The sequence below is a fragment of the Spirochaetales bacterium genome (assembly GCA_016930085.1).
GTDB lineage: Bacteria > Spirochaetota > Spirochaetia > SZUA-6 > JAFGRV01 > JAFGHO01.
This window is the reverse complement of record JAFGHO010000085.1, coordinates 1-57,671: the sequence shown is the minus strand read 5'-3', so window position 1 is coordinate 57,671 and position 57,671 is coordinate 1. Positions and strand designations below refer to the sequence as shown.

The window sequence follows — 57,671 nt, the reverse complement described above, 5'->3', positions numbered from 1 at the left end:
AAATAAGCGAAGACACGGGCATGGAAACAGTATATATCGAAGATCATGATTCAGCGGCTCTTTTTTAATATACGGTCAACTTCATCCGCCACTGTCCATTATCCGGTATGTTATTGAAAAAATGCCGACTTTCGGCGGCCGCACGTAATTTCCTTCCTTTAAGGGATTTCATACCGGTTTCCCTTTTTTACCACCAACCCTTCCCTGACCAGAACTCCCGCTATGTCGCGAATCCTCTCCGCGTCGGCTTCAATCTCTTCAATGAGTTTACCTTCCGACGCGTACCCCGCCCCTGCGACAATCCCCAAAATTTTCCCCCGTATCTGCCTGTCCGAACCGTCGAACCTCGACTGCTTTTTATATGCTGAGCTTTTTCCCGTCAACTCCGGATACAGTTTTTTCAGGTGACTTCCGTAATCCATAAGCGCCGAGTACCATGTTCTCGGATGTTCTCTGTCCATGGTCGCCCGGATGAGGGATTCGATATCGTCGTCACTGACCCGCGTTTGATCCCTGAGAAAGTGGTAAATATAGACCGTGCGGATATTCGTCTCGATCACGACTTCCGGTCTGTCGAAGGCGAAGGCCAGAATCGATGCCGCCGTCGCCCTGCCGATCGACGGAAGGCGGAGAAGGGATTCCCTGTCGCAGGGAAGAACACCGTTATAGTCGCGGCAGACCCTTCGCGCGATTTCTTTCAGGGCATAGGCTCGCCTGTTGTATCCGAGTCCCTTCCAGAGAAGCAATACCTCCCGCATGGAAGCGGTATCGAGACTGTGGAAGTCCGGGAAGGAAGCGATAAAGGCCTCGAACTTCGCGATAACCCGTTCGACCTGTGTCTGCTGAAGCATTATCTCCGAGACCACGATATGATACGGCTTCCAGGCCGTCCGCCAGGGAAGCCGGCGTCCGTGCTTTTCGAAAAAACGGCAGACATCGTTCCGGAAACTTATGAGGGCTTCCGGTGAAGGATTAATCCGTGTTCTGCTTTTTTCCCGCATAAAGGGCCATTCGTTGAATCGTGATCGCGGTCATACCGGCGAGCGGCAGGAGACAGAGGAGGAGAATCAGGAGGTGCGGCGAGTGTTTGTTGACGAGGCGGATGCGGCGGGTGCTCGTGTCGATGAGGCGGCCGGAAATATCCCGCAGGCGGATATCGATGAGCCGGGTTCTTCCGTCGATTGGAATACGGAACGCCCGCAGGGAGGGCGAGAGGTATTCATGGGGGGCTTCCGGCCGTGAATCCCAGTAGACGAGTCGGTAGCCAAGCGGGGCTTCCGGATCCTGATCCGCGTAAAAATAATCCTGAAGCACGATGCCGTACGGGCCGTTGTTCACCGATTTCTCGATCCATGCGGTGGTAATCTCTTTTGTCCTGATCCACTTCGTTTTCCCGGGATTACCCTTCGCGTCGTTGACCATCAGTTTTTCGTGAAAGAGTTCGTTCACCTCATTCTGGTAGGACGGCCTGAAAAAAAGGTCGTAGCTGCCGTCGACATAGATAACCGAACCGGCGATCTGTGTTATTTTATGTCTTGTGAGTTTCGAGCCCGCGGCGTACATGTACTGTACGCTGTTGCCCCGCTTTTTCGTGAAAACCTTGAGTGTTTTTTCCGATCCCTCGATTATGTTGTTTTCCGGGTCGACGAGTTTCATCCTGTAATCGCCTTCGGGAAGGTTGATGATAAACGCTTCCTGCGGGGGGCTGATCTGATACGACGGGCGGGAGGGCGGGTATTCAAACTGATACGACTGGACTTCTTCGACGAGACCCGAAACGTCTTTGCCTTCTTTCCGGGCCAGCCTTATTTTACTGTCCATGTTTCTTTTCCATTCCTGGTATTCCCGCTCACGCTGCTGCCACGCTTCCACCTCCCTGTCGTACCGTTCCATAATGGAAAGATAGCGGGCGTATTCGGAAACAGCCTCTTCACCTTTCAAAACCCTCAGGGTGTTCGAAAAGGCGTCCGTGGTGTCGGCGCCCGCGTGCAGTATCGGGGAACGGTTTTCCGCGCGCGAAGCGGGCATGTCGGTATAGATGTAAAGCACCGTTTCGTATGCCTCGGGCCGTATGTTGTCCCCCGTTATGTGGAGGGTACCCTTGATCGGATAATTGAGGATGTTCGTATCGAGACGCCAGGTATCCGAAAGCGGCCAGTAATAAATGAATGTTTTTCGCGTCGATAGAAAATTGTCTTCGCCGGCGAGAAAGTAGATGGTATCGGAAGCTTCTCGGCAAAAGGTTTTTTTATAGCTGTGCCCGTCAAAGGCGTGAATCGAATAGATGAATTGCTCGATTTTCTCCGGTGTCTGCCCGGAGATCGGGGCGGTGGAAAAAAGAACGGCCAGGGCGATGACGCATAACGTCGAGTTTTTCATGCCGCTCCCCCCCTCCGCCGCGCGATCGCGTGACTCGCCGTAAGCAGAACGAACGCGAGCAGGCCCGCAAGAAAAAGGCTCAAGGCCAGGAGACCGGTATTGTTGTAGTCAAGCGAGAAAAAACCGAGATTGAAGTAAAAAAGCGGTGAAAACCACTGGAATATCCACGCGAGGGCGGACCATGGATTAAGCGTGCCGCCGGAGGTAACGGTCAATGTCCCCAGCTGAAGCACGATAAAAAAAAGCGAGACCCCCAGGAACAAGGGAAGGGCGGCGAGACCGTTTTTCACCAAAACCGTACAGAGTGTGGTATAACCGTATGTCGCGGTCGAGAGGAAGAAGAGGAGGGCGATGAGTGTGAAGAACATGCCGCCGGCGAGGGTGTTGGTGAGAAGCGAATAGAGTATCAGAATCAGGGATGAGACAAGGAGATAGCCGAGACTGAAAAAGAGATTTCGAATAAACGAAGCGGCCGCATACATCGTGACGCTTACCGGTCCGTAAATGACGAGTTCGAGGGCCCCTGCGTTTTTTTCAAAACCGAACTTGAAGACCGAACTGACGGCGAGATAAAGCAATACGGGAACATAAGAGACGATAAGGGCGAATGAAAAGGGGCCTTCCGAAAACAGTTTTTGAAAAAACGCGTCGCCGAAAAAGCCTCCGATCGCCTTTATTGCGAGCTCGAACGGGGGATTCAATGAGGGATTGATGCCGTCCGCGTCGATGCTTGCGATAAACCCGGTGACCGCAAGGTACCCGAGAACAAGACCGACGGTACATGAGATCGGAAATGCCGGGCCCAGAAGGGTTTCCGTTATTTTTTTTCGCGCGATCGTAACGATCGTCTCGATTGTTGCGATCGTTTTCAGTCTGTTATTCACCGTTTCCTCTTTTCCCCGCAAGTTTTTCGATATTCTCGCCCGTAATGGTGATGAAGGCTTCTTCGAGGGTCGGGGCTTTTTCCTGTATTCGAAGCGGGATGAGTCCCCTGTTGAAGATAAAGAGTGCGAGGTCCCTTCTGTAATCGCCTTCCCGCGGCACCTCGATGGTAATGGTAAGGTCGTTCAGCCTGCAATCCCTTACGAACGGCATCTTTTTTATCTCTTCGATCAACCCTGGCGGGACCTCCTCGACATCGATATAGACTTCTTTGTTGCGGACCAGTTTTGAAAGCAGCCGGTCCATGGAATCCTCCGCAACAAGGGAACCCCTGTTGATAATGGCGATTCTGTGACAGATCTTTTCCACTTCCGAGAGGAGGTGGGAAGAGACAAAGATGGAGCGGTTTTCCCGTGTTTCCGCGACGATAAGATCTCGGATCTGTTTTACGCCGATGGGATCGAGGCCGGAGATCGGTTCGTCGAGGATCAGGATATCGGGATTGTGGAGGAGGGCGCGGATAATGTTGAGTTTCTGAAGCATCCCGCGGGAAAAGGTTTTAAAAGGCTTGTTTTTGACCCGTATGAGATGTACTTTTTCAAGCAGGTAGTCGATTCGTTTGTCCGCGTCCTCGACCTCGAATATATTCGCGAAATAGGCGAGATATTCCCCGGCTGTCATCCATGTCCAGATTCCCTGCGGGTGTTTTTCAGGCACCACACCGATCCGTTTCCGTACATCGACCTTTTCAGGGGTAAAGCGTTCTCCGAAGAGGTATATTTCTCCGGACGTCGGCCTGGTGATTCCAAGAAGCATCTTGATCGTGGAGGTCTTGCCTGCGCCGTTGGGACCAAGGAAACCGTATATTTCACCCTGATTGATATTGAGAGAGATCCCGTTCACCGCCCGGAGATTACCGTAATGCTTGATGAGGTTCCTTGTTTGTATCACGTTCCGCCCTCCCCGAACATATTCTCCACATTATTGTGGCTTCTGAAAAACCATCTGAGTCTGTCGGAAAAGCCGTCGAGGTAGGAGGCGATCGAATCGATGTCTTTCATTTCCTGCGCCGTCAGGATGATTTTTTTTATCTCGTCTTCTCCGATCGTTCTGGGGTCGGGAAAGAGAACGAGATAATCCATAATCCAGTACGGGGCTTGCGATTTCCCGATGTCATCCAGCGGAATCGCGACCTCGTAGCGGTATGTTTCAGTCAGGCTCGTATTCCAGTGCCACGGTACGGGGGCCGCGTAAATAATATCTCCCCGTTGCCCGGTGTCGGTTTGTTCTGAAATCCGGCAGTATATGACGACGGGGAGGCATGGATGATTGACGACCGCGTGACCGTCGGGCCGGACAAGGCGGAAATCGAGTTCGAGGGTATCGTCTTTCTTCCCTTCAAAAAGGGCGATATCGTCGAGGTCCGGTATTTCATAACCGGAGAGGAGGATGGGATCGGTGAGGATGTTTTCGCCCGGATGTATCGTGAGGCCGGTTTCCGCCATTGTGTAATAGGGTGCGGTGACGACAAGGGGATATGTGCCCGGTTTCAGGTCGCTAAAAGAAAAGACGGTCGACTTGAATCCGCGTATCACTCTGTTCTGGATCGTAATGGAAGAATTATAAACCCATGACCGGGAAACGGCATCCATGACGGTGAGCCTCAGTGTGGTTTTTCCGATGGCGGGAAAAAGGAAAAAGGCGATGACAGCAAGACCTGTCAGTGCGATCAGTACAATCGTTGTAATGACGGTCCTTTTTTTCATCAGATGAGTCTCCTCGTTTGTTTCACAGGCTTTTTGTTGTACATCCTTTCTATTGAAACGTCAACCCGAAACCGAAAGGGAAAAGGGGTTCGTATACCTCGTCTCCGTAGTTGACGGGAAGTTGTGCCGAGTTTTTCGGCCAGGAATACGGGAGTTTGCCCGAAGGTTTGACATTTCCGAAAAGAATATCCGCGACACCCGCTCCTTCAGTTCCGGGAAGCCAGGCCGCGATAAAGGCATCCCAACCGGCGATATAATCGGTGACTATCATCGGTCTGCCGGAAACGAGGATCACGACCACCGGCAGGCCCTCTTTTCTGCAATTGTCGACCGCGTCGGCATCGACGACGGAAAGGTTGATATTCTCCTTGTCGCCGTACATTTCAGCATAGGGAAGTTCCCCGATCACGACAACTGCGACATCGTGCCCTTTGCCGCCGGTTCCGTTTTCACTATAGCTGACCCGTGTCGCGGGGGAAACGGCGTTTCGTATCGCCTCCAGTATCGATGTGCCGGGAATCGTCGTGTCGCTCAACCCCTGCCAGGTGAGTGTCCAGCCGCCGCACTGATTTCCGATGCTGTCCGCGCTTTTACCCGCAACGAATATGCTTTTTATTTTTTTTGAAAGCGGCAGGATATTGTTCCGGTTCTTGAGTACGACAAGGGATTTACTTACCGCTTCCCGCGCCTTGATGCGGTGTTCTTCGCATCCGATCAGCCGTGCGGTCGATTTCTCCGCGTACGGGGTTTCGAAAATGCCGGATGAGAATTTCACCCGGAGGATTCTGCTAACCGCATCGTCGATCCGTTCCATCGGGATGTCTCCTTCGGTGACCAATGCCTTGAGGGTGAGGAGAAACTCTTCGTATTTATCCGGGATCATGACCATGTCGATCCCGGCAAGGACGCTCTCCCGGACGCAGTCCCTGTAGCGCGGGGCAATAAAATCGATGCCGCCCCAGTCGGAAACGACAAATCCTTCGAACCCGAGTTCTCCCTTGAGAATATCGGTGATAAACCGCCGATGTGCGTGCATCTGTTTCCCGTTCAGGCTGCTGAACGAAACCATAACGCTTTTCGTCCCCGCTTTCACCGCCGCCTTGTACGGCGCCAGATACACCTCGCGTATTTTTTCTTCCGTGGCGATCGTATTCCCCCTGTCCTTTCCGTTCAGGGTGCCTCCGTCCCCAAGGTAATGTTTCGCGGATGCGATAACGGAAACGGGTTCGTTGACATTCAGCGGTCCCTGGAGTCCCCTTATATAGGCGATTCCGAGTTCCGAAACCAGGGGCGCGTATTCACTGTAGCCTTCATAGGTCCTTCCCCACCGTTCGTTCTGCGGGACGGCGAGGCATGGCGCGAAATTCCAGTGCATTCCCGCGCCGGTCATCTCGATCGCGGTGATTCTCCCGATATCTTCAACCAGTTTCGGGTCCCGGGTCGCGCCGAGTCCGATATTGTGGGGGAAGATGACCGCTCCCGCGAGGTTGTTGTTCCCATGCACCGCATCGCTTCCATAGATAATCGGGACGGCGAGGCGGGTGGAGAGGGCCATGGCCTGAAATGAATCGATCATCCCGATCCAGGACCCGGGCGTGTTCGGATGCGGCGCGGAACCGCCCCCACTCAGGATTCCGCCGATTCCGTATTCCCTGATGTGATCGTCCTGTTTCAGAAACATCCGTTCGACGAGCGCCATCTGGCCGCATTTTTCGTTAAGGGTCATGCGTGATAGGAGGTCCGACACACGGTCTTCGACGGGAAGGGAGGCATCGCGGTAAAGGGCATTTGCCGGATCATCCGCCGTTTCCTGTTTTCCGAGACAGCCGTAGGGCACACAAAGGGCCGCTATCGATATAACCGGAAGTATTAAAACGGCTGCGATAGTTCTGATTTTCATGCATCCTCCCTGGAGTGAAACGGAGACCGGGTGCGGTTCAATTCATCAAAGCGGTCCCCGTTTTCGCCGAAGTTCTGTATAAAAGTAACTATAATAGATTTATCATGGCTTTGTACAGGGGGAGCGGAATAATCGGGATCAGATCCGCCCCGTTTTTCCCTTGATACACATAAGCACATCTTACTTTCTCTACAGGTAGCCTTTTGCGTTGAACCCGCCGGTCCCGGCCGGGTGGTGATTTCCGCGTTCAAAAAAATGTGCCAAATGGAATACAGAATAGAATTTTTACCCATGGTATAGTTATTACCGTAATATAATGCCAATCATAAAAGGAGTGTTATATGAAGGGTGGAGTAATTATCACGCGTAAGGCGGTAGGGGACGTGTACTTCGTCAGCCGGTCGGGGCGGGCGATGCTTCCCCCGTCGAAAAATGTCGAGGTAATTATCAACGAGATGTTCAGCGGTCAAACCCTCAGGGACGCGGTGGAATCGGCGATGCAGTTCGCCTCAGGTGCGATAAAGGAACGTGTAGCTCAGAAAATGAGGGGATTCAATTGTGTGGCGCAGGTACGGAATATACGGGTGGGATATATGATAAAGCACGGGTTCTCAAAACCGGATGCATTCGAACGGATTCTTCAATACAGCGAGGGAGACCAGATAATAAAAAAGGGCGATCGAGGTTCGGAGTTTTTCTGGATCAAAGAGGGGGTCGTGGATATCAACGGTCTTCAATACAAGGCGGGTAATGTTTTCGGACGTGCCGCATTCAGCGACGGCGTCAGGAAAATGGATGTTTTTGCGAAAACGGACGTTACCATTGTGGCAATCGACAAGAACCATCCTTCCCTGAGCGATAAGCTTACCGTCGTCCTGAAAAAATTCGCCGAGGAAACTGAAAAAATCAGGCGGGTCAGACCCAGGGCGAGCATCGATACCGTCGTCATTAAGTGCAAAGTATAGGAGATCAGGTCCCGGCATCGAGGTCTTCGCCTGAAAATACCCGCAAACAGGTCATCTGTAAATCCCATTTCCTCTTTTCTTTTCATGGCATAGCGGTATCCCGGTCATGCGGAAGCGGCAGGTATGTTATCAACGTGCGCCGCTGCGTGAATCGCTTCAAAATATATGCGGAGTCCTTGACAATCGGAAAAAATAATATTAAGGTCGATTCCATCCGTTTCGCGCGCGATACGTATCATTAAGGAAAAGGAAGTAAAATGAGTCATTCATCTAATAGCCGGATAACATCGGGAGAGCCTTTACCGCATATGCCGTGGGAGGACAAACCGGCCGGATCGCACGATGTCGTCTGGCGTTATTCCAAAAATCCTATTATTCGGAGAGACGCGATACCGTCATCCAACAGTATTTTCAACAGCGCCGTCGTTCCTTTCAATGGCGAGTTTGCCGGGGTGTTTCGTTGCGACAGCAAATCCCGCCGCATGCAGCTTCATACCGGATTCAGCACGGATGGAATTTCCTGGCGGATTTCCAACGATATATTGAAATTCGAGTGTGATGACCCTGAGATCGGACACTTCGATCAGGGCTACGATCCGCGTGCCGTATGGATCGATGACAGATATTACATCACCTGGTGTAATGTCTATCACGGATACACGATAGGTGTGGCATACACGTATGATTTCAAGACATACTACCAGATGGAAAACGCGTTTGTTCCTTTCAACAGAAACGGTGTTCTTTTCCCGAGGAAGATCGGAAATAAATTCGCCATGCTCAACAGGCCGAGTGATACCGGACACACCCCCTTCGGCGATATTTTTTACAGTGAAAGCCCGGATATGACCCATTGGGGATGTCACCGCCACGTCATGTCTCCGCGGCACGGCTGGGAGTCGACCAAAGTGGGGGCGGGACCGGTCCCGATCGAGACAACTGAGGGATGGCTTCTCATATACCATGGGGTACTCACCTCGTGCAACGGATTTGTCTACAGTATGGGAGCCGCGCTTCTGGATCTGGATGAACCCTGGAAGGTTATTAACAGAACGGTTCCTTATCTCCTCTCTCCTCAGATGGATTATGAATGCGTGGGTGATGTGCCGAATGTCGTCTTTCCAGGAGCCGCGCTGTTCGATCCACCGACCGGCCGGATTACCGTCTATTACGGCGCCGCCGACACGGTACTATGCCTTGCCTTTACCTACGCGGATGAATTGATCGATTTCATCAAACAGAACTCGAAACACTGGTCGGATTAGGAAATAAATCTTCCTTTCCGGGCTTGACAGTGACATACAAGTATGGTAGGAATTACTAAAACGGTTTAGGAAATCTTTTTTCGCGACCACGATTAAAAAAGGAGGGTTTTCATGATAAAAAAGATTTGTCTTTTAACATTGCTTTTTATTTTCGTATCATCCATGATAACATTTGCCACCGGGGGCCAGGAAACCGGACCGAAAGGCAAAACAGTCATTACCTATACACGCTGGGCAGGTACCCGGGAAGCGGAGGATTTCCAGAAACTCGTTGATTTATTCATGGCACAGCATCCCGAAATTTATGTCAGGGCAGAGTTTCTTCCGTGGGGGGCTTACTGGGAAAAACTGAAAACATCGATTTTAAGCGGTGATGCCGCAGATGTTATCTCTCTTTCTCAGATCCAGGCGTCTCCGTATATTACAAAGGGCGCATTCAAGACTCTGGACGATATCCCGGGCGCACGCGAACGCCTTGCGGAAATGCAGCCGGGCGCGCAGGAAGCCGTTGTTTTCAAAGAGAAAATTTACGCCATTCCGGTCGGTTCCGGTGTCAGGGCGATGATCTATAACAAGGATCTTTTTGACGAAGCGGGGGTACCGTATTTCGACAATACAATACCCGTTACGTGGGACGAGTTTATCAAACGGACGAAAAAGCTGACGAAAATCGAGGGCGAAGAAGTCGTTCAGTACGCCGCGCATTTTCATAAACAGGAAATGTATGAAGCCATGATATATCAGATGGGCGGCCGGCTTATGGACAATAATATAAAACCCACGAAAATGCTCATTAATTCCCCCGAGGGAATAGCGGGATTGAAACTGATGAGAAGGCTTATCGACGAACAGATTCTTCCCCCCCATACCGGCGAATGGTCGGGACCGTGGGGGACCCCGGATTCGGCGATCGTCACCGGTAAAGTGGCGATCATGCACGCCGGTCCGTGGGGGCTGGGGCCCGTCGAGGACGCCCGGATCAATTACGGAACCGCCCCCCTGCCGATGGGTGTCGCGCGTGCCACCAGGGGGTATATCAATTCACTCGCGATCTACAGGGATTCGAAAAATACCGATGCGGCCTGGACATTTATCGAATGGATGACAAGCGCCGAGGGCCAGATCGAGTTTACAAAAACGGGAGACCTTCCCGCGAATAAAAATGCCCTCGAAAAGGCGAAAACAGGCGGCGACAGACCGCCGGAAGTCATGGCCGCATTCTTCAGCGACCTTCCCTATGTGATTACCGGCCCCATGCTGCCCTCGGATGAAATGGCGACAATGCTCGACGATCTGATAACGCAGTTTCTCCAGGGGCGCATCACCGCGGAAGAAGCCGCCGCGATGATCGAAGAAGAAGGCAACGCGCTGATCGAGGATGTCTATTCTTCGATGTAACGGCGGCAGAACGCATGATGGCGAACAGACTTTCCGCAATCAAGCGAAGAGAACTCGGCGGATTCATCTATATCATTCCGTGGATTATCGGATTTCTCTTTTTCCAGCTTTTTCCCATTTTCTATTCGCTTTTTATCAGTTTTACGAAATGGGATATCCTTCAGAGTCCTGAAATTATCGGCTTCAAGAATTATATCGACCTGTTCGGGAAAGACAGGGTGTTCCGGAAAGCGATCACGAACACAATCATGTATATGTTTATCAGCAACGGCCTCGGGATTATTCTCGCCTTTTTTCTCGCGACATTGCTTTATGAAAAAATACCGGGGCGCGGTATATTCAAGGTCGTCTTTTTTCTTCCCAACCTGGTCCTTCCGGTCGCGTTCGGACTGATGATGCGGCCCGTGTTCGGGAGCGAGGATTTCGGACTCATCAACCAGGTGATCGGGTTTTTCGGCATCAAGCAGGTCTACTGGCTCGAGGACGCCAATGTCGCGATCTGGGTCCTCATTTTCACCAACCTCTGGTTCGTCGGCGCCTGTGCGGTTATTTTTCTCGCGGCCATTTCGGGCCATCCGCCTTCACTCTATGAGGCGGCGGAAATAGACGGTGCGGGGTGGTGGCGGAAACTTTTCTCCATTACCCTTCCGCTCCTGACACCGGTCATTTTTTTCCAGATCATCATGGGGCTCATCAGCGGGCTTCAGGTATTCGATATCGCGGCGGCCCTCTCCGTTATGGGAGGAAATGTAACCGGATTGATGGGTAAACAGAATTGCCTCGCGACCCTTGTCTACTACCTCTATATCCAGGGATTCCGGTACTGGAAAATGGGGACGGCATGCTCGATCGGGTGGGTGATCTTCACTCTCGGTTTCATTCTTACCTTTATTATCGTGACTTTTATGAGAAAGTCGAAAAAACTGTATATGGGATATTGACGGATGTATACTTTAATTGAAAAAATAATACCTGTTATAAAAAAGCCGGCGGAGTTATTCCGAAAAATGACGAACGCGGGCTCATCTCTTTTTAAACGAAAAAATCTGCTCGTCGGTATCTTCGGTTTTTTCTTTATGTTTGTCATCGCGGTCATCCTCGTAATTCCCTTTATCTACCTCGCCGTCACCTCCCTCAAGGATATGGCGCAGTATTATTCCACGGATTTCGTCAAGGTCTGGTTCCCCCGGCCCCTTCACTGGGAAAATTACATCGAGGCCTTTACCCAGGTCGACCTGCTGCGCTATATTTTCAACAGCATTGCTTTAGGCGGCATCCAGACGATCCTTGTCGTTTTCAGTTCGGCGACGATCGCCTACGGATTTGCCCGCTTCAAATTTCCCGGTCGTGACATCCTCTTTCTTATCGTCCTCGGCACGATGATGCTTCCCGCGCAGGTAACCAATATTCCGCTGTTTCTCTTTTTCAGAACCATAAAGTGGACAAACAGTTTCCTTCCCCTTATTGTCCCCTGCATGTTCGGCTCCGCGTGGCACATCTTTTTGATCCGGCAGTTCATGCTTTCGATCCCGAAAGAAATGGAAGAGGCGGCAATGATGGACGGCTGCAATTCGTTCAAAACATTCACGAAGATAATCCTGCCGCAGAGTATGCCCGCCCTCATCGTGTCCGGGCTTTTTCAGTTTCTCTACAGTTGGAAAGACCTCCTGGGTCCGCTTATTTACCTTTCCGACAACAAGCTGTATACCCTCCCGGTGGGACTCCTCTATTTCGAATCCCCGACCGATGTCAAATATACGGTCCAGCTCGCGGCCGTTGTCGTCGCCCTGCTTCCGACAGTGATTTTTTTCATTGTCGGGAAACGCTATTTTGAAAGCGGCATCAATATCGCTGAATTGAAATAGCGGACAACCTCAAGTCCCCAATGTGAACGGTAGGGTTCCGCCCGGTCTCCGTCCTATAATGAGGAGAGTATATCCCAATACGCGCCCCTCGCCCCCTTTTCGATCGCTTCGAGGAGGCGGTTGTTATCCGCATAATTGTAATTGTGTTTTTCTCCCAGGGGCTGAAAGAAAAAGCGCCTGTCGCTTCCGATAAGGGAGCAGAGGAGGGGAATCGCCGTTTCTTTTTTCGGCCGCACATAGAAAAGCGGCCGCAGGGGGGGCTCTTCCCGCTCACCGTCCAGGTATTCCGAGTCCTCCCGCTTCAGGGACCGGTACAGCGGTGTACCGGGATAAAGACGGACCCCCATACCGATCCCGATACAATCCGCCCCTGCCGCGCGCGTCTTTTCAATCGCCTCGGTGAGGGTCGATTCCGTTTCGAAGGGGCTGCACAGGAGGAGATCGTACATGATCCTCATCCCCCTTTGCTTCAGTGCGTCCGTCACATCGAGAACATCCCGGGCGGTGTGATCCCGTCCCAGCTTTTCCAGAATTCCGTCATTCATGTGGTCGACGCCGAAGTTGATTCCCTTGAAACCCGCCGCGGCCATTTTATCATACAGCCCGGCGGGAAAAGGCGAAGGGGAACAGTATGCATACAGACCGATTTGCCCGCTCAAACCCGAACGGATCAACGCATCGCATATCGCTGCCGCATGTTCCGGCGGCCTGTTGAACTCGCAATCACAGGTGTGAAAACATGTAATTCCATCATCGGCCAGGCCGGCTATTTCGGCAACGATATCCCCGGGCGGCCTGAGCCTGATTTTTCTCCCTTTCGCGACCGGATCAGCGCAATAGATGCATGAACCGTCACATCCGCGTTTTGTTTCGATTCCGATCTGGCCGCCGCGGGTGAAATACCATGTGTTGTCGATCAGTCCGCGGGACGTGTATGACGGTATCCGTCCGAAATCGGGAGGGACCGTATGTATAGAACCGTCTTTTACAAAAGACAGGCCGGGTATTGCAGGAAATAAATTTCCTTGAGGATAGAGTATGCCATTTTTGATTGCGGTGAGAAGGCGGAAAAGGGGTTCCTCCCCGTCACCGGTAATGCCGTAAGAGGCGCCGCACGCCTTTAAAACGGCTTCCGGCATGAGTGAAAAGCCGACTCCCCCTAGAACGCAGGGTCGTGAGGTGTATTTTTTCACGATTTCAACGATATTTTTTGTCTCCTTCAGGGTGAACTTCATCGAAGGATACGATGAGTCGTCGAGATTTCGAATACTTATACCCACGAGAAGCGGATCGATTTGGGAGAAACAGGCCTTGATCGGGATTTCCGGCATATCGTGATTCCGTTTGTTGAGGTCGAGCAATTCCACCGTCATGCCCCGTGAACGAAGATACGAACCCGTCATTTCGATGCCGAGCGGCGCGACGGGAGGATCGAGGAGATTCGGATTAATAAAGAGAATGTCCGGTTTTTTCATACTTACATAGTTTATCGATTACTTGAGAGTGTAGCCCGTTATAGCGATGATATCAAGCGGATTCGGGGTATTTGAGGAAAATCGGAGGAGATATAAAAAAATTACCGCTTTTAAAAAAAATGATTGACATGGCGGATATTACGGTTTATAAAAAAAGTAATATAAAAGTAAAGAGTTAAAATATGAAAAATAAAAAAATATGCATTGTATGCCCACTCATGGTTACTATTATCACGGTTATATTTCTGTTTCTTTCCGGTTGTTCGCTTCCCGATGCGGAAACACATTCGGTAAAAGACGATCCGGTGGATGAATCAGGTCCGCCCGTTCCGCCTGAAATAAGCGGTGTGGAAGACGGCGGTCTCTACATCTCCTGTCGACCGGAATTCAAAGCCCCTGAAGGGGAGGTTTATTCGGGCGTCCTCCAAAAGGAGAACGGCAGGCCGGCCGCTTTTCAAAGCGGGACCGTCATCGGTGAGGACGGATCTTACACCCTCACCGTTTCCACGGAAAAGAACGGGAAGTCGGCGAGTACGACCGTTTGCTTTTCAATCGACGGGACCCCCCCGTTGACACCATATGTTTCGGGAAAGAGTCCGACGAATGATTTCACGCCGACATGGACGTGGACGGCATGCGACGATGCGGACGTGTATGAGTATTGTCTTGACGGCGGGGAGTGGGTCGTCACGTTATCCGCTTCATTCACTCCTTCCTCCGGTCTCTCCAAAGGCACTCACTCGTTCTCCGTCAGGTCAAAGGACAAAGCCGGTAATGTATCCCCGTGCGCGAGTCTGGAAATTGTCGTCAATCCCTTTGTTTATGTCGCGACGCGGTACGGATTCGATTATTCGTTCGATGACGGCTACAGCTTCCGAAAGGCCGATATCCCGGAGCTTACCTGCAAAAGTGTTTTCGGGGAGAATGGCGTTTTCTATGTCGCCACGGAAATGGGCATCGCGATACTCGAAAATGTCGAGGAAACGGGTATTTTAAAAAAGAACTATTCGGATGCAACCAATCAGTGCAATAATGTGTTTGTGAGAGACCGGACCGTATATATCGCGACCGACGGCGGTATCGGTATTTTGTATCAGGGGCTGCAAAATTTCAAATTCAGGACAACGAATAACGGTCTGGGCCACGATAAATGCAGGGGTATTTATGCCGACGGGAGAACGATATATGTGGCCACGTTAATGGGAGTGAGCATTTCCACCGACGGCGGCGATACCTTCATAAACGTGACAAAGGGACTTGAGTCCACCGATTGCCGCGACGTTTATATTCACGAGGGTAGAATTTTTGCGGCGACATGGGGGGGTGGGATCGGTATATCGGATGACGCAGGACAATCCTTTACGGCAGTCACGGACGGCCTGGGCAGCGTCAATTGTTATTCGATATGCGCGTACGGGAAAAAGGTATTCGCCGCCACCACCGGCGGGGTAAGTCTATCCGAAGACGGGGGGTGGACATTTACGCCGGTAGCGGCGGATGGACTCATAGAGTCCTGCATTCGTGATATCACGTATCGGTATAATACGCTGTATGCCGCGACATGGGGAGGCGGTATCGGTATATCGGAGGATGACGGAGCGACTTTCAGGATGGCCACGGCGGAAACAAACCGGTTGAGTTCGGACATCTGCCTCGGCATATGGGTCGAATGACGCTGGAAATCCTTCTCCCGTGGTTTCGGTTCTAAACGCCGGTTATTGTCCGGTACGATGGATGTATTTCCTCCGTCATCGTTCGCAAAAAGCCGCCTTTTTTCGAGGCGGCTTTTTACATTTTTCAGGCGGTTTATACCGATCGTCAGCTTCCGGGAGGACATTTCATGTGTTCATGAACAAGGTGTGAGATAAACTGCCTGTCTTCTTCGTCGATATACCAGAATTGAAGTCCGTTTTCATAGAGAGATGATTCGACTTTCCTGCTCCATATGACCTTGGTGTATGCCCTGATTTCCTTTCTAACGGGAAGATTGAATACGATGGAAAGAATATCTCCCCGGTTGAATTCGGTTTCGGCAAGAAGGCAGATACCGTTGTCGCTGATATTTTTAATTGGCGCGCGGGCGTTGATCGATTGGTTCACGATAACAGTCAGTTCCGCACGGGGCGACACTCTCCTTTCATTCATCATCGATTACCTCCGGTTACGGTAAAAAAAATACTCAATTCATACCGGCCGGGTCAATCATCCATTTTCTTAAAAGTTGTTTCCGTGAATCACGATGGGCTTCTCAGGTATTCCACTAGCGTATCGAGCCCGTGAACAGGATTTTCCGGCAAATCGGATGAATACAGCTTCCCACGATCGGGATTTTCAGGTAAGATACCGTTCGATGAAATGGATACAGATTCTCGGTTTTGTCGCGGCGACCTGTACGACCGCGTCTTTTGTTCCGCAGGTAATAAAGACATTAAAGACAAGGGACACAAAAGGCATCTCCCTTGTCATGTACGCCGTTTTCACTTTTGGTGTTTTTGTCTGGCTGATTTACGGTCTCTTTATTAATGACATTCCGATCATTGTCTCGAATTCGGTAACGGTGACCCTCGCCTGTATCGTGCTGGGCATGAAAATAAAAAACGGCTGACAACGTGCCCGCCCGCCTGAAAAAAGCCGTACTGAAAGGATTTGCTGGGTATATATATGGCAAAGGCTCCGGGGAGTTTTGAACGACATATTATACGGTTTTTCGGCAGTATTCATCCGCTCGAACGGGTGCCGCGGGCGGGATTTCTGCTTCGGGGAGTCTCCGATCCCGAGTCCGTTGCCGCCCACAGCCATTTTCTCGCCCTCCTGGTTATGCTTTTTACGGAACGGTATCCGGACCGCTTTGAAAAGGGAAAAGCGATCGAAATGGCTTTAGTCCATGACATTCCTGAAGCCGTTTTAATGGATATCCCGATGCCCGTCACCGATCTTTATTTTAAAAAAGAGAAGCTGCGCGCTGAACGAAACATCATGGATAATCTCTTCAGTGACCTCACTCCGGGTTACACCGAACTCATGAAGGAACTCGATGAAAAATCCTCTCCTGAAGCGAGGCTTGTTTCAGGTCTCGATAAGGCGCAGATGATGCTGAAAGTACTCGCCTATGAGAAAGAAAAGAGGGGAAATCTGGAAGAGTTCTGGATGAATCCGGCGAACTTCGAAGATTACGGGATAGAAGAGGTCTCGCGTCTCTTCGATGAAATTTGCCGGATTTCCGATCACCTGCGTCCCCGTATATGACGGGACCGCTTTTCTCCTTGCTTCCGGAACCCTGAAGGACGCCCCGGCCGTCCCGTGTATGTTACGGTTCCACGATAAAGGCTATCTTGCAGTGGGCTTTGAATTTTACGATCCTGTTGTTTTTGACTTCTCCTTTGAACCCGATAACATCGACGCCGGTAATGTTTTTCACTGTTTTCGATGCGTCGATGACGGCATTTTGCGCCGCGTCCTCCCAGCTTTTCGCCGATTCGGAAACAACTTCGATCACCTTCACGATAGTCGGCATATCATCCTCCTTTTGTTTCAATTTACAATGAATTATATGCCGCCTTTCCGGGTTGTCAATAAATCCTGAAAAAAAAACTTGACAAAACAACCTGAATAATTTATATTTTCATTGGCTGAAGAGAAAATTCAGTAATGGTGAGATCTGAGTAAGAGAAACTTGATAAGTCTCTTCTGTCAGATTATCTCCAAGCCGGTTGATACGCCGGCTTTTTTTATCGATAAACCTCTGTTAGAATAAAGCGGCAGTTCCGACTACGCATCCGCAGACGCAGACGGTATCGTGGAACCCGCGGCACCTGCATGTCCCGCCTGTTATAAAACGGCAAGAGTCAGACGTTATATGTGTCAAACGGAAAATCGGCGCAACCGAATTCCGGTTTTTTCAAAGCGGCGACGATTTTGTTCAGTTCATCCGAGGTGTCCGGCGACGTCGGGGTGAATTTTTTAACTGAAAGACCCGTTGCGAGACTCAGCCGGATACGGATGATCCTCTTCTTTGTTTCCGCAAACTCTCCGTCTAATTGTTTGAATTTAAATATATCGTTTAATAATCTGAAAACAGTTCCTGTTCCCATGGCATTACTCCTTATGATCTATTTCTTTCGGTAAATGGCAAGATAGGTTTCCGTCTGGTTAATGTTCGCCCCGCAGATATTCTCACTGAAGGTACCGAATCCCGTTTTTGGAATTCCGGGAAGGTATTCCCCGTACATACCCGCGATTGCGTCTACCTGGTCGAGTGTATTTCTGGCAAGGTAACAGAGGATACAATCAAAGGAGATGTAGGCGAGGAGTTTCTGGGATGAAAGCCCTTTGAGTATGGAAGACCTGTCGCGGCGTTGATCGATCGCCTTGAAAAGGTAAAAGACGGTCTGTTCAATGACGTCATTATAGGTCAAAAGCCCCTTGCCGCTTTCATCGGTTGTCATGATACTGGTGATAAGCCGTTCGCCGTCACCGGGTTCGATACCGAGGGTATAGTTGGCGAATGTGTCCGGGGTGAGGTCTTTCCCTTCGAGCCGGACCGCCTGTGCGTACGCTTCGCTCGCCGGTCTCCCGTCAAATTCGACGATGTGGCGGGGGCCGTCGAGTTTTGTTACCGTGAGTTTTTTGCCTTGAAGAATATCGAAACTCGATACGCGGCCCGCTTTGAAAGCGTATTCGTCCGCCAGCTTAAAGAGGGCAACGACACCGATTTTGCCCCGGCCCAGATGCGACATGACGTTGGTTGTCACGAAATCGGTTTTACCGCCGGAGCTTCCACCGACAGTCTGGAGCATCATCCCCGCTTCAGACTGGCCTTCCAGGAATGGCGTTGCCGAGTTGAGTCCGTAACAGAGATTGATTGCAAAATCACGTTCCATGTCCGGATTGTCCAAAGAAATGGATGCCTCCTGTGCCGCCCGGATAAATGTTTTTTTACTCGCCGACCGCACCTCGTCCGGGGAAATTTCCGGCGACATGTCGATGAGACCGAAAGCGGAAGAGGAGAAAAGCTTTTTCGAAAACGACATGGCGGTGACTGATGTGGTGTCGAGCAGGTACGAATTGTCGTACAATCTTCCCGAATCCATGCACCCCGCGAACAACACATCCGTCTTTTTCAGAGTGTTGTAGAGGGATTCGGTGTCAATATCGGCGCCGTAGAAAAAAAGGATAAATCCGGTCCGGTCGTCTTTTATCTTGTTGATCACTTCCTCCGGATTTTTTCCGCTTGCGGTTTTGATTAACTCGTTTTCCATCCTGTACCTCCCTGTTTGAGAATCGTAACCGACATGTCGTCCCTTCATTCAGTCCCGATTCCTGCAAACTCGCCGATCGGGTCGATATGACGACGTGTCATGACGGTATTATGAATACTAGAAGCTTAAGTTAAGCGATGTGATATTTCTAGGAATATTGAAAAAAGTAACGGTAAAATAACAATATATTTTTAAAGGAGAAACCGCCCGTGGAAGCAGGACGGTGTATATGATCAAAAGAAGTCAAAGCGCCCGTGATTATTTTATGGGCTCGATCCCTTTGAGTTCGATATTTTTTATGATAATCCGTATGGATTCGAACGTCACATCCTGCCAACGGACCTTATTGTTATAGAGAACCGAGATATCGTAGAATTTGTCATCGGTTATAAGCTTGAACCAGCTGATAAGGGTCTTGATACCGGAGGAAAACATAAATGTTATCCGGCTGAAATTGGAAATAAGTTTTTGTATACCCTTTGTTTTACATTGTGTATGAAAATCGACAAGAAAATCTCTCATGATGGAATTGGCGTTTTCGGAGTCCACGATACCATTCCAGTTCATCGTTATCGTTTTATTTTCTTCATTTATTTCAATCGATGCTTTATCCGAAATAGTAAAATTCTCCATGATTTCTTCTCCTTGTTTAAATATTATTATTGACAATTGTTGCTGTTATCGATACATGGTTACGGTTGACCTTCAGTGAACAGTCTGCCATGGCTTCGTAATGGATACGTGCGAGTCCCAGGCGGGATGTCGAATCGTGAAAATCCCTTTCCGTAATCTCTTTCATTTTTCTCAGATACGCTTGCTGCGGAGTGTTTTTATGTATTTCAGCGAGTAATGAACGGAGTGTTTTGATATGCTTTGAATCGGAAACGTTATCAACGGTAATCATCACTTTGCCGTTACGCGGCGGGGAAAGGATATAGACGATTGTGAGACCTATTTCTTCTCCTTTTGAGAATTTCACCGCATTTTCGAGGAGTTCACTGGTCGCGAGTGCCGCTGCGGCCGCAAAGGATTTTTTTTCACTGTTCTTGAAGGAAATTTCCTCGATAAACTCCCTTATGCTTTCAATCAATTCCCAGTGCGGATCGATGACCAGTTTAATTAGACAATCGGGCTGTTTTTCATGTTCGATGATAGTTTCCTCCTTCTGCGGCCGTTTTCTATAATATAAAAAAATAAAGGAGATGAATCAAGGAAATTGACGGGAAGAATAGACAATTCGAATGGTAGTGGATATTCTCTTGCTTATCCGTCATATTTATTATATGATTGCCCTTTATTGTGAGGTGGGAAGTATACCAAATGCCGGTTGTGGTATTGGCGACGGATTCGAATACCGAGTGACAAGTGAGGGATGAAAGATGAAAAAGGCTACAGGTGTCTGTCTGGGGGCATCGACCGTCTCCTTTGTGACGGTGGCGGGTGATGGTAATCATGATATCAACATAGTTCATACCGAGTCGATTACCCATAACGGCGACCCGAAAGGGGTGTTCGGCCGGTACATGGCATCACTCGCCGCCGAAGGAAATCCCGTCATTGTAACGGGCAGAAAGTTTCGTGAACTGGTGAATCTGGTTACGATTTCGGAACCGGAGGCGATTGAGGCCGCGCTTGGATTTGTCAACCGGGATGGTGCTTCCTGCGATGCGGTCGCGAGTCTGGGCGGAGAAACATTCATCGTTTACCCCCTCGATACTGAAAACAGGATTTCAAGCGTTGTAACGGGAAATAAATGCGCTTCGGGGACGGGAGAATTTTTCCTGCAACAGATCAAACGAATGAATCTCTCCATCGACGAAGCGGTCGCCCTCGCCCGGGACTCCCCTCCCTTCAAGGTATCGGGAAGATGTTCCGTTTTCTGTAAATCGGATTGTACCCACGCATTGAACAAAGGCACCCCCCTCGGTGAGGTAACCGCGGGGTTGGCGTATATGATAGCGGACAAGGCGGAAGAGCTTCTCCGTAAAGTGCCGCACAACCGTATCATTGTCGTGGGCGGTGTAACGAAAAACGACAGTGTCGTCGATTTTTTGAAGAAAAAAATAGACTGTATCGAGATACCCCCGTATGCGGCGTGTTTCGAGGCCCTCGGCGCCGCCCTCGCCGCGTTCGACCGTCCGAATGTACCGCCGTTGACATCGATGGAAAATGTTTTTAAAAACAGGAAAAGCTCCTTTTCCTTTCTCGAACCCCTCTCCCGATTTACCGACAAGGTAGTCTTCAAGGAAATGGAGCGTTCACACGCGAAAGACGGAGACCGGTGTATTATCGGCCTGGATGTCGGTTCCACGACCACAAAGGCCGTTATTATAAAGACGGAGGACAACCGTATCGTGGGTTCGGTATACCTGCGTACAAACGGCAATCCCGTCCGCGCCTCAAGAGAGTGCTACCGTTCGTTACTGGAACAGGTGCCGGAGAACATCGAGATCATCGGTCTTGGCGTGACGGGGTCGGGAAGGCAGATTGCCGGTCTTCACGCCCTTACCGGGGGCATTATCAATGAAATCGTGGCCCATGCGACCGCGGCGACTTATTTTGACGGGGATGTCGATACGATTTTCGAGATCGGGGGCCAGGATGCCAAATATACCTATATCGTCAACAAGGTGCCGGCGGATTACGCCATGAACGAGGCATGTTCCGCCGGGACGGGTTCGTTTCTGGAAGAGGCGGCATACGAGTCACTCGGGATCGACGTGAAAGAAATCGCCCCGATTGCCATGAAAAGTACGAGGCCCCCCAACTTCAATGATCAGTGCGCGGCTTTTATCTCGAGCGACATCAAAACGGCCTTTCAGGAAGATATCAGCCGTGAAGATGTCGTCGCGGGATTGGTGTATTCCATCTGTCTCAACTATATCAACCGCGTCAAGGGAACGAGGACCGTGGGCAGAAAGGTGTTTATGCAGGGGGGGGTCTGTTACAACAGTTCGGTTCCGATCGCGATGGCGGCGATCACCGGCAAGGAAATCATCGTTCCTCCCGAACCCGGACTGATGGGCGCGTTCGGGGTGGCCCTTGAAGTGAAACAGAAGCTGGCCATGGGTTTTCTCGAAGAACAACGTTTCTCTTTGAAAGAACTGGCTGAACGGGAGGTCACCTGTAAAAAATCCTTTGTCTGCAAAGGAGGGAAAGAAAAATGCGACAGGAAGTGCGCGATTAACATAATGGAAATCAACGGTAAAACCTATCCGTTCGGCGGGGCGTGCAACAAGTATTACAATATGCGGTACAATATCGCCGTTGATCCGGATTCATTCGATTATGTCAAAAAGAGATACGAATTATTGTTCAAAAAGTACTCACCGCCTCTCCGGATTCCCGACAATGCTCCAACCGTCGGCATAAATCAGTCTTTTCATACCCATACGCTTTATCCGCTCTACTATAATTTTTTCTCGCGACTCGGGATGAGAGTCGTTCTGGCGGATACGGTCAAGGAGGAAGGGATTGAACGGGAATTGACTTCCTTCTGTTATCCGATGCAGATTTCACTCGGTATGTTCAGCGATCTTCTCGATAAAGACCCGGATTATATCTTTGTACCGATGCTCATCGAGATGTTCGTCAATGATGAGGAACACCACAGAACCAACTACAACGCGACCTGCGTTTTCGTGAGCGGGGAGCCTTTCATACTCAAACAGGCGTTCAAGGACCGTGATTTCAAAGACGGGAAAATAATCGATACCGTCCTCGATTTTTCGCACGGGTACCGTACGCAGGAACATGTTTTCATCGATATCGCCGGCCGGATAGGGATCGACGACATCGGTAAAATCAGGGAGGCTTACGCGGCCGCGGTGGAAATGCAGCATTCGTGCAACCGGGAGATGAACCGGCTGGCCGGTGAATTGCTCGAACGACTCGATGACAATCCGGATGATTTCGCGATCGTTCTTTTCGGACGGCCCTATAACGCGTTCTGTGATGACGCCAACAAGGGTATTCCCCAAAAGTTTGCCTCACGCGGCATCACGGTGATCCCGTATGATATGCTCGACTACCAGGAAGAGGAAGTGGGGGACCATATGTACTGGGAGATAGGGAAAAAGATATTGAAAGCCGCGCGTATCGTCAAGCGGCATCCCCAGCTTTTCGCCACCTATATCACCAATTTTGTCTGCGCGCCGGATTCGATGATTATCCCGCAGTTCAGGACGCTGATGGACGTGAAGCCCTCCCTCACCCTCGAACTGGACGGGCATACGGCGGACGCCGGTATCAATACCCGAATCGAGGCGGCGCTCGATATCATACGCAATTACAGAAAAATCATTCATACGATCCGGGAAACGGATTACAGCGACTACAGGCCCGCCCGGCTTAAGGTGCATCAAAACATCAACTATTTCGTAGCCTCGAACGGAGAAAAGGTTCCGCTTACCGACAAACGTGTTGTCGTCGTCCTTCCGTCCATGGGCGATATCGCGACCCCTATCTTTGCTGCGGGATTCAGGTCACTCGGGATAAACGCCTTCGCGATGCCGGAAGCGACCAGCGAAACCCTTAAAAAGGGACGCGCGTATACGACGGGGAAGGAGTGCCTGCCGTTTATTCTTTGCGTGGGACATCTTATCGATTATATGGACCGGTACTGGGACGGAAGAAAATACATCGCCTTTTTCGTGAATGAATCCGCGGGGCCGTGCCGGGTCGGGCAGTATAATATCCTGATCAAGGACGTGATCAGGAGAAAACGGCTGCGGAATGTGACGACACTCACCCTCTCGAACGAGGATGCCTACGCCGGAATGGGACCGGTCTTTGCCATGATGGCCTGGGAAAATATAACCGCCGGCGACGTGCTGGACGATGTCCGTTCGGCGATATGGGCGAATGCGCTTGATCCGGAACGGGCGAACGGGATTTTCTCGGAAGAGTTCGAAAAAATCGTCGAAGCCGCGGGAAAAGGCGTCGGGAAGCTGTATAAGCCTTTACGGAGACTGGCGCACCGGCTACGCCATGAGGCGCCGGCGCGCAGACCCATCGAGGAGTCGAAATACATCGCTATGTGCGGAGAAATATATGTAAGGCGGGACGGGTTCTGTCATAAATGGCTGAACAGGCGTTTTGCGGAAAAAGGTTTCATCATCAAGGACGCGTATGTCGGCGAGTTCATTCTCTATCTCGAATGGCTCATAAAGAAGGGGCTTCTGGAACCCGCTCATTCACTCATCGACAAGATCGAGATGATCGTGAGAAATATCTATATGGGACATGTCGAGAAAAAAATCAAGCGGATTCTTTCAAGGAGTCTCTATTATCAGTTCGAACGGACGGAAATCGATCCATTGATAAAGCACAGCGAGCATATTCTCCCGAAAGAGCACAAGGGAGAAACCGCATTGACCCTGGGGACCGCCATGAAGGATTCGATCGAAAAACTGGCGGGAATCATCAATATCGGGCCGTTTGGCTGTATGCCGGTTCGTTTTACCGAGGCCCTCATGATACCGGAGATGAAGGTGATGAAAAAGATCGAGACAAAAAAGATGCACGATCCGGCATACCGTCTGCCCGATTATTTTAATGAAGAAATGGGAATACCTTTTCTTTCGATCGAATCCGACGGTAATGTGTATCCCCAGATTATCGAATCGAGGCTCGAAACATTCATGATGCAGGCGGAACGGATGGCCGCGCTCATGGAAAAATACCGGAACGAGAACAAGGTGCGAGGAAGATTGAAGAACTGAATCCTGCGGGCGGCCGGTACGACAATTGGTTTCCCCGAAAACATGCTTGTTATTGTCGTCTTTCTGTAGTAGAATTAATTTTCGTGTATGCGTCCCGGCAATTCGGCAGGGCGTTGATTGTCGCCGCCGAAGCGGTAGCCGGGTCGAGATTTTTTTCATCCGGTTGAGGGAATAACAATTACATTAATACGACAACCTGTCATTCACCGGCGTGTAACGTGAAGGTGGAAAAAGGTACGGCATTGATGCCGGGGGAGAGAAAGAGATGCGAAAAGAGGAAAATCAGCAATACCTTGACGATTTAAAAAAGGTAGTGTTTTTCAAGGTGCTTTCGGAAGAAGAAAGAAAAACCCTGTTGAAGCTTTCGGAAATCTATCGCTATGACGAACATGAACGTATCATATCCGAAGGGGAAATACAGCCCTACATTTTTGCCGTTATAAAGGGAACCGTCAATGTCATTGTAAGGGAAAAGGACGGACGGGAGGTATTCATATCCTCTATAGGCGAAGGGGAGGTATTTGGAGAAGCGGGGATTTTTCTGAAAGTCAAGCGTACGGCAAATATCGTCAGTACGGAAAATACGATAATCCTCCGGGTAAAACGGGATCATATGCACGCTTTTATCAAGAAATACAAAGACTCGGGGATAAAAATACTCATGCTTATCATCTTCAGCCTGCTCAAGAAATTGAGGGAAGCAAATCAGGAAATCGCATATGAACGCAAGTCCGATGTCACACAGGAGGATATCGACACGATCATCAAGGAATTTGTCTATTGAAAGGAAACCGTTAGCGGGCTATGAAGGAAACGATCGAACGTAAACGTCTTGCGATACTGAGAATACTGAAAGAAGCGAGGGGGCCCCTGGTCAGTCATCTGATTACTGAAAAGCTGCTTGGCATGGGGTATGATATCAGCGAACGGACCGTACGGTTTCACCTTCTCGCGCTGGACAAGGATGAGTTGACCGAAGATCTTGGAAAACAGGGGCGGTCTATCACCGAAAAGGGATTAAAGGAACTCACCCGCGCGAGGGTGTTTGAAAAGGTCGGATTTCTTGCCGCGAAAATAGACCAGATGATCTATCAAATGGATTTCAATCTGGAAAATCTTTCCGGTAATGTCGTCATGAATGTAAGTTTTATCGAGAGGCGTCATTCCGCCCGCGCGGGTCCCCTCATGTCGAGGGTTTTTCGCGCCGGGTTCTCCATGGGAAATCGTCTTGCGCTTTTCGCTTCAGGTGAAAAAATTGGCGAACTGAGTGTCCCCGAAGGATATGTCGGTATCGGAACCGTCTGTTCGATTACCGTCAACGGTGTTCTCCTTTCCTACGGTGTACCGACAACGTCCAGGTTCGGGGGGCTGCTCGAGATGAAAAACCACGAACCGTCCCGTTTTGTCGCAATCATCAACTATGACGGCACCACTCTCGATCCCCTCGAGATATTCATTAAAAGCGGAATGACCAATTATACGGAAGCGACGGAAAGCGGAAACGGCCAGATCGGGGCGAGTTTCAGGGAAATGCCGGCCCCGAGCCGGGAACGGGTGATCGAAGTGGCGGAAAAACTCGATAAGGCGGGATTGGGAGGATTCATGAGCATCGGGTGGCCGGGGCAGTCGCTTCTTGAAATTCCCGTCAATGAAGGAAGAATCGGGGCGATCGTGATCGGCGGACTCAACCCCGTTGCCATTCTGGAAGAGGTGGATATCCCTGTTTATTCCAATACACTTTCCGGGTACATCGAATACGGGAGACTTTTCCATTATGAAGAGTTCGATGAGCGAATGAAGAAGTTATAGGATAGGCTTTACCGATATCGCGGACCCGGCAGCGGCATCGCGGCCTTAGCCCGCTCGATTGACAGGTTTTCGGGCGAATCCCGCAACCGGTCGTGCATCTTCGTATGATTATCGGGTGCCTTCGGCACACTACCGGGTATTTGAAGAAAACGGGATACGAAATGAAGACAATATAACAATTGAAAGGAAACCGGAATCATGGAAAAGGTAAAAATTATTCCCTGTCTGGATATCAAGGAGGGACGGGTCGTTAAAGGAATCAAGTTCGTGGGTCTCAGGGACGCGCGCGATCCGGTCGAAGCGGCTCGTACATACTGCCGCGAGGGGGCGGATGAACTCACCTTCCTCGATATCGCGGCAACGGTTGAAAACAGGCCGACCAGGCTCCAATGGGTGAAAAAGGTACGGGAGGTGACGACGGTGCCTTTTGCCGTGGGAGGAGGTATACGCGACATCGCGGATATGGAAGCGTTATTTTCGGTCGGTGTGGACAAGGTATCGATCAATACCTCCGCGGTGAAGGATCCTCGCCTTATCGGGGAGGCGGCCGGTAAATTCGGCAGGGAACGGCTGATCGTCGCCATCGACGGGAAAAAGAATCCCGAAGGAAGCGGAAAACCGCGGCTCGAGGTCGTGATCAGGGGCGGAATGGAAGGAACCGGCCTCGACATCGTGGCCTGGGCCAAAGAGGTCGAACGCCTCGGCGCGGGCGAGATTCTTCTCACGAGCAAGGATGCCGACGGCACCAAGGACGGCTATGACATCGAGATGACAAAGGCGGTTGCAGAAGCGGTCGGTATTCCCGTTACCGCCTCCGGAGGTGCGGGGACGCTCGAACATCTCTATGAAGCCGTTTCAAAGGCGAAAGCGAGTAATGTCCTTGCCGCTTCGATTTTCCATTTCGGCGAAATTTCCATCGGGGAGGCGAAAGCGTACCTCAAGGAAAAGGGGATTCCGGTTTATTTATAATAAAATTGAATAATATCATATTTTTCGTTTTTTCATTTTTATTTTAGACAGGATATATACGGGATGAACAAGATATGATAAATGATCCCTATGATTATCGAAATGCTTTATCCCGTTCAGCTGGAATCCACGCAATTGATGTAAGCCAAACCGGCGTTTGTAGATGATTTTGAACACGGGATTATGCAGCTCTATCGTAATGTTAAAACCGAAGTTAATATATATGAGTACATATAACAAAGAAATCGAAGCAAACATAGAAAGGGCCGAGCAGTCTATCCGGGCCGCACGGCTTGCGCAAAGAAGCGGTGATATCGAACACAGCCGGAAATACGGGCTTTCGGGGCAGGAGCAGGAAGGTATCGATATATATATGTCACCGTGAGACAGATAAATACACGGTCTTGTAATGCAAACGCTACCTGTTTTTTTGGTAAAAAATAAAATCACGTTACCTTGTCTCTCCCTTGTCAATTGATTTTCGTTTCAACCCTCTGTCAAAAGCTATCAAGGCTCAAGCACATACACATCCGAAGATTCTATTCTGTCTGAGGATGTGCGTGTGTTTGAGCCTGTTGAATATTTTGGGGGTTCAAAACGTAAAATACAGCATTTTTTTCTTGACACATATACCGAAACCTGGTATTCTGAGCAATCATAACGATCTGGCAATGCATTGCCAGAAGAATTACCATAAATAAAAATATGTAGAGGAGGCTTTACTATAATGGGAAAAATTACTGATCCTATCTATGAACAAGTCGTAAAAAGAAATCAGAACGAACCTGAGTTCCATCAGGCGGTCAAGGAAGTTCTCGATTCGATCGAACCGGCACTCGAGCGGAATCCCGCGTTCGTCAAAGCGCGAATCGTGGAACGGCTGGTGGAACCGGAGCGTCTCATTCATTTTCGTGTACCGTGGATGGATGACAATGGCAATGTACAGGTAAACCGGGGTTTCCGGGTCCAGTTCTCAAGCGCTATCGGGCCTTATAAGGGCGGATTACGGTTTCATCCGACCGTCTATGACGGTATTCTCAAATTTCTGGGATTCGAGCAGATTTTCAAGAACTCCCTGACCGGTCTCGCCATGGGCGGTGGAAAAGGCGGTTCGGATTTCGATCCCAAGGGCAAATCCGATATGGAAGTGATGAGGTTCTGCCAGAGTTTTATGACGGAGCTTTTCAGACATATCGGCGCGGATACGGATGTCCCTGCCGGTGATATCGGCGTCGGCGGCCGTGAAATCGGATTTATGTACGGGCAGTACAAGAAACTTGCCAACGTGGTGACGGGTGTGTTGACGGGAAAGGGGATCGAATACGGCGGTTCGCTGGGACGGCCCGAGGCAACCGGTTACGGCTGTGTCTGGTTCGCGGAAGAGATGTTGAAAGCGCGCGGCGACAAGGACGGCTTCAAAGGAAAACGGGTTGCCGTTTCCGGTTCCGGAAATGTCGCGCAGTACGCCTGTGAGAAAGTAAACCAGCTCGGGGGGACCGTAGTGACCTTGAGCGATTCAAGCGGATGGGTTTACGATCCGGCCGGGATTAAAGCAGGTGAAAAGTGGGAGTTTGTCATGGAACTCAAGAACATCAAGCGCGGAAGAATCAAGGAATACGCAATGAAGTTCGGCTGCGATTATTACGAGAACGGCAAGGGCGACGGACCCAAAAACGTATGGCATACGGGAAAGATCGATGTGGCGCTTCCGAGCGCGACACAGAATGAACTGGATCTCGAGGATGCGAAAGCCCTCGTCGCCGGCGGCTGTGTGGCTGTTTCGGAAGGTGCGAATATGCCGACGACCCCGGATGCGGCGGAATACTTTGTTCAGAAAGGTGTTTCCTTTGGACCTGGCAAAGCGGCAAATGCGGGCGGGGTCGCGTGTTCGGGGCTGGAGATGGCGCAAAACAGCCAGCGGGAAGCATGGACCAAAGAGACGACACTCGATAAACTGCATCAGATTATGGTCAATATCCATTCGAACGCGGCCGGAACGGCGGAAGAATACGGCGCTCCGGGCAACTACATCGTCGGGGCGAATATCGCTGGATTCCTCAAGGTGGCGAACGCGATGCTCGCACAGGGAATCATTTAACGTTCGGTGTATATCGATATCGACGGCCGCCGTGACAAATGAAAACGGCGGCCTTTTTTTTCGCGGCCGGCAGGTCGCCGTTTACCGGCTGTGTGCGTATCCCATTACCGAATGCATACGGCTTTCTCCCGAAAGCAGGTGGGAATCTATTCCCCTCGAGCCGGGAGTGGCGACGAATTTCCTCCTGTATTCGGAAGGGGAGAAGTTCGTCAGTTTCTTGAAAACGCTGTTGAATGAAGATTTCGAGTTGAAGCCGGAAAAATAGGCGATTTCGAGTATATTGTTTTCCTGATGCTCCGGATCTTCGAGTAATTCTTTTACCTGTTCGACGCGGAATTTGTTGATAAAATCATAGAAGGTGAGTCCCATATAATTGTTGATGATATACGAGAGGGTGTTTCGCGGTATGGAAAGCTTTTTCGCCAGCGTGGGGAGGGCGATATTCGGATCGGTATACAACTTTTCGCGTTCCATGATCGCGTTCAGTTTGCTAATATAATTCCCGGCTTCCTTTTGCGACAATCCGATTCGCGTGTATTTGGGTCTGTTGTGTGCTTCGTCTTCAATTTCATCGGCTTTATCATTCCTGGGTTTCGCGATACGGATCAGCATTGTACATCCGCTTATAAAGATAATAACGGGGAGAAGGGCCGGATATATTCCGAAGGCGATAGACCGATTACCCCCTGCGGCGGCCGATATTTCCGTTACAAGATTAATCAGCAGTATGGCGAAAAAGACGAACAGAAAATAACGAAGAAATCCGTGACGGGGATCGCCGTGAGAACAGTGTTCGCTTCCATATTTCCTGTATATCGGTATAATACGGAGGAGGTACATGAATAAATGGAATTGGGAAAGAGCGATAACAATATCCGTTTTATCCTGCGTGATTAAAAAGAGCGGATGGGTGGATGGTCCCGCCATATTTCCGATTGAAGTAAATCCGTCAGAGAAGAAGAGCAGCAAATAACCCAGAGAAAGGAAAAACGGAAGAAAATGGATGCATTGTTTTATCCCGATGTTAACATCGTCTGCCGCCGTCGTTTTGGCGTAGAAGTAGAGGATCGGGCCGTAAAGCAGACGAACGGGGGACCAGAAGTGAACCAATGACGGCAATAGATGGCGGAGGATGTTTTGAAAGACTATTCCCCAGCAGGCATCGATAGTAAAGCAGATAAAAATCAACGAGATAAACCCGTTAAAGCCGGTATCCCCTTTTTTGATTTTGAACAATACAATGATGACAAACATTCCATTTGCGAGGCCGATCGCCGCCATAACGGAAAATATATCAGTCATTACTTTCATTATGCTACCCTTTGTTTTCTTTCTCTGTCTATTGATTAACTGCAAAAAATGTGCCAGATACGTATATTTGATGTAATCTCTTTTCCTGTAATGAATTGACTCGATCCCGGCCATTCGTGTGCGGAAGTATGACATTGGTAAAATGCAATGAGGATAAGAGCGGAAACGCGAACGTTGTCTCAAATCTTTATAACACAGAAAATTACCCGGCATTGCAAAAATGCAACCCGGTTTGCATTGCACTGTTGGAAGAGGTAACGCTTCACGGTGAAGTGACGGGTATCGGTAACAGGAGGGTGAGGGAATTACTATTTTCTTGTATTATAAAATCGCATCCGTACTTTTTATAATCTTAACGCCCTTTTTCTCGAACGCTTCGAACTCCCTCTGCGCGATCGCCTCGAAATCGATGTCCGGATGCCGGACGGCACTCATACAGTCGGTGAAAACATGGATTTTCACGAGTGTTTCCGGTTTACCGTGAAAAAACTCGACCAGCTGACGGACGGATTCGAGAACGCAATGGCTTTTCGCCTCACCCATGACCAGTATCTTGTCGTGGGTATTGAGGATGCCGATCAGATCGGTGTTAATTCCCCCACTGCCGTTATCCGGTACCGGTACTTCGGGCGAGAAGGCGCCGTACATTTCACTTTCAGGAATATCGCCTTTTACCTGAAATAATGTCTGTGATTGACGTACGATCGAATGGAAATAGCAGACCTCATAAAGTGACGGTACCAGTGCGTGACCCGGCGTCCCGATCATCGTATGTTCGGGCCAGATACAGAGGGGCTTGCTTCCGTTTTCTTTCAGGGTATTGACGTACCTGACACTCCATTCCGGGTTATGCATCGGTCTGAACTTTCCCGTTTCGATATCCTCCGGCGTGATAATGGTGAACGGCGCGGGATGCTTATTCTCGGCGTTCAGCCACCAGGTACCGTAAAAAATCTGGAATGCGAGATGTGAATCGAGTGTGGGGTAGATGGTGGTTATTTTTTCGAGATTGGACAAAAGAAAGCGGATGGTATTGGCAATATCGCGTTCCGCGCCGGGGACATAAAGGCTTCCTTTCCGGTTGCAGAAATCAATCTGAAAATCGATAAGAAGAACCGCGGTCCTGTGCCTGCGCGCATCCGAAGAGGAAGGTTTTATTTCGAGACTGAAAGCCTCTTCCTTTATTTCATCGAAGCGCGGAAGATATATTTCCTCTATTTTATTTTCATCGTAAAATCTCGGAAACATCATCACGACCCTCCTTTCATGCGATTCTAATCAATGTAATCCGTCTTTGTCCACGATAAAATCCTTTTAGTGGTGACCTGTTTCCATGTAATAACAAAAACCGGTCCGTTCACGTTTTTGCCGCCGGGATTATAATTGTTACGATTGTCCCTTCACCTTGTTCGGACTCGATGCGGATAACACCGTCATGCCGTTCGATGATTTTCAATACAAGCGGCAGCCCCAGTCCCGTACCTCCGATGGCTTGCTTTGTGGTAAAAAAAGGTTCGAATATCCGTTTTCGATATTGTTCTTCGATACCGCGGCCGTTATCTTCGATGATAATATACATGAGGGCCGCCCGTTTTTGATAATGAAGAGTAACCCCAATGAACGGATCCGGTTTGTCCGCCGCCTCGATTGCATTGATAAAAAGATTGACCATCGCCTGAAGCAGAAACTGAAAGTTGCCCGGCACGGGAGGCAGATTCTTCGGTATTTTCTTTCGCCATCGAACGCAGGATTTCCGGGCTTTATGCCGGCATAGTTTATACGCTTCTTTTACGACATCCGCAATAACGACCTCCTCACCGCGCATGGACTCCTTCTTCGCGAAGGCCTTTATCGAATCGGCGAGTTTCGTAATTCTTGAAATATTTCTTAGTATTCTCTCATACACCTCATGATGACGATCCCGTACCGCCGAATATGAGCGGGAGCCGACCGGAAAATCACCCCGGGTTTCCAGGTATTCGTCGAGTACACCTTTTACGGCGGTGAATCTGTTTCGTAAAAGCCGGGTGTCTATTTTGATCACCGATATAACGTTCCCGATTTCATGCATAATACCGGATAAAGCCTCACCGAGGGTGATGAGGCTGTCGATCCGGGCAAGCTGGTGGTTGATCATCGTTTCTTTTTTTCTAAGGTGGAGGATTTCCGCCTGGGCTTTGATACGCAGGATCAGTTCTTCGTGTGAAAACGGCTTTGTCATACAATCATTCACCCCTGATTCGTAAAGCGCCCGGATTTCGTCCGTCTCCCTTCCGGACACAACGGCGATGATCGCCGCTACCGTTTTCGGAAATTCTTTTCTCACTTCGGTACAAATTTTATCGACCGGTCCGCCGGGGAGGCCGGCATCGATAATGAGGATGTCCGGGATTTTCGGTCCGCGATTCCTGAAATGGCTGAGTATGCCCTCACGGTCGACGGCTGTTTCAAGACGATATTCGCCGGATTTCAAAAAAGAAGCGTAAAGTCCTTCAACAAAGTCTCTGTCCCCGGTTGCCAGGAGAAGGCGCGTCACGAAAAGCCGGTCGTCCGTTTGCAGCAAAGGAAACTCATTGAAAACAGGGTCCATCGTCATCTCCGGTTCGTTAATTGTCGAGTCCGCCGGAATAATCCCGCTCTTTCTCTTCCTTTATGCGTCTGAGCATGGTTGCGGGTGAAATGCCGACAAGACGAGCGGCGGCGGTCATGTTCCCGTTTGTCTGTTTCATGGCCCGGTTGATGAGGTAACGTTCGACATCTTTCAGTTTCGGAAGTTTTCCGCTTATCGTGATTATACCGGTAACGGATTCATATGATTCAGGGGCGGGGGTCACTGTCCGGTCGCTTATATGATCACAGAACAGACCCACAGGAAGTATGGGTTCCTCATTGACGCTGACCGCATCAGTTACCATGGCTTCCAGTTCCCTGATATTACCCGGAAAGGGATATTTTTCGAGGAGAAAATAGAGTTGTTCCGGGATCTCCGGGACCTGTTTTCTCAATTGCGATGCCGCTTTTCCGACAAAATGACGCAGGAGGACGGGTATATCGCCTGACCGTTTACGGAGCGGGGGCAGCTTGATGTTGTGCGTCATCAAACGGTAATAAAGGTCTTTTCTGAAATTACCGGTAAGTTGTTTCTCATCCAGAGGGGTATTTGTCGCGAAAATCATTCTTGCGGTCGTTGTCCTTATCACATCAGAGCCGAGCATATAGTATTCGTTCTCCTGAAGAAGGCGAAGAAGTTTTATCTGGGAGGCCGGCTGCAGGTCCCCGATTTCATCGAGAAATATCGTTCCACCTGAAGCTTTTTCAATAAGACCTTTCCTTGTCTCGGAAGCGCCGGTAAAAGCGCCTTTTGTATGGCCGAAAATAGTGTCTGAGAACATCACTTCATCGAGACCGCTGATATTGACCGGTACAAAATTTCCGGTACGCCCGCTTGAGTAGTGGATGGCGCGGGCTATCAATTCCTTGCCCGTCCCGCTTTCACCCGTTATGAGGACGGGTTTGGGACTCGATGCGATCGCTTCAATGTACCTGAATATCCGTTTCATGGATTCGCTGTTTGTGATAATCCCGCTAAAGACGTGCGGATGATGTAATGTGGTCTCGAGTAATGAGGTGTTGAGTTTCTTTATATCCTGCTTTAATTCGTTTTCAGTAAAGGCATGCTTGATGCAGGTAACCAGCCTCATATCGTCGACAGGTTTTATGACATAATCGTATACACCGATTTTAAGGCATCTGGCTATTGACCCGATTTCCTCCGAAGCCGTGACAATGATGACCGGTATCTCCGGATACTCTTTTCTGATCAACGAAAGCAGATCATGACCGGATAAAAAGGGCATCATGAGATCGAGGATAATGAGTGAAACACGCTGTTTGCCAATGATATTCATTAACTTTCTGCTGTCGATGCATGTGATAACATTCGTTATACCGTTGTCGGCAAGAAGTGAACAATATGATTGACAGACATCTTTCTCATCGTCGACTATCAACAGAGGAAAGGGAGGATATATACTCATTGCCTTGTTAAAACTCCTGTCATAAAGAGTATGCTTATGCGGTGCCCCGGATGTGTATTGACGGCATGGCAGTCATGATAATAGTTTTCAATAACTCATGCAAGTGAAATTTCTTCTCATGTATTTTCAAGTGGATATCGTGTAGCGGATCGATAGGCAGCGCACACGCCCCCTTTTATCACTTTATTAATCCTGCATACTACGATCGGGGGCGTGTTTTTGCCATGTTTGAAAAGCCGTCAAATCATCATCATCGTATTCTCTTAAATAATAGTCTGTTGTTTATTATTTAAACTATACTTAACATTATATACCTTGCCGGCGTGTTGTTTCTGCCATAGTCAATGAGGACTAATAATCCATCGTTTTTAAATAAAACTCAACGTTACCTGTCGAATACTTATGCCCTTCTGCTGTTAAATTGCCATTATCCTCTCCATACACCAGGGCATCGCCGAGATAGTCGTCTTCGTCATACCATTTTTTACCGCCAAAAACACCGTTACTCACTGCTTTTTCATAACTGAACTTGATCCCGCCCCCGATTTTAGGACTGACCTCCGCCTGCAGTTCCAGGGTTATCTCCTTGAGGTCATGGAACCATGCATCCGCATCATCTTCCATATAAAAAATTCCAAACCTGTCTCCTGTTATGGAACTCCAGCGTAAACAGTAAATATCCTTCTGCCACCATGTATTTTCTTTATTAAAATCAGTCAGGTTTTTCGATACCAGAACCCTGCTCGTATCGCCCTTTTCATCACATGAATCCGCAAAAAGCATCCAGATTTCGGGACTGCCGAAAAACCATGGTTCGCTGTTATCCGACATTCTGGATTTAACGTGGTGGATTTCGTTTCCGGAATACAATAGATGCCGTCCTTCATAATGATTCTCTTGATGAAGACTGATTCGTTCATTGATCCCCAAAACGATAACAGGAAAATCCGGTTCGAGATCTGAAGAGAGTTCGATGATATGGCCCTCTCCGTCATAACCGGTGAGTGTCGCAATCCTGGTATCATCGATATCGTAACGGAGTGATGTGACGATTATTCCGTTGTACGGATCGGTTCTGTTTTCCCGGGGATCATGATAGTAGAGATTGAAATCAGGTATCGAACCGGTAATGGAGGATAACCTTTCATCGTGTGTCCCCCGTGATTTTTGCCGGTTCTCGTATTCTTCATCGAGAAGGTCGAAAAAGGTTTTATTTTGATGGTTCCGGGTGTAGTCACGTGAAAGCTTGACATCCTTGATTGTTTCAAACAATACATCATTGTCCCCGTCGAACATTTTGGCCGTTTCAGTGAGTATTACCTCCTGTATTTCCGGATGGCTGTTGATAACGACGGAGAATAACGGCGCGAGTACCGCCAAATTTTCCGTCACCTCAACTGCATATTCCCGTGAACCCCCCATATGTGGTTTTTCACTGTCTTCTCGCATAAACAGATACTCACAGGAAACGAAAATGAAGAGAGTAGTGATCGCAAACAAAACGGTTATCTTTTTTTTCATTTATTCCTCCTTTCTTTTTATCACAACTTTTCCCGGTCTGGGAAAAACTGTATTTTAATTGTGGGTTATACCGTTGCTCCTGAAAAAGCGGCATCGTAAAATTTATTAATGCAAAAGCTGTGCCATATGATTGGTCCGTCCTTATTTTACATCAGGATAAATAAATAATGAGTTGAGAGGGATTGTTTTGGAAATGGAAATCATCTGTACACGTTTCAATCTGAAATTTATCGTTTCAATATGATGTTTAGCGGATACGGTTAGTAGATCAAATTGTAAATTAATGATAGAAAAAGGATAACATTTTTAGTGATTCATATGCTGTCATGATTGATTTTATAGTGTGAAAAGAGATAGTCTATAGGCACCCCAAAAAAGCCGGTCATGATGTTGTCCCATATGGACAGAGAGGTTTGAATGGAGGATGAGAGGGAAAAGGATGGCGCAACCGGATAAAGAGACGGTACTGAAAAGAAAAATAAACGAGCTTACCCTCCTTTTTGAAATCAGTGAAACCCTGAATCAGAGTATCGACCTTCGGGATGTCATTAATCCCGTGTTTGAACTCATCGCCGATCATATGGGGATGCTTCGCGGAACGATTACCCTGCTGGACAGAAACACCGGTGAGATCTACATCGAAGAGGCCTACGGACTTTCGGTAAGCCAACAGCAGCGGGGAAGGTACCGTTTGGGAGAGGGCATTACCGGCCAGGTGGTTCAGACAGGAAAACCGATGGTCGTCCCCCGTCTTTCCGAGGAACCCCAGTTCCTCGACAGAACCGGGGCGCGCAAGGGAATCGATAAATCGAATATCGCCTTTATCTGTGTGCCCATCAAGATCGGGAAGGAAGCCGTTGGGGCACTCAGCGCCGACAGACTTTTCGATGAAAACATCACCCTTGAAGAGGATGTCCGGCTTCTTTCGATTATTGCATCCCTGATCGCTCGGGCCGTCCAGCTTCGTCAGTCGGCAATCGAAGAGAAAAAAAGACTCGTTGATGAAAACAAACGGCTTTTGGAAGAATTACAGGAGCGTTTCCAACCGCAGAATATCATCGGTAATTCACGTGAAATGCAGGATGTCTACAGCCTTGTGGCAAAGGTCTCCAAAAGCGATACATCGGTTCTTATTCGGGGTGAAAGCGGAACCGGCAAGGAACTGATCGCCCATGCAATCCATTACAACAGCCTTCGCGCGAAGCATCCCTTTATCAAGGTCAACTGTGCCGCCCTTCCAGACTCAGTCATCGAAAGCGAGCTTTTCGGCCATGAAAAAGGCGCTTTTACCGGTGCCGTTTCATCCCGTAAAGGCCGTTTTGAACTCGCGGATGGCGGCACGATTTTTTTGGATGAAATCGGTGATATTTCCGCGACGACCCAGATAAAACTCCTTCGGGTACTCCAGGAAAAAGAGTTCGAACGTGTCGGCGGCATGAGTACCATTAAAGTTAATGTGCGGATCATTGCCGCAACCAATAGGAACCTCGAAGAACTCATGAAACAGGGACGGTTCAGGGAAGACCTCTACTACAGAATCAATGTCTTTCCCATCCACATTCCCCCCCTGCGCGAGCGAAAGACCGATATCATCCTCCTTGCCGATCATTTTATAAAAAAATACGGCAGTACCAATAACAAGGAGATAAAACGAATATCGACTCCGGCAATCGATATGCTGATGGCCTACCATTGGCCGGGCAATGTTCGTGAACTCGAAAACTGTATCGAACGGGCCGTTATTCTGAGTGTGGACGGTGTCATTCACGGACACCACCTCCCGCCGTCTCTCCAGACCGCGGAGGCGAGTAACACAAGGCATTCGGGCAATTTGAAGGAGGCGGTTGAGAATTTCGAACGGGAGCTTATATGTGACGCACTCAAGTCAACGAGGGGAAATATGGCTGAAGCGGCGCGCAATCTCGGTATTACGGAACGGATTATGGGATTACGCGTTAAAGCCTTCGGAATAAACCCGAAGCGGTATAAAGGCGGCTGATAAGGGAAAATGTTTGTATCCGTGAACCAATTAACGGTTCCTGGTAAATAAACCGTATAAATTCCGCTTTTTTGGTGAAGGAACGGGCCGTATGGCCTTTTTTTATATTTTTGACTTGAAGAGAATATCAACTTTGGCTATTATTCACATACAATATAAAATAATTATGTTGAAGGAGGAGCAGTATGTTAAAAAAGTCATTTTTTTTATTTTCTATCTGCCTTGCCATCGTCCTGGCGGGATGCGTTTCAGGACCGGCCGGCGGGGAGAGTGCTCTTTTGGGAGAGTGGAAGTTTGACGAAGGTTCCGGTCTGGAAGCGGCCGATTCAAGCGGTAATAGCGTAAGCGCGGTACTCACCGAAGGAACGGAATGGACCGAAGGCAAATTCGGTTCATGTATTAAGATGAACGGCAAAGACAATTATGCCTGGATCGACGGTTCCTTTCACCTGACCTATTATACCATTTCATTGTGGTTCAGGGCGGAATTGCTTTTCAGAAATATGGATATCTTCTCCGCGTACGCGCCGGGCATCCAACACGGGATTCTTCTCGAAGTGAGAGACGACGGTACGCTTCGTTTCCTGCACCGTGTTCCGATAGGTGGATCGGGCGGCTCGGATCTTCGTACACAGGATACCTATAATGACAGCACATGGCACCATTGCGCCCTTGTCAAGACGGCTCAGGAGATGATCATTTACATCGACGGCGAGCCGAAGGCTTCGATGGCTGAAACAAGCGGTGATCCCGAAGAACCGTATGGTGTTCTTCTGGGCGCCCTCGATATCGAAAGAGAGCCCGACCGTTTTTACAAAGGCAGTATCGACGAACTCCGCATCTATAATACACCGATGTCGCCTGAAGAAATCATGAAACTCGCACAGGAAGAATAATTAATATAACGTGACTCCCGGATAACAATTGGATTTTTCGGGAAAATAACAGGGGCTGTTTTGAACGTGGTATAAAAACCGCTTTCAATCAGCCCCTTTTTTATTATAAAGCCTTTGGATTTGTGTTTTTTATTGGTATAAAATGTTTTTACCCTCGATATCGTGGGAAGGTGGTTTGTCTCTATGAGGTAATAATCGAGGCGATAATTTCTGCAATACGGGTGATGGGGTGATAATCGGGCGGATCAATTCATGAGGAGTCCGGCCAATACCGATAAACAGAGTTGTGCGTTCTTTTTCGCATACGGTATCGAGACCTTATCTATCGTATCATTAGGCGAATGGGCCGGACCATGCTCTTCACAATGTGTCATGATGGTCGCATACCCGGCATCACGAAAAGGAACATAATCGCTGGTACATGAAAAGACATTATGGGTTAACGTAAAATTGATATCATAAAGACTGTTGTTTGAAGCAAATAGCTCCGCCGCCCACGCGGAATCACTATTATACATTAAATCGAGAATATACCTTTCGTTCGGGTCATACCCCGAGGAATCGAGGTTGATATAAAGCGCGAAATCCGTTCCCTGTAGTACAGCATCGGCCACATAATTCCGGCTGCCCTGGCAGTTATGTTCCTCTTCATTCCAGAAAGCGAACACAACGGTGTGATTATATTGATATTGGACCAGAATCCTCGCTATCTCGCAAACCAGGGCTACACCGCAGCCATTGTCGGTGGCGCCGGGTGCGTCATTGATATCGGTTGAAATACTGTCGTAATGGGCGCCGATCATATATATCGAAGACGATTCACTGTTTTCCGGAGGAAGGGTCGCGATAATGTTTCTGTAATCTCCCCCCTGATATTCGACCTCCAGCCCCTGGAGGTGCTCCATTTTTTCAAATAAATATGTCGCGGCATTCTCGTTGCCGGATGTCCCATACACCCGTGTACCGAAATTCTGGAGATCGAGTATCGTCGAATATAGTTCCGTTTCATCGAATTGTGCGATCATGGCATGGATGCTTGCGGGTGCTATTGAAAAGGAAAATCCGGATGAACTCATGACATTATTTTTTTTCACGACACAATCCAGATGATAGGTTCCTGCGGAGAGACCGCTTCCGATGACGATACGATGCTCTGTTTCTCCTTTGAGTTCTTCACCGTCGAGATACCATTGGATTGAATCGACACTCTCTGAGGTCACGGCCGTTACCGTCATATCGGTTGATGGTTCGAGGACGGACTGCCGGCCGCTGAAGGTTATTTCGATCGGATTTTCAAGATTCGGGGTCAGTGATATGTCGATATTGCCGTATGCCTTGAAATCTTCCATATCAAGGGTAATACCGCCTTGTGTCGCGGATTCCTTGATAATTCTCACTGTCTCGACTGATCCCCAGATTATGGTATTGCCGTCATAAAGCTTGATACTCAACAGGTAATACCCTGCCTCCAGTGATTGATTTTCACCGTAACAGGATTGATAGGTTTCTTCGATATGGCAGGAAAAGTCCATTTCCTCACCGCTTACCGAAGACAAAGAGCAGGAAACAGAGGGTTGTTCAACGATATCAGGGGGCCACGAAATTTGAATTTCCAGGCTTCCTTCCCCTTCGAGGGGTTCGACGGTGATTTCCGCGGTTGTCGATCTGTTCGCCAGTATGGAAATTACCGCGGCGCCTGAAGCGATGATCATCTTTTCGCTATTTCGTGCATCGACGGTAATTGTCCACTCACCCTGAATAAGAGCCCGTTTTTCATATCTTCTTTCGGTAAAATCCGTTATCTCGAATGAAACGCCGTCGGGTCCCGAGCAATAGATATCGAACGTGGAAATTTCCATATCGATATCGGGTAGTATTGTTCTGGCGTCGACACGGTCCCCTTTTAGGTAAATGATCATCGTTCCGGTGTTACCGGCTTCGGCTTCGAATCCGCACATCGTCAGGAAACAAACGAGCGTGCATGATATTAATATCAGATCTATTTTTTTCATTCTTTACCTCACTCAAACGCCGGATTATCCGGAAGAGTAACCATACATTCAGTATGATTCCGGTTGAATACGATTCCACGCATGTTCTTATTAATTTGTGTTTCGCTTGAAATTAACAATCGTAAGATCGCATGCCACCTACAACGTGGATCTTTTTACAACTTTGCTTCTTATCTATAGTGGTTTCTTTAACGTTTATTTACTTTTAAAGATGGTAGGTGAAACAGAAGGGGCAGACAATATGCAAAAAGGCATGTTTTTCACTTTCGGAAAAAGGATGTTATACATTAATGTAGGAAATCTTTCAGCTTTGTCGACAGCAGGCCGGTCAATGCGATTAATCGTATTATAAATTCTTTACTTATAATGAATTATTCACATCTGTTATTGTTGATTTATATGGTATGCTTTTTGCTTCTATTTAGGTGAAGAGGTGTCTATGAATGAATACAGAACACACACATGTGGTGATTTACGGGTAATTGATATTGGAGTAAAAGCGACGTTGTCCGGTTGGTTGCATAACCGCCGCGATCACGGGGGTGTTCTTTTTATCGATCTCAGGGATCACTACGGAATTACCCAGATTGTCGTTTATCCCGATACCGGTTTTCTCGACGAGGTCGCCCATCTCAAAAAAGAAACGGTAGTCCGGTTCGAGGGAAAAGTTCGGCACAGGGATGAGGAAAACGTGAATCCGAAGATAGCCACCGGTGAGGTCGAACTGGCCGCCACATCATTCAGCGTACTTGGAACCTGTGATGAACTTCCTTTCAGCATCTATCCGGAAGAGCAGGTCCCCGAAGAATTGCGTCTTCGATACCGGTATCTCGACCTCAGACGAAGCGATGTACATGAAAATATCATGCTTCGTTCCCGTGTTGTTTCGAGCCTGCGGAGGAGAATGAATGACCTGGGTTTTAACGAGTTTCAGACACCCATTCTCACCGCTTCCAGTCCCGAAGGTGCGAGGGATTATCTTGTGCCCTCGCGGCTTCATCCCGGGAAATTTTACGCGCTGCCGCAAGCTCCGCAACAATATAAACAACTGCTCATGATTGCCGGATTCGACCGGTATTTCCAGATCGCTCCATGTTTCAGGGACGAGGATTCCAGGGCGACAAGATCACCTGGCGAGTTCTATCAGCTTGATATCGAGATGTCGTTCGTCAGCCAGGAGGATATCTTCAATGTGATCGAAACCGTCCTTGGAGGTTTGTTCAGTGAGTTTTCCGATTATGATGTGGAGGACCCGCCTTTTCCCCGGATTACCTGCCGGCAGTCGATGGTATCCTATGGTACCGATAAACCGGATTTAAGGGTGCCGATTAAAATAAGGGATGTCACCGGGATTTTCAGGGATTCCGAGTTTAATGCCTTCAGGCAGATCGTTGAAAAGGGGGGCGTGGTCCGGGCGATTCCGGTCAAGGCGGTTGTCGGGAGACCAAAGAGTTTTTTCGATAAAATGCTTCAATACGCGCAATCGATTGGTTCACACGGCCTCGCGTATCTTCTCTGGACGAATGATGGGGTGAAGGGTCCCATCGCAAAGGTACTTTCCGAAGGGCGGCTTTCGGAAATCGCTTCGTCATGCGACGCCGTTACCGGAGATGTTGTCTTTTTTGTCTGTCATACTGAGAAAAAAGCGAACAGCATCGCGGGCGATATCAGGGTAAAGCTTGGTGAAGAACTGAATATAATGGAAAATAACGCGTTCAGGTTTTGCTGGATTATCGATTATCCCCTGTACGAATGGGATGATGAAAAAAAATCGATTGTCTTTTCACATAATCCGTTCTCAATGCCTCAGGGCGGGCTCGAAGCACTTGAAACAAAAGATCCACTCTCGATTCTTGCGTATCAATATGATATCGTTTGTAATGGCGTGGAACTCTCGAGCGGTGCGATCAGGAATCACGATCCGGAGACGATGTACAGGGCGTTCGGTATCGCAGGCTACGATCGTACGGCCGTCGATACACAGTTCGGCGCGATGATAAGGGCGTTCAAATCCGGCGCTCCTCCGCACGGCGGTATCGCGCCGGGAATCGACAGGATAGTGATGCTGTTGGCCCGCCAGCCGAATATCCGTGAAGTGATCGCGTTTCCAATGAGTCAGAATGCCGAGGACTTGATGATGGATGCCCCCCGGGCCGTGAGAAAAAAACAACTCAAGGAACTCCACATCAAACACGATATTGTCAAGGAAATTAATTAATCCTACGAAAATGTCATACAAGTGGTAAATAAGATACAAGAATGTCGATATATAATGATAATGGTATCGGAAATATAAAAAATGGCGATACAATGAAGAGAAAATGAAAGGAAACCGGTCATATAAACCGGTCTTTTTTCATTCTGGAGAATCAATTTTATATTTTTTCGTACTGATATATAGGTACTTGATAAGTTGGAACAAATATTGCATTAATATCTATGAAAATCTTGAATTATTATTTTTAAGAAGGAGATAATGTATGGAAGGCATTACATCACCAAAGGACATTATAAGCCTTATCCAGAAGGAGCAGATTAAAGTCGTCGATCTCAGGTTTATGGATTTCCCCGGACTCTGGCAGCATTTTTCGATACCGGTGAGTGAGGTTGATGAAAGTATTTTCGAACAGGGACTCGGCTTTGACGGATCGAGCATCAGGGGGTGGCAGGCGATCAATGAATCCGATATGCTTGTCAAACCGCAGGCGCATACCGCGTTTATCGATCCCTTTTTCAGCCATAAAACTCTTGTGATGATCTGTAATATCTGTGATCCGATTACCGGAGAGGATTATACAAGAGATCCCCGGAATATTGCACGGAAAGCCGAGAATTATCTGAAGAGTTCGGGCATTGCCGATGTCGCCTATTTCGGGCCCGAGGCCGAGTTTTTCATTTTCGACGATATCCGGTTCGACCAGAACGAACATGAAGGCTACTATCATATCGATTCGGTCGAGGGCAGGTGGAATTCGGGAAAAGCGGAGGGTCCGAACCTCGGTTACAAACCGCGTTACAAGGAAGGTTATTTTCCCGTCCCGCCGACCGACAGCCTGCAGGATATCCGCAGCGAGATGATGCTTGTCATGGAAGAGGTCGGTGTCGAGATCGAATGTCAGCATCATGAAGTGGCAACAGGCGGTCAGGCTGAGATCGATATGCGGTTTGGTCCCCTTGTCCAGATGGCTGACAATTTGCTCAAGTACAAGTATGTGATAAAGAACGTGGCACGCCGCCACAATATGACCGTTACTTTCATGCCGAAGCCTCTCTTCAATGACAACGGCAGCGGGATGCATGTTCATATGTCTCTCTGGAAGGGGGGCAAGAACCTTTTCGCCGGCGATGGATACGGTGGGCTTTCGGAACTCGGGATTTACGCGATCGGCGGGATTTTAAAGCATGCCCCGGCCCTTTGCGCGATTACCAACCCCACGACAAACAGTTATAAACGGCTTGTACCGGGCTTTGAGGCACCGGTCAACCTCGCGTTGTCCGTACGGAACAGAAGCGCCGCTGTTCGAATTCCGATGTATTTTACCTCTGCAAAAGCGAAACGGTTCGAGTTCCGCTGTCCCGATCCGAGTTGTAATCCCTATCTCGCTTTCTCGGCAATGACCATGGCAGCTGTCGACGGCATTCTCAACAAAATCGATCCGGGATCGCCGCTCGATAAAAACATTTACGACCTCCCGCCGGAAGAACTCGCCAGGGTTCCGAAAACGCCTGGTTCGCTGAATGAATCGTTGAAGGCATTGGAAGAGGATCACGCGTTTCTCCTCAAGGGGGATGTGTTTACGCGGGATGTCATCGAAACTTGGATCGATTACAAGACACGACATGAAGTCGACGCACTGGCACTTCGTCCCCATCCTTGGGAGTTTGCCCTCTACTATGATATCTAACATGAAGACCGGGGGCCGCGTATGCGGCCCTTATTTCCAGCTTCCTCAATGCGGTCACAGGTTTCCGGGTAATACCGGAAACCTGTTTTTTTAAACCAGGTAAAAGAGACGGAGGCGACAATCATGGGAAAAAACGGCTATACCTTCAGTTCGGGACTTCCTTCACTCGACGGAATTCTCGACGGCGTGCTTGCCGGCGATAATGTGGTCTGGCAGGTCGACGACATCAGTGAGTTTCACCAATTTGTGGAACCGTATTATCGGTATATCGGGAAAGAAAGAAAAAAACTCGTATATTTCCGTTTTGCACAACACCCCCCCCTTATTCCGGATGATTTCGATGCACTGCGATACAATCTCGATCCGCAGACCGGATTCGAGAATTTTATCGTGAAAATATTGAGTGTCATCGAAGAGCAGGGAAAAGGGATTTATTATCTTTTCGACAGTCTCTCCGGCCTGGCGGTCGACTGGTACAGCGACAGAATGCTCGGAAACTTTTTTATGCTGACCTGCCCGTATCTTTTCGACTACGAGACCGTTACCTATTTTGTCCTGTTGCGGAATATGCATACAGCGCTTGCGATCAACGCGATTCACAACACCGCCCAGATCGTTATCGACGTGTACAGAAACAGGGAAACGACCTTTATTCTTCCTATAAAGGTATGGAAACGGTATTCGGAAACGATGTATATGCTACACAGGAGAGAGGGAGACGAGTTTACGCCGGTATTGAACAGCGCCGTCCTTTCGGAAATCCTCTCGACGATCAGGCAGCCCTGGATCGATTTTAATATCGACCGGAAAGACCCCTGGGCGGAAACCTTTCTTCAGGCGCAGCGGCTTGAAGAGGAAAATACTCATGATCCGGAAGCCCGTGTCCGCAAGGATAACGGCTTGAAGAAAAAATTGATCAAAATGTGCATGACCCGCGACGAAAACCTTTTTGCATTGTGTGACCGTTATCTGGAAATTTCAGACCTCATCTCGATCGGTAAACGGATGATCGGAACCGGACTGATCGGCGGGAAGTCGGTGGGAATGCTTTTGGCCCGCGCGATCCTCATGAAGCATCATGAAAAATGGCGGGACCTCCTCGAAACACACGATTCTTTTTTTATCGGATCGGATATATTTTATACGTACGTCATTCACAACAAGTGCTGGTGGGACCGTTACCGGCTCAGGAAATCGGAGAATTCCCTGAAACATGCAGGACTCATTAAGGAAAAGCTTCTTCACGGCGATTTTCCGCCGGATATCATCGAACAATTCAGGGAAATGCTCGCCTATTTCGGACAATCACCGATCATTGTCCGTTCGTCGAGTCTTCTCGAGGATGCCTATGGCAACGCCTTTTCCGGAAAATACGAAAGCGTTTTCTGTCCCAACCAGGGAAATCCCGAACAGCGGCTGAATCGGTTTATCACGGCCGTGAGAACGGTGTATGCCAGTACGATGAGTGAGGACGCGCTTTCGTACCGGATTCACCGGGGACTTTTCGACAGGGACGAGCAGATGGCCCTTCTGGTCCAGCGTGTTTCGGGAAGCTTTTACGATCACCTTTATTTCCCCCATATCGCCGGTGTGGGGTATTCGTTCAATCCGTATGTATGGAACTCACGGATCGATCCGGGTAAAGGTGTGTTGAGGCTTGTTTTCGGCCTCGGCACACGGGCGGTCGACAGACATGACGAGGATTATACACGCGTCGTCGCCCTTAACGCCCCGCTCCTGCGGCCGGAGACCAATTACGACGAAATGAGAAAATACACCCAACGGAATGTCGATATCCTCGACCTCAAGGAACACAAACACGATTCCCGTGATTTCGAATATGTCGTCAAATCGTCGGGATCGCTTCCCGTCCATATCTTCGCGTCGAAGGAAAGGGAAATGGAAGAACGGGCGAGGGAGCTTAATCTGAAAAACGTCTTTCCCTGGGTCCTCACTTTCGAAACCCTTCTGACAAAAACCCGCTTTGTCGCTGACATGGAGGAGATGCTTTCGGTCCTGGGCGTGGCGTATGAACACCCCGTCGATATCGAGTTTACGGTCAACTTTTTTACGGAAGACGATTACCGGATCAACCTTCTCCAGTGCAGGCCTTTTCAGGTATCGGGTGACGTTCAACAGGTCGATCTTCCCCGCAACATATCGGACTGCCAGATCATTCTCAAAACAAAGGGGCCGATAATCGGGCAGAACATGGTGAAGCCGCTGGATACGATCATCTACGTCAACCCGTCCACCTACGGCGTGATGTCGATGTCGGACAGATACAAAGTCGCGCGCGTCGTCGGAGAAGCGGCCAACCGGAAGGGTAAGGAGGGAAGCGTGATGCTCGTGGGTCCGGGGAGGTGGGGGACGACCATGCCCGCACTCGGGATTCCCGTCTCGTTTGCCGAAATCAGGAATGTTGCGGCCCTTTGCGAAGTCGTGAAAATGCACGAGGGACTCGTCCCGGATATCTCGCTGGGCACCCATTTTTTCAACGATCTCGTCGAGATGAATATCATCTATATCGCGATATTCCCGGAAAAGGAAGGGTACCTCCTTGACGAAAAGCTTCTCAAATGCGTCCCGAACGAAATCGGAAAACTGCTGCCCGATGCGGCCGCCTTGAAGGAAACGGTATTCGTCATTGATACGTCAGAGCTTTTCAGTGACTCCCGTGTGATTCTCCACGTCAATACCGTCAGGCAGGAAGGGGTGCTGTTTTCACAAAAAGGATGCGGCGGGGAGTAGCCGTTTACCCTATTCGTCGATATTCAACTTGTTGTTCGAATATATCGTCATCCTTCTCATCACATACGACTTCCCCGCTTCGATATCCCCCCCGCCGATTTCCATAAGGCGTTGTGTTATGAGATCGATTTTTTCATCGATTTCTTCCGGGGTGAAGAAGGGCAGCGCGTATTCGACTGTTTCTTCATTGGACGGGAATCCCCTCAAGGAATCCCCGACATCAGCTTCTCCGTTTTTCGCGTACTCGTTCAGGAAATAATAAGATCCATATCTGAAAGAATTGATGATTTTATTTTTATTGCTATTATAGGATGCCTGTTCGCCCCTCGAGTTGCAGCGCTCCGGTCCGCAGTCAAGTGCCGGATCGAAGAAATAAGTATTCATTTCTTCCATAGTATAATAACAGACCGATGGAGGTACCTCTCCGCCGACGGGTTGGAGGTACTGTGAATAAACATCGTCTGAATGGGGCATACTCATATCGAGCGATACGAACTCGGGGCGGCTGTGATCTCCTTCAAGATCAGTCGTTTCCGCTTTCACCGGGATATTGAGGGACTTGAGAAGAGCATAGTATATCCCGGTCGTGCCCCAGCACCCGGCCGTCAGGTGGGGACGCGGTTCGGGCGGATAGAGAATGCGGTCGATGGGCGGCGGCCCCGGATAATTATAAATGGAATGAATATCATCGTCCCTGCCGTAATGCACGAGATGCGAACGCATCCAGTCCGTCAGGGCATAGAGGGTGGAACGTTGAGACTCCCTGATGATGTTGTAATGTGAGAGGAAGCGGTAACAGACACGGGGATTCCATGCGGTAACCCTTCCCGTGACTTCGGTTGCGAACCTGTAGCCGTAAAAATCATATTTCATGAGACGGCGGACGTCGAGGAGGTATTCGAGTTCCCTCTCCGAAAAATCGACAAGGTTCCATGAGACGATCTCGTTCACATCGAGCCAGAGCGAATGGGCGACATGGGCGAGGTAGATGTTCCATGCGTCGGATTCATCGAGATAGATACCGTTCAATTCGGGCGGGTCATCAGGGAGGATCTCCCTGCCCGCTTCCAGATCTTCGATCATGGAAAAGAGTCGATCCCTTTGATTCCAGGTCCACTGGTCGTAATTCCGAGGCAGCGAATGTTCGATCCAGACCATATTGCCGGCGATTTTTGAAACCGAAAGGGATAGATTAAAAGAAATTTATAAGGTATATAAGGGAATTGACTATAAAATACCCTGTAAAATTTATGATGATCTCAATGTATTATGTAAAATAAGGGATTGCAATGTGAACGCATTGGGAATATTAGAATATTTAAAAAAAACAAAAAGAACTTGAGAAATTACCAAAGAGAAAAAAATGGCTTACTTTGAGAACAAGTAGATTTTTTTCTCATTGGAGTTATCTAGTTGTCGAAATAGAACACCTTATCAATCTGATTAAAGAACTGGAAGACTGGCTCGAAAAGACTTTTATCTCGTTGGGATTCGGACCAAAAAATCCTCTTATAATCAAATGACAGAATACGATATTTTGCTTTAAAATAACGACATGATTACTTCATATTTAACTAATTTCTATCAATCAAAGGTAACGTCTCTTCAATATCCGAAGCTATTACCACATTTCTTTGCATTGAAATAAAATCCGTAAAATCCGCGTAATCCGATGTTCATTTTCTCTTTTTATGATAAGATAAAAAAAACATCGGATTTAGCGGATTACACGGATTATAATATGTTTTGATATAGGTAAGGTAATCAATGAATATCTCACAGAGGTCACAAAGCACACGAAGGTTATAAAATAATACAATCAATTAACTTATTATATTGCATATTTGATAAATAATATTGATATTATATACTCAATCAAAAAAATATCTCTGTGCGCCCCGTGAACTCTGTGAGAAATATTCTTAATGAAAATTCTGATAGAAATTTTATGAAATATAAATAAAGTAATTATTCAACAGGAACTAAATAATTATAGGAATCATAGTGATGGCTTTATAGGTTTCATCCGCGTCATCCGATATTCATTTTTTATTTTTGACGATATAACGTGAGATGAGGAATAAAAAGGCCCCGGCAGGCATTCTCCCGCCGGGGCCGTGTCGTCCGTTTCGTCAATCCTTTGGACCGCATATGAATTGTTCGATGCAGTTTTCGATCATATCGGCTCCCAGGATCAGGGAATATGGATCGCTGTCGATCTCGTCGTGGTCGACATTCTGTTTGATATTCGTTATCACATAGGTGGACCCCGCGTATGAACCGAGGAAACTGTACCCCCGCCACAAGCTGTCGTGACGCTGATAGGTATTGTAAATACCGAGTTGCGCGTATTGGCGTCTTGCGGGGTTGATGTAGTTTGTCCAGTTGGGCCAGAACCTGAGGTTGTAATAATATCCGGGGGATCCCATCATCGCGTCGAAATAAACGTAATCGTACCATTTGGCGTAATCTCCCGAATCACCCGGGGCGCCGGGTTCGTGCGCGTCAAAGAGGACGACCCCCACCTTGAAGAAGTTCTGCAGACCGATATAGCGGGATTTCGAATAATAGCACCGGTACAGGGACCGGTATAACATGGCGGCGCCTATACTCTTCCCGACCAGAAGCACGCATTGCGAGCCCTGATTTATCCCGTAGTTATTGATCCACCAGTTTTTCCAGTACATGATTTCCTTTTCCGCGTCCGAGGGTTCTGATGTGAAAAGATTATGGGGCATATATGTGCCGACCAGCCCGAGTATCCCGCTTGAACGGTTCATGCCGGCGGTAAACATATATTTGACCCCTTCCGAATTCGCCGCCCCGTCCCGGATAATCGCCGTTATGTACCTGCCGCCCGCGGGAACCCCCCTGGTATCTTCCCGGGTTGCCGCCGGATTTATGAAAATTGCCCTGGTGATACCGTTTTCGATATCGCTGTCTGTTAATTCTCCGATCTTTACCGGTACTCCGTCATATTCGACGATTTCTCCTTCATCGGGAACAGGTTCCTTCTCTTTTACCTCCAGGCCGGGTCCGTTGCAGGAAAACATGAGGATGAGCCCCATACAGGCTAAAAAGACATTACTCAAGAGTTTTTTCATTTTCTTCCTCCATATATAATATATTGTTTATACAAACGAGGAAATTGTTCGGGGCAAGACCGGAGGTGCCGGATTCCCCGACTTTCCCGCTTAGTATACCGGCAAAACGTATACTAATATGAACCGCAGCGCAATGATCAATCCGGGTAGTTTTTGATAATCAATGCGGGTACCCGATATTGACAGAAAAAAAGCTTCCGCCGTACCTGCCGGGACTCCCGTTCGCTATATTAAAAAGTGGAAGCCTGCTGAATATGTTCAGGGTTTTTTAAATAAATTCAAAAGTTCGACCCTGTTCTGAACCCCGCATTTCTCATAAATGTTTCTGATATGTTTTTTGACCGTATTTACGGAAATCGACATGGCCGCGCCGATCTCTTTTGTTTCTTTTCCGTCAAGGAGGAACATGATCAATTCACGTTCCCTCTGTGAAAGCCCGTATCGGGTGAGTCCGGCATCGAGCCGATGATAAGCGTCGTTCCCGTCACCGGGAGATGAAAGTGATGAAAGGGCGGACAGTATCCGTTTTTCCATACTCCGCTTCTGCTCCTCCTTGAAGGCCCGGCGGTTCGAGAGAATCGTCTTTATTTTTACCTTGAGTTCGGTCAGGGAAAACGGTTTGCCGATATAATCCACGGCCCCCGGGCCAGGCCGTTTAAACGCTCTTCCTCCGCTGTCCTGGCACTCAGGAAAATGAAGGGAACGGAACGATAGTCTTCTTTTTTGTGCAGTTCCCGCAGGAACTCATAGCCGTCCATTTCATCCATCATCACATCGGAAATGATAAGTTGTACAACGGGAATGTGCATGATTTTTTCCAGGGCGGCCTTGCCGTCTGCGGCATAAAAAACATTATAGAAGTCCTTGAGTTGATCGACCAGGAATGAGAGAAGCTGTATATTATCTTCGACGATCAGAATGTTCTCGTGTTCTTTATTGTAGGGCAGATGATCGAGTTTGACGGTCCGCGGAGGTACCATGATATCGGCCGCGGGCGGAAGGTCCTCCGCCGATTCGGTCAGTGGACCTGTCGTGGAGGGGAGGGTAACTTCGAAATCCGTGCCCCGCCCCGGCAGACTGTTGCATACGATACTTCCGTGGGCGGCATCGAGGATCAATTTGACGATGCTCAATCCCATCCCCATGCCCTGGATATTCTTTTTTTTGTGTTCTATCTGAAAATAGGGTTCGAAAATCCTTGATTGATATCGCGGATCGATCCCCTCTCCGGTATCGCTGACGGTAAAGTTCAACCGGTCACCGGCGCGCTTCAGGCTGACCCGGATTTCTCCCCCGGGTTCCGTGTAACGCACGGCATTTCCCACCAGATTATTGATTATCCTGATCCATGCGTCCGGATCGATCCCCCCGAAACAACCGTCCTGGATCGAGGAGTGCAGGACGAGTTGTTTCTGTTTCGCCGCGTGGCCGAAGATTTCAAGCTGCCGCTCGAGGAGTGCGCTGCAATCGGCACCGAGGGAATGGTCGTAAAAAAAACCCGGCTTCTCGAGTTTTTTCAGATCGAAGAAGTTGATGACATCCGTCTGTAGTTTGTCCAGATTGTACTTGATGGTTTCCAACTCCGGCGACGAGGTGTGTTCCGCGAGGTACTGACGGAAGTAATTGGTGATCAGGGTGACCGGTGTTTTGATTTCATGGGCGATATTGATGAAAAAGGCGTCCTTCTTTTTCTGTTCCTCTTCGAGCTGTTTCGTCCTTTGTTTGACCTTTTCGGACAGATTGTTTTTCAGTTCGAAAAGGTCGTTATGCTCCCGGTTGAATTTTTCCGCGTACGCGTAGGCGATACTAAGGGTGAGGAGCAGAAAAAAAATACGGGTTATTCCGGCGGGCATCGAGAGTCCCGAGAAAAGAAAGACGATATTGATGCAGAGGAAGAGGTCGAGTATGATATAACCGCTATTGATGATCTTGTCGATTCTGAATTGGCGCCCCTTTTTTCTGAACTGACGTCCGACCACCGGAAGTAATGCAAAGGTGAAATAAAGCAGATGAATCATGATGAATCCGTATATCAATGTAATAAACAGGGTATTGTGCCATACGAGAAAGGAGACGTAACAGACGACACCGCATACGATGCTGCCCACTTTATATATTTGAATGAATCTTTTCATGTGGTCCATATCCAGAAAACACCGTCCCATAAACAGGAAGGTATGGCCGAGTAAAAGGAGACTCGAACTGAAGCCGATCAGGTAGATGTTCTCGCTGTACCCCGGCAGATATTTATATACCGAAAACCAGAAGAGGATGACCATATAATTCAGGCAAAACAGGGCAAATGCCAGATTGCCTTTGTCCTTTTTTCTACCGATAAAGATAATCAGGTGATAGACGGCCAGGGCCGTATAAAATCCGATAAAAAACAAGGCAGATTCCATGATCGGGCGGGTTCCTTTCAGAAAAAGGCGGTATTGCCGAACCTTTCCTGTGCATATCGGTTCAACAGCCACGATATTATCCGGCTTTTTCCGATTTTCGACAATACATTTTGATGAGTTTTGAGGGAAAAAAATATTCCCGGCAGATGCAATCTACATGCGCAAAATCTTTTCGATTGACAAAATATGAGACGCCTGATAGCATGTGTTTACTATAGAATTTATTTACCTGCAATGAAAAGAAAGCGTGTTTTTTTAAAAACAGTGATCGTCTTCGTATTCCTGCACGGTGCCGCATTTCCGGCGGCGGCCGGGACATTCGAGGAGCCGGTAAAACAGTCAGTCTATTTTATCCCGATTCACCAATGCCTCGAGGACGAAGAGTACGGTTATCTCGCGCCCCGCATATATTCGATATTCTCCATCAATCTGAAAAATCAGGCTGCCATCGACCTGATGACACCGGAAACAGCCGCCTCTCCATTAACCCTCGCCGATTATGATCTCGATGGACTCATCGACGCCCTTGGGGATGCGCTGCATATCGATGCCTGCATCGTCGGCGATTATTATGTTTCCGGGGAAACCCTCCACATCTCGATTACCGTCGTCGACGTGTTATCCGGAAGAATAAAAAACTGCTATATCGAACGGCTGCCCGCGGATCTCGACATGATCGCGGGAATAGAGGAAATAAGCAGGCGGATCGCCTTTGAAATCGCCCGCGATCTTCCCGCCTTGAGCCGCGAGGCCCTCGTTCAGAAACACATTAATAGCCGGTTGAGAAAAAAGATCGATGCGGAAGAAAAACTCCTTGATGAAATCGGGCACAGGCGCCATGAAATCCAGGCGGCCGTCTTTAGCGGTATTCATACGGGGAGGACAGTCGTCTCATGGAGCAACACCCGTCCGCTTTTGTCCCCGCCGCTTTATTTCGAATACAGCCGTTACTTTGACAATTTCCTTCACGTACGCGCCGCCATGGAATACCTTCCCTTCGACCTGATGACAAACGATGCCGGCAAATACGAACTGGGGCTGGGGCTTTTATTCGGTTTCCATACCGAATCCCTGTTTTCTTTCAGTTTTGACGCGGGTCTGTCATTGACGTACGACGATAATGAAGGGAGTACCGCTCTCTCGGACGAAAAAGACGCCGCCGAACATGTTATGCGATATTCTCTCTCGATTCCGCTCCAGCTCGGGATTTCATGGTACCTCCAACCGTCGTTTTTTCTTCATATCCGGCTTCGATGGTTCGGCCTGACATATACTTTCGAACAATTATCTCCGCACGATTACGATTACGGCGGCAGGACATTACTGTACTCGAACGGGTTCTCACCCTTTTCATTTCTCTGTATGTCGCTGGCCGTTCATGCCGGGATGCGGTTTTAACGGAGAAAGACGGAATGGCGGTATCTGCATCACCCCACAACCTGACCGATATTCTTTTAACGGCTGTTATACTTTCAGCCGCGCTTCCCGTATGCGCGCAGGAACAACCGGTCGCCGCGGTCATGGATTTTTCCCGTAACGGTATCATGAAAGACGAGATGACCGTCCTGAGGGACATTTTGATCTTCAACCTCATCGAAACCGGCGAGGTGATCGTTGTCGGAAGAATGGAAGGGAACAAACTCCTCCGGGCGGCGGGGTATTCGAACGCCTTTCTTTCCGATGAAGGGAACGTGAAGGAAATCGGAAAGAAACTATACGCCGATTATATTGTCGGCCTGATGTTAGACAGGGATAAAAACGGTTACACGCTCGACGTCAGGGTGTTCGACGCCGCTTACCCGCATCTGCTCGGATCGGCCCGCTACACAAAGCCGCGTGTCGATGATTTCATGAAACAAAGCCGCGCCATCGCGGCGGATCTGCTGCGGTTTATTCCCAAAGAAACCTACCGTGAATCAGTGTCCGATCTCGTCCTCGAATCATTGAGCCCCGTTGTCGTCAAGGAACGCCTTCTCGTTGTCCTTCCAAAACAAGCGGAGACGGAAGAACAGGCGGCATGCAAGGAAGCCCTTCTTCTTGTGATACGGCGGCTTCTCTCCCACGACCGCTTCGTCCCTTTCGTTGCGGAAATCGATTACGATGAAACGCATATCGGCGCGGAGGCGATCGGCCCCATGATCGTGAAGAAAAACTGTCATTATTGCGCGCTTATCCGGGAAAAAAGCGGCGCGCTTTGTTTTTCAGTCTTCGACGAGTCATGCAATGAGCGATTGGCGGCCGCAATCGGCGGGCGTCCCGATCCCGACGCCGCCGCTTTGGAAATGATCGCGGCGCTTGAAGACCGGCTGCCCCTTCTTTCCCAGGAGACCGTCATCCGTGAAGTGAAAAAAAACATCCTGTTCGAACAAAAGGTCGAAGGGCTGCTTTTTTCCGAACGGCTGTTCTCGAAGAAGTTTTCGTTTTCACTGCACCAGTCGTTGTTCACATCGGTCTTTGTCTATTACTATATTCCGAATATCAATATTTTCTCTCTTTCGCTCGATTGTTACTGGTATTACGAAAGAATGTTCGGCGTCGGGGCGGGGTACGGCGTTTCGCTGGTGTATCCGGCGACATTCGAAAGCGGCCTGATTCATCATCCCCTCGTTCAGACACATGAAATAAGGCTGGTGCCGTTTTCTTTCAGGACAGGGGGGAAGCTGGGCTTTCTCGTCAATCTCATGACCGGCCTCACCTTCCAGAACGCCTTCGATATCATCCGGCTCGCGGGAGACGGTGATTTTGAACTCGATAGCGAACACCTCATCTGTTTCGCCAAAACGGGGATCGGGTTGGGGATTTCGTTCAACACGAGTGAATCCTTCGCGATCTCGTGGGGGGGGCTGTCCTTTCATTACGCGATACCGGTCGCGGGTTTTACGGAAAACAACATCGCCGCGCTCGAGGAGATCAATCCCTTTTCCATCGATATCGGCGGGCTCGGATTTATCTACCGGTTTTGACGATCGAATATACCCGCCCGCCGTTCGAAACAAGACAGACGCCGCCTTCACAGAAAAACGGGGGGGTGTAGAACGCCGTCCCGTCGCCGACAGCGACGTTGTCTTTGACGGCGCGGTCTTCGATATCGTAGATGAGAAGTTCGCCCGAGTCCGTTCCGATATAGAGGATGCCTTCATGCACGAGCGGCCGGAGGTTCCGCTGGGCCTTCGATGAGAGGGCGGCGGAAAATACGGTTGCGATCGTTTCCGGTCTCATCGAGGCGGTATCGAGGCGGAAGAGCCCGCCGTCAGTATATAATCCGAATAATGAGCCGTTATACGAAACAAGGTCTGTGACCATCCGGCCGTCGAGGATCCATTGCCCCGTTTTTTTCCCGTCGGCATTGATAGAGACGACGGAAGGCCGGCCGTTTTCGAGCACATAGATATACAGGGCGCCGCCCGAAAGCGTCATATTCGAATATGAGTTTCCCCCGATGGCATGTTTCCAGCGTACGTTCCCCTTTTCATCCAGAGAAGCGACGTAGTTGCCGTAGAATGAACCGACGAACAACCCGCCGCCGTTTATGACCGGGGAAAGGGGGAAGAGTTCGGCGTACAATTTCACGGGGGAAGGCCGCGGGGAGGATGTGTCGAGGATGTAGTAACCGTAATTCGAAACCGGTATGTAGAGGACGCCTTCTCTTGAAACCGGGTAATAGTTGTCATCGACGATGCCGTCTTTCTCCATGGGGATGCTCGATTCGACGGTAAGGCGGCCGCGGTCGACGAGGTATATCTGTTGCGTGGATATGGCGCAGATATAGTTGCCCGCTGCGACCGGTCCGATCCTGAAAGACTCCCGGCCGCCGAGCCGCAGCACTTCCCGGATACGGCCGTCTCCGACGGAAAAGAGTTTTTTCTCGGAGACGATGTATGTTTTCTCCGCATCTGAAGCTGCGGCAAAAAAATGAATCCGGTTATCCGAAGCGTACGACGCTTCGCCGATGTCCCATTTTACCGTTATCTCGTAATCGGG

46 protein-coding genes (1 of these 46 running past the window's edge) are annotated in these 57,671 nt (G+C 49.0%); 22 read left to right on the top strand and 24 right to left on the bottom strand.

Annotation, left to right across the window (positions count from 1 at the left end; all coding sequences use genetic code 11):
* Positions 1–68, top strand: partial view of a Nif3-like dinuclear metal center hexameric protein gene (locus JW881_14730; GenBank protein MBN1698768.1) — the final stretch only. The gene continues 670 nt to the left of window position 1, outside the view; the window shows 68 of its 738 coding nt (coding positions 671–738); its start codon lies beyond the left edge, outside the window; it ends in the stop codon at positions 66–68.
* Between the two features lie 90 nt (positions 69–158).
* Here JW881_14730 and JW881_14725 read toward each other — a convergent pair whose 3' ends face one another.
* Genes JW881_14725 through JW881_14700 form a run of 6 tightly spaced genes read right to left on the bottom strand, consistent with a single transcriptional unit; the run spans position 159 to position 6,927 of the window.
* Positions 159–1,001 carry an A/G-specific adenine glycosylase gene (locus JW881_14725; protein MBN1698767.1) on the bottom strand — a complete coding sequence of 281 codons (843 nt, stop codon included), beginning with the start codon at positions 999–1,001 and terminating at the stop codon, positions 159–161.
* A complete protein-coding gene (locus tag JW881_14720; GenBank protein MBN1698766.1) occupies positions 973–2,379 on the bottom strand; it encodes a hypothetical protein in 1,407 nt (468 codons plus the stop codon). The genes JW881_14725 and JW881_14720 overlap by 29 nt, the downstream gene beginning before the upstream one ends.
* Positions 2,376–3,263 carry a hypothetical protein gene (locus tag JW881_14715; protein ID MBN1698765.1) on the bottom strand — a complete coding sequence of 296 codons (888 nt, stop codon included), beginning with the start codon at positions 3,261–3,263 and terminating at the stop codon, positions 2,376–2,378. Before JW881_14715 ends, JW881_14720 begins: the two co-directional genes overlap by 4 nt.
* Positions 3,256–4,212: an ABC transporter ATP-binding protein gene (locus JW881_14710; protein ID MBN1698764.1), complete on the bottom strand. Its 957-nt coding sequence runs from the start codon at positions 4,210–4,212 to the stop codon at positions 3,256–3,258. Before JW881_14710 ends, JW881_14715 begins: the two co-directional genes overlap by 8 nt.
* On the bottom strand, positions 4,209–5,027 hold the full coding sequence (locus JW881_14705; GenBank protein ID MBN1698763.1) for a carboxypeptidase regulatory-like domain-containing protein: 819 nt from the start codon (positions 5,025–5,027) through the stop codon (positions 4,209–4,211). The genes JW881_14710 and JW881_14705 overlap by 4 nt, the downstream gene beginning before the upstream one ends.
* Positions 5,028–5,076: 49 nt before the next feature.
* Positions 5,077–6,927: a glycoside hydrolase family 3 C-terminal domain-containing protein gene (locus JW881_14700; GenBank protein MBN1698762.1), complete on the bottom strand. Its 1,851-nt coding sequence runs from the start codon at positions 6,925–6,927 to the stop codon at positions 5,077–5,079.
* 341 nt (positions 6,928–7,268) lie between these two features.
* Between JW881_14700 and JW881_14695 the strand changes: the two genes are divergently transcribed.
* From JW881_14695 to JW881_14675, 5 genes are all read left to right on the top strand, one after another.
* A complete protein-coding gene (locus JW881_14695) occupies positions 7,269–7,892 on the top strand; it encodes a cyclic nucleotide-binding domain-containing protein (protein MBN1698761.1) in 624 nt (207 codons plus the stop codon).
* Positions 7,893–8,200: 308 nt separating this feature from the next.
* Positions 8,201–9,157, top strand: coding sequence for a glycoside hydrolase family 130 protein (locus tag JW881_14690; protein ID MBN1698760.1), 957 nt, complete (start codon positions 8,201–8,203; stop codon positions 9,155–9,157).
* 114 nt (positions 9,158–9,271) lie between these two features.
* A complete protein-coding gene (locus JW881_14685; GenBank protein MBN1698759.1) occupies positions 9,272–10,555 on the top strand; it encodes an extracellular solute-binding protein in 1,284 nt (427 codons plus the stop codon).
* A gap of 14 nt (positions 10,556–10,569) precedes the next feature.
* Entirely contained in the window at positions 10,570–11,496 is a 927-nt protein-coding gene (locus tag JW881_14680; protein MBN1698758.1) for a sugar ABC transporter permease, read from the top strand.
* Between the two features lie 66 nt (positions 11,497–11,562).
* Entirely contained in the window at positions 11,563–12,420 is an 858-nt protein-coding gene (locus JW881_14675; protein ID MBN1698757.1) for a carbohydrate ABC transporter permease, read from the top strand.
* A gap of 53 nt (positions 12,421–12,473) precedes the next feature.
* Here JW881_14675 and JW881_14670 read toward each other — a convergent pair whose 3' ends face one another.
* Positions 12,474–13,895 (bottom strand): radical SAM protein, encoded by a 1,422-nt coding sequence (locus tag JW881_14670; protein MBN1698756.1) that lies wholly within the window; start codon positions 13,893–13,895, stop codon positions 12,474–12,476.
* Between the two features lie 182 nt (positions 13,896–14,077).
* Here JW881_14670 and JW881_14665 point away from each other — a divergent pair, with 182 nt between their 5' ends.
* Positions 14,078–15,568, top strand: coding sequence for a hypothetical protein (locus JW881_14665; GenBank protein MBN1698755.1), 1,491 nt, complete (start codon positions 14,078–14,080; stop codon positions 15,566–15,568).
* 145 nt (positions 15,569–15,713) lie between these two features.
* Here JW881_14665 and JW881_14660 read toward each other — a convergent pair whose 3' ends face one another.
* On the bottom strand, positions 15,714–16,043 hold the full coding sequence (locus JW881_14660; protein ID MBN1698754.1) for a PilZ domain-containing protein: 330 nt from the start codon (positions 16,041–16,043) through the stop codon (positions 15,714–15,716).
* A 202-nt stretch (positions 16,044–16,245) separates the two neighbouring features.
* Here JW881_14660 and JW881_14655 point away from each other — a divergent pair, with 202 nt between their 5' ends.
* Both JW881_14655 and JW881_14650 read left to right on the top strand, forming a co-directional pair.
* Positions 16,246–16,500, top strand: coding sequence for a SemiSWEET transporter (locus JW881_14655; protein MBN1698753.1), 255 nt, complete (start codon positions 16,246–16,248; stop codon positions 16,498–16,500).
* Positions 16,501–16,556: 56 nt separating this feature from the next.
* Positions 16,557–17,141 (top strand): HD domain-containing protein, encoded by a 585-nt coding sequence (locus JW881_14650; protein ID MBN1698752.1) that lies wholly within the window; start codon positions 16,557–16,559, stop codon positions 17,139–17,141.
* 61 nt (positions 17,142–17,202) lie between these two features.
* Here the strand turns inward: JW881_14650 and JW881_14645 are convergent, their stop codons facing one another.
* From JW881_14645 to JW881_14625, 5 genes are all read right to left on the bottom strand, one after another.
* Positions 17,203–17,409, bottom strand: a complete 207-nt coding sequence (locus JW881_14645; GenBank protein ID MBN1698751.1) for a dodecin domain-containing protein — start codon at positions 17,407–17,409, stop codon at positions 17,203–17,205.
* A 331-nt stretch (positions 17,410–17,740) separates the two neighbouring features.
* Positions 17,741–17,986: a hypothetical protein gene (locus tag JW881_14640; GenBank protein ID MBN1698750.1), complete on the bottom strand. Its 246-nt coding sequence runs from the start codon at positions 17,984–17,986 to the stop codon at positions 17,741–17,743.
* A gap of 18 nt (positions 17,987–18,004) precedes the next feature.
* Positions 18,005–19,153 (bottom strand): hypothetical protein, encoded by a 1,149-nt coding sequence (locus tag JW881_14635; GenBank protein MBN1698749.1) that lies wholly within the window; start codon positions 19,151–19,153, stop codon positions 18,005–18,007.
* Between the two features lie 258 nt (positions 19,154–19,411).
* Entirely contained in the window at positions 19,412–19,786 is a 375-nt protein-coding gene (locus JW881_14630) for a hypothetical protein (GenBank protein MBN1698748.1), read from the bottom strand.
* A gap of 16 nt (positions 19,787–19,802) precedes the next feature.
* Positions 19,803–20,243: a hypothetical protein gene (locus tag JW881_14625; GenBank protein MBN1698747.1), complete on the bottom strand. Its 441-nt coding sequence runs from the start codon at positions 20,241–20,243 to the stop codon at positions 19,803–19,805.
* A gap of 289 nt (positions 20,244–20,532) precedes the next feature.
* Here JW881_14625 and JW881_14620 point away from each other — a divergent pair, with 289 nt between their 5' ends.
* The 6 genes from JW881_14620 (at position 20,533) to gdhA (ending at position 29,752) form a co-directional block, all read left to right on the top strand.
* Complete coding sequence (locus tag JW881_14620) at positions 20,533–24,876, top strand: hypothetical protein (protein ID MBN1698746.1); 4,344 nt, start codon at positions 20,533–20,535, stop codon at positions 24,874–24,876.
* A gap of 265 nt (positions 24,877–25,141) precedes the next feature.
* A complete protein-coding gene (locus JW881_14615) occupies positions 25,142–25,660 on the top strand; it encodes a cyclic nucleotide-binding domain-containing protein (GenBank protein ID MBN1698745.1) in 519 nt (172 codons plus the stop codon).
* A gap of 20 nt (positions 25,661–25,680) precedes the next feature.
* A complete protein-coding gene (locus JW881_14610) occupies positions 25,681–26,685 on the top strand; it encodes a DUF128 domain-containing protein (protein MBN1698744.1) in 1,005 nt (334 codons plus the stop codon).
* A 198-nt stretch (positions 26,686–26,883) separates the two neighbouring features.
* Positions 26,884–27,654: an imidazole glycerol phosphate synthase subunit HisF gene (gene hisF / locus JW881_14605; protein ID MBN1698743.1), complete on the top strand. Its 771-nt coding sequence runs from the start codon at positions 26,884–26,886 to the stop codon at positions 27,652–27,654.
* Positions 27,655–27,877: 223 nt separating this feature from the next.
* The gene (locus tag JW881_14600; GenBank protein ID MBN1698742.1) at positions 27,878–28,039 is read left to right on the top strand and encodes a hypothetical protein; all 162 of its coding nucleotides are present in this window, start codon (positions 27,878–27,880) and stop codon (positions 28,037–28,039) included.
* A 342-nt stretch (positions 28,040–28,381) separates the two neighbouring features.
* Complete coding sequence (gdhA, locus tag JW881_14595; GenBank protein ID MBN1698741.1) at positions 28,382–29,752, top strand: NADP-specific glutamate dehydrogenase; 1,371 nt, start codon at positions 28,382–28,384, stop codon at positions 29,750–29,752.
* Between the two features lie 81 nt (positions 29,753–29,833).
* Here gdhA and JW881_14590 read toward each other — a convergent pair whose 3' ends face one another.
* From JW881_14590 to JW881_14570, 5 genes are all read right to left on the bottom strand, one after another.
* The gene (locus JW881_14590; protein ID MBN1698740.1) at positions 29,834–31,063 is read right to left on the bottom strand and encodes a helix-turn-helix transcriptional regulator; all 1,230 of its coding nucleotides are present in this window, start codon (positions 31,061–31,063) and stop codon (positions 29,834–29,836) included.
* A gap of 321 nt (positions 31,064–31,384) precedes the next feature.
* Positions 31,385–32,314 carry a hypothetical protein gene (locus JW881_14585; protein ID MBN1698739.1) on the bottom strand — a complete coding sequence of 310 codons (930 nt, stop codon included), beginning with the start codon at positions 32,312–32,314 and terminating at the stop codon, positions 31,385–31,387.
* Between the two features lie 106 nt (positions 32,315–32,420).
* The gene (locus JW881_14580; protein ID MBN1698738.1) at positions 32,421–33,653 is read right to left on the bottom strand and encodes a response regulator; all 1,233 of its coding nucleotides are present in this window, start codon (positions 33,651–33,653) and stop codon (positions 32,421–32,423) included.
* A gap of 16 nt (positions 33,654–33,669) precedes the next feature.
* Positions 33,670–35,100: a sigma-54-dependent Fis family transcriptional regulator gene (locus JW881_14575; protein ID MBN1698737.1), complete on the bottom strand. Its 1,431-nt coding sequence runs from the start codon at positions 35,098–35,100 to the stop codon at positions 33,670–33,672.
* Positions 35,101–35,451: 351 nt separating this feature from the next.
* The gene (locus JW881_14570; protein ID MBN1698736.1) at positions 35,452–36,621 is read right to left on the bottom strand and encodes a hypothetical protein; all 1,170 of its coding nucleotides are present in this window, start codon (positions 36,619–36,621) and stop codon (positions 35,452–35,454) included.
* Positions 36,622–37,060: 439 nt separating this feature from the next.
* Here JW881_14570 and nifA point away from each other — a divergent pair, with 439 nt between their 5' ends.
* Positions 37,061–38,620, top strand: coding sequence for a nif-specific transcriptional activator NifA (nifA, locus tag JW881_14565; GenBank protein MBN1698735.1), 1,560 nt, complete (start codon positions 37,061–37,063; stop codon positions 38,618–38,620).
* 185 nt (positions 38,621–38,805) lie between these two features.
* A complete protein-coding gene (locus tag JW881_14560; protein ID MBN1698734.1) occupies positions 38,806–39,516 on the top strand; it encodes a LamG domain-containing protein in 711 nt (236 codons plus the stop codon).
* 245 nt (positions 39,517–39,761) lie between these two features.
* Here JW881_14560 and JW881_14555 read toward each other — a convergent pair whose 3' ends face one another.
* On the bottom strand, positions 39,762–41,528 hold the full coding sequence (locus tag JW881_14555) for a Zn-dependent exopeptidase M28 (GenBank protein ID MBN1698733.1): 1,767 nt from the start codon (positions 41,526–41,528) through the stop codon (positions 39,762–39,764).
* 439 nt (positions 41,529–41,967) lie between these two features.
* Here JW881_14555 and aspS point away from each other — a divergent pair, with 439 nt between their 5' ends.
* From aspS to JW881_14540, 3 genes are all read left to right on the top strand, one after another.
* Positions 41,968–43,746, top strand: a complete 1,779-nt coding sequence (gene aspS / locus JW881_14550; protein MBN1698732.1) for an aspartate--tRNA ligase — start codon at positions 41,968–41,970, stop codon at positions 43,744–43,746.
* A gap of 262 nt (positions 43,747–44,008) precedes the next feature.
* Positions 44,009–45,433: a type I glutamate--ammonia ligase gene (gene glnA, locus JW881_14545; protein MBN1698731.1), complete on the top strand. Its 1,425-nt coding sequence runs from the start codon at positions 44,009–44,011 to the stop codon at positions 45,431–45,433.
* A 123-nt stretch (positions 45,434–45,556) separates the two neighbouring features.
* On the top strand, positions 45,557–48,184 hold the full coding sequence (locus JW881_14540; protein MBN1698730.1) for a hypothetical protein: 2,628 nt from the start codon (positions 45,557–45,559) through the stop codon (positions 48,182–48,184).
* Positions 48,185–48,193: 9 nt separating this feature from the next.
* On the opposite strand, the gene JW881_14535 is transcribed toward JW881_14540, so the two are convergent.
* From JW881_14535 to JW881_14520, 4 genes are all read right to left on the bottom strand, one after another.
* The gene (locus JW881_14535; protein ID MBN1698729.1) at positions 48,194–49,342 is read right to left on the bottom strand and encodes a hypothetical protein; all 1,149 of its coding nucleotides are present in this window, start codon (positions 49,340–49,342) and stop codon (positions 48,194–48,196) included.
* A gap of 974 nt (positions 49,343–50,316) precedes the next feature.
* Positions 50,317–51,288, bottom strand: coding sequence for a hypothetical protein (locus JW881_14530; GenBank protein ID MBN1698728.1), 972 nt, complete (start codon positions 51,286–51,288; stop codon positions 50,317–50,319).
* Positions 51,289–51,546: 258 nt separating this feature from the next.
* Positions 51,547–51,924 (bottom strand): helix-turn-helix transcriptional regulator, encoded by a 378-nt coding sequence (locus tag JW881_14525; GenBank protein ID MBN1698727.1) that lies wholly within the window; start codon positions 51,922–51,924, stop codon positions 51,547–51,549.
* The gene (locus JW881_14520; protein MBN1698726.1) at positions 51,894–53,690 is read right to left on the bottom strand and encodes a response regulator; all 1,797 of its coding nucleotides are present in this window, start codon (positions 53,688–53,690) and stop codon (positions 51,894–51,896) included. Before JW881_14520 ends, JW881_14525 begins: the two co-directional genes overlap by 31 nt.
* A gap of 234 nt (positions 53,691–53,924) precedes the next feature.
* Between JW881_14520 and JW881_14515 the strand changes: the two genes are divergently transcribed.
* Positions 53,925–55,088, top strand: a complete 1,164-nt coding sequence (locus tag JW881_14515; GenBank protein MBN1698725.1) for a hypothetical protein — start codon at positions 53,925–53,927, stop codon at positions 55,086–55,088.
* 14 nt (positions 55,089–55,102) lie between these two features.
* Complete coding sequence (locus tag JW881_14510; protein MBN1698724.1) at positions 55,103–56,653, top strand: hypothetical protein; 1,551 nt, start codon at positions 55,103–55,105, stop codon at positions 56,651–56,653.
* Here the strand turns inward: JW881_14510 and JW881_14505 are convergent.
* Positions 56,637–57,671, bottom strand: a 1,035-nt coding sequence (locus tag JW881_14505; GenBank protein MBN1698723.1) for a PQQ-binding-like beta-propeller repeat protein, incomplete at its 5' end; no start/stop codon positions are given. The two genes, JW881_14510 and JW881_14505, sit on opposite strands and share 17 nt — an antisense overlap.

Bases quoted from the DNA above. Each gene is read 5' to 3' on its own strand.
- JW881_14660 (MBN1698754.1), bottom strand. From the start codon at position 16,043: ATGATGAATGAAAGGAGAGTGTCGCCCCGTGCGGAACTGACTGTTATC.
- glnA (MBN1698731.1), top strand. From the start codon at position 44,009: ATGGAAGGCATTACATCACCAAAGGACATTATAAGCCTTATCCAGAAG.
- JW881_14620 (MBN1698746.1), top strand. From the start codon at position 20,533: ATGAAAAAGGCTACAGGTGTCTGTCTGGGGGCATCGACCGTCTCCTTT.
- JW881_14600 (MBN1698742.1), top strand. From the start codon at position 27,878: ATGAGTACATATAACAAAGAAATCGAAGCAAACATAGAAAGGGCCGAG.
- JW881_14665 (MBN1698755.1), top strand. From the start codon at position 14,078: ATGAAAAATAAAAAAATATGCATTGTATGCCCACTCATGGTTACTATT.
- JW881_14510 (MBN1698724.1), top strand. From the start codon at position 55,103: ATGGCGGTATCTGCATCACCCCACAACCTGACCGATATTCTTTTAACG.
- nifA (MBN1698735.1), top strand. From the start codon at position 37,061: ATGGCGCAACCGGATAAAGAGACGGTACTGAAAAGAAAAATAAACGAG.
- JW881_14695 (MBN1698761.1), top strand. From the start codon at position 7,269: ATGAAGGGTGGAGTAATTATCACGCGTAAGGCGGTAGGGGACGTGTAC.
- hisF (MBN1698743.1), top strand. From the start codon at position 26,884: ATGGAAAAGGTAAAAATTATTCCCTGTCTGGATATCAAGGAGGGACGG.
- JW881_14560 (MBN1698734.1), top strand. From the start codon at position 38,806: ATGTTAAAAAAGTCATTTTTTTTATTTTCTATCTGCCTTGCCATCGTC.
- JW881_14705 (MBN1698763.1), bottom strand. From the start codon at position 5,027: ATGAAAAAAAGGACCGTCATTACAACGATTGTACTGATCGCACTGACA.
- JW881_14720 (MBN1698766.1), bottom strand. From the start codon at position 2,379: ATGAAAAACTCGACGTTATGCGTCATCGCCCTGGCCGTTCTTTTTTCC.
- JW881_14640 (MBN1698750.1), bottom strand. From the start codon at position 17,986: ATGGGAACAGGAACTGTTTTCAGATTATTAAACGATATATTTAAATTC.
- JW881_14680 (MBN1698758.1), top strand. From the start codon at position 10,570: ATGATGGCGAACAGACTTTCCGCAATCAAGCGAAGAGAACTCGGCGGA.
- JW881_14520 (MBN1698726.1), bottom strand. From the start codon at position 53,690: ATGGAATCTGCCTTGTTTTTTATCGGATTTTATACGGCCCTGGCCGTC.
- aspS (MBN1698732.1), top strand. From the start codon at position 41,968: ATGAATGAATACAGAACACACACATGTGGTGATTTACGGGTAATTGAT.
- JW881_14645 (MBN1698751.1), bottom strand. From the start codon at position 17,409: ATGCCGACTATCGTGAAGGTGATCGAAGTTGTTTCCGAATCGGCGAAA.
- JW881_14635 (MBN1698749.1), bottom strand. From the start codon at position 19,153: ATGGAAAACGAGTTAATCAAAACCGCAAGCGGAAAAAATCCGGAGGAA.
- JW881_14590 (MBN1698740.1), bottom strand. From the start codon at position 31,063: ATGAAAGTAATGACTGATATATTTTCCGTTATGGCGGCGATCGGCCTC.
- JW881_14615 (MBN1698745.1), top strand. From the start codon at position 25,142: ATGCGAAAAGAGGAAAATCAGCAATACCTTGACGATTTAAAAAAGGTA.
- gdhA (MBN1698741.1), top strand. From the start codon at position 28,382: ATGGGAAAAATTACTGATCCTATCTATGAACAAGTCGTAAAAAGAAAT.
- JW881_14690 (MBN1698760.1), top strand. From the start codon at position 8,201: ATGCCGTGGGAGGACAAACCGGCCGGATCGCACGATGTCGTCTGGCGT.
- JW881_14535 (MBN1698729.1), bottom strand. From the start codon at position 49,342: ATGGTCTGGATCGAACATTCGCTGCCTCGGAATTACGACCAGTGGACC.
- JW881_14630 (MBN1698748.1), bottom strand. From the start codon at position 19,786: ATGGAGAATTTTACTATTTCGGATAAAGCATCGATTGAAATAAATGAA.
- JW881_14580 (MBN1698738.1), bottom strand. From the start codon at position 33,653: ATGGACCCTGTTTTCAATGAGTTTCCTTTGCTGCAAACGGACGACCGG.
- JW881_14610 (MBN1698744.1), top strand. From the start codon at position 25,681: ATGAAGGAAACGATCGAACGTAAACGTCTTGCGATACTGAGAATACTG.
- JW881_14675 (MBN1698757.1), top strand. From the start codon at position 11,563: ATGACGAACGCGGGCTCATCTCTTTTTAAACGAAAAAATCTGCTCGTC.
- JW881_14555 (MBN1698733.1), bottom strand. From the start codon at position 41,528: ATGAAAAAAATAGATCTGATATTAATATCATGCACGCTCGTTTGTTTC.
- JW881_14540 (MBN1698730.1), top strand. From the start codon at position 45,557: ATGGGAAAAAACGGCTATACCTTCAGTTCGGGACTTCCTTCACTCGAC.
- JW881_14575 (MBN1698737.1), bottom strand. From the start codon at position 35,100: ATGAGTATATATCCTCCCTTTCCTCTGTTGATAGTCGACGATGAGAAA.
- JW881_14515 (MBN1698725.1), top strand. From the start codon at position 53,925: ATGAAAAGAAAGCGTGTTTTTTTAAAAACAGTGATCGTCTTCGTATTC.
- JW881_14585 (MBN1698739.1), bottom strand. From the start codon at position 32,314: ATGATGTTTCCGAGATTTTACGATGAAAATAAAATAGAGGAAATATAT.
- JW881_14725 (MBN1698767.1), bottom strand. From the start codon at position 1,001: ATGCGGGAAAAAAGCAGAACACGGATTAATCCTTCACCGGAAGCCCTC.
- JW881_14700 (MBN1698762.1), bottom strand. From the start codon at position 6,927: ATGAAAATCAGAACTATCGCAGCCGTTTTAATACTTCCGGTTATATCG.
- JW881_14650 (MBN1698752.1), top strand. From the start codon at position 16,557: ATGGCAAAGGCTCCGGGGAGTTTTGAACGACATATTATACGGTTTTTC.
- JW881_14570 (MBN1698736.1), bottom strand. From the start codon at position 36,621: ATGAAAAAAAAGATAACCGTTTTGTTTGCGATCACTACTCTCTTCATT.
- JW881_14670 (MBN1698756.1), bottom strand. From the start codon at position 13,895: ATGAAAAAACCGGACATTCTCTTTATTAATCCGAATCTCCTCGATCCT.
- JW881_14530 (MBN1698728.1), bottom strand. From the start codon at position 51,288: ATGAAAAAACTCTTGAGTAATGTCTTTTTAGCCTGTATGGGGCTCATC.
- JW881_14655 (MBN1698753.1), top strand. From the start codon at position 16,246: ATGAAATGGATACAGATTCTCGGTTTTGTCGCGGCGACCTGTACGACC.